General features: G+C 36.5%; 48 protein-coding genes and 1 riboswitch. Of the genes, 10 read left to right on the forward strand and 38 right to left on the reverse strand.

Annotated features, from left to right (window positions below):
• Positions 1-490 precede the first annotated feature (490 nt).
• Entirely contained in the window at positions 491-1,009 is a 519-nt protein-coding gene (locus tag HF990_RS09555) for an NUDIX hydrolase (RefSeq protein ID WP_168412489.1), read from the forward strand.
• A 103-nt stretch (positions 1,010-1,112) separates the two neighbouring features.
• Here the strand turns inward: HF990_RS09555 and HF990_RS15240 are convergent, their stop codons facing one another.
• The 7 genes from HF990_RS15240 to HF990_RS09590 form a co-directional block, all read right to left on the reverse strand.
• Positions 1,113-2,645: an S-layer homology domain-containing protein gene (locus HF990_RS15240; protein WP_168412511.1), complete on the reverse strand. Its 1,533-nt coding sequence runs from the start codon at positions 2,643-2,645 to the stop codon at positions 1,113-1,115.
• 241 nt (positions 2,646-2,886) lie between these two features.
• Positions 2,887-4,494, reverse strand: a complete 1,608-nt coding sequence (locus HF990_RS09565) for a Na/Pi cotransporter family protein (protein WP_168412490.1) — start codon at positions 4,492-4,494, stop codon at positions 2,887-2,889.
• Positions 4,495-4,673: 179 nt separating this feature from the next.
• Entirely contained in the window at positions 4,674-4,922 is a 249-nt protein-coding gene (locus HF990_RS09570) for a hypothetical protein (RefSeq protein ID WP_016839130.1), read from the reverse strand.
• An 85-nt stretch (positions 4,923-5,007) separates the two neighbouring features.
• Positions 5,008-5,580, reverse strand: coding sequence for a DoxX family protein (locus HF990_RS09575; protein WP_016839131.1), 573 nt, complete (start codon positions 5,578-5,580; stop codon positions 5,008-5,010).
• A gap of 159 nt (positions 5,581-5,739) precedes the next feature.
• Positions 5,740-7,095, reverse strand: coding sequence for an aspartate kinase (locus HF990_RS09580; RefSeq protein WP_026019123.1), 1,356 nt, complete (start codon positions 7,093-7,095; stop codon positions 5,740-5,742).
• 394 nt (positions 7,096-7,489) lie between these two features.
• On the reverse strand, positions 7,490-8,545 hold the full coding sequence (locus HF990_RS09585) for a hypothetical protein (protein ID WP_168412491.1): 1,056 nt from the start codon (positions 8,543-8,545) through the stop codon (positions 7,490-7,492).
• A 97-nt stretch (positions 8,546-8,642) separates the two neighbouring features.
• Positions 8,643-10,814, reverse strand: coding sequence for a type IA DNA topoisomerase (locus tag HF990_RS09590; RefSeq protein ID WP_168412492.1), 2,172 nt, complete (start codon positions 10,812-10,814; stop codon positions 8,643-8,645).
• Positions 10,815-10,980: 166 nt separating this feature from the next.
• On the opposite strand from HF990_RS09590, the gene HF990_RS09595 reads away from it, so the two are divergent.
• Positions 10,981-11,379 (forward strand): glucosamine 6-phosphate synthetase, encoded by a 399-nt coding sequence (locus HF990_RS09595; protein ID WP_184656233.1) that lies wholly within the window; start codon positions 10,981-10,983, stop codon positions 11,377-11,379.
• Positions 11,380-12,062: 683 nt separating this feature from the next.
• Positions 12,063-12,281: a hypothetical protein gene (locus HF990_RS09600; RefSeq protein ID WP_168412493.1), complete on the forward strand. Its 219-nt coding sequence runs from the start codon at positions 12,063-12,065 to the stop codon at positions 12,279-12,281.
• Positions 12,282-12,739: 458 nt separating this feature from the next.
• On the opposite strand, the gene aspA is transcribed toward HF990_RS09600, so the two are convergent.
• The gene (gene aspA, locus HF990_RS09605; RefSeq protein ID WP_096550882.1) at positions 12,740-14,146 is read right to left on the reverse strand and encodes an aspartate ammonia-lyase; all 1,407 of its coding nucleotides are present in this window, start codon (positions 14,144-14,146) and stop codon (positions 12,740-12,742) included.
• 254 nt (positions 14,147-14,400) lie between these two features.
• On the opposite strand from aspA, the gene HF990_RS09610 reads away from it, so the two are divergent.
• Positions 14,401-15,282: a DMT family transporter gene (locus HF990_RS09610; protein WP_168412494.1), complete on the forward strand. Its 882-nt coding sequence runs from the start codon at positions 14,401-14,403 to the stop codon at positions 15,280-15,282.
• A gap of 208 nt (positions 15,283-15,490) precedes the next feature.
• Here HF990_RS09610 and HF990_RS09615 read toward each other — a convergent pair whose 3' ends face one another.
• Positions 15,491-16,609 (reverse strand): conserved virulence factor C family protein, encoded by a 1,119-nt coding sequence (locus tag HF990_RS09615; RefSeq protein ID WP_168412495.1) that lies wholly within the window; start codon positions 16,607-16,609, stop codon positions 15,491-15,493.
• Between the two features lie 15 nt (positions 16,610-16,624).
• Positions 16,625-18,514: an ABC-F family ATP-binding cassette domain-containing protein gene (locus HF990_RS09620; protein ID WP_168412496.1), complete on the reverse strand. Its 1,890-nt coding sequence runs from the start codon at positions 18,512-18,514 to the stop codon at positions 16,625-16,627.
• A 409-nt stretch (positions 18,515-18,923) separates the two neighbouring features.
• Between HF990_RS09620 and qoxA the strand changes: the two genes are divergently transcribed.
• The 5 genes from qoxA (at position 18,924) to HF990_RS09645 (ending at position 24,798) form a co-directional block, all read left to right on the forward strand.
• Positions 18,924-19,814: a cytochrome aa3 quinol oxidase subunit II gene (gene qoxA / locus HF990_RS09625; protein ID WP_168412497.1), complete on the forward strand. Its 891-nt coding sequence runs from the start codon at positions 18,924-18,926 to the stop codon at positions 19,812-19,814.
• A 48-nt stretch (positions 19,815-19,862) separates the two neighbouring features.
• Positions 19,863-21,812 (forward strand): cytochrome aa3 quinol oxidase subunit I, encoded by a 1,950-nt coding sequence (gene qoxB / locus HF990_RS09630; RefSeq protein ID WP_096550878.1) that lies wholly within the window; start codon positions 19,863-19,865, stop codon positions 21,810-21,812.
• Positions 21,809-22,405 (forward strand): cytochrome aa3 quinol oxidase subunit III, encoded by a 597-nt coding sequence (gene qoxC / locus HF990_RS09635; protein ID WP_096550877.1) that lies wholly within the window; start codon positions 21,809-21,811, stop codon positions 22,403-22,405. Before qoxB ends, qoxC begins: the two co-directional genes overlap by 4 nt.
• A gap of 1 nt (position 22,406) precedes the next feature.
• Positions 22,407-22,688, forward strand: a complete 282-nt coding sequence (qoxD, locus tag HF990_RS09640) for a cytochrome aa3 quinol oxidase subunit IV (RefSeq protein WP_016839144.1) — start codon at positions 22,407-22,409, stop codon at positions 22,686-22,688.
• A 583-nt stretch (positions 22,689-23,271) separates the two neighbouring features.
• Positions 23,272-23,372: riboswitch (purine riboswitch) on the forward strand.
• 130 nt (positions 23,373-23,502) lie between these two features.
• Positions 23,503-24,798, forward strand: coding sequence for an NCS2 family permease (locus HF990_RS09645; RefSeq protein ID WP_168412498.1), 1,296 nt, complete (start codon positions 23,503-23,505; stop codon positions 24,796-24,798).
• Between the two features lie 310 nt (positions 24,799-25,108).
• On the opposite strand, the gene HF990_RS09650 is transcribed toward HF990_RS09645, so the two are convergent.
• The 16 genes from HF990_RS09650 to HF990_RS09725 form a co-directional block, all read right to left on the reverse strand.
• A complete protein-coding gene (locus tag HF990_RS09650; RefSeq protein WP_096550874.1) occupies positions 25,109-25,789 on the reverse strand; it encodes a Dph6-related ATP pyrophosphatase in 681 nt (226 codons plus the stop codon).
• Positions 25,790-26,000: 211 nt separating this feature from the next.
• Entirely contained in the window at positions 26,001-26,720 is a 720-nt protein-coding gene (locus HF990_RS09655; RefSeq protein WP_168412499.1) for an enoyl-CoA hydratase/isomerase family protein, read from the reverse strand.
• 80 nt (positions 26,721-26,800) lie between these two features.
• A complete protein-coding gene (locus tag HF990_RS09660) occupies positions 26,801-27,394 on the reverse strand; it encodes a TetR/AcrR family transcriptional regulator (protein ID WP_016839441.1) in 594 nt (197 codons plus the stop codon).
• A 230-nt stretch (positions 27,395-27,624) separates the two neighbouring features.
• Positions 27,625-29,211: an FMN-binding glutamate synthase family protein gene (locus HF990_RS09665; RefSeq protein ID WP_168412500.1), complete on the reverse strand. Its 1,587-nt coding sequence runs from the start codon at positions 29,209-29,211 to the stop codon at positions 27,625-27,627.
• 500 nt (positions 29,212-29,711) lie between these two features.
• Positions 29,712-30,521 carry a C40 family peptidase gene (locus HF990_RS09670; RefSeq protein ID WP_016839439.1) on the reverse strand — a complete coding sequence of 270 codons (810 nt, stop codon included), beginning with the start codon at positions 30,519-30,521 and terminating at the stop codon, positions 29,712-29,714.
• 12 nt (positions 30,522-30,533) lie between these two features.
• The gene (locus tag HF990_RS09675) at positions 30,534-31,292 is read right to left on the reverse strand and encodes a serine hydrolase (RefSeq protein WP_016839438.1); all 759 of its coding nucleotides are present in this window, start codon (positions 31,290-31,292) and stop codon (positions 30,534-30,536) included.
• Between the two features lie 12 nt (positions 31,293-31,304).
• Positions 31,305-32,237, reverse strand: a complete 933-nt coding sequence (locus HF990_RS09680; RefSeq protein ID WP_016839437.1) for a S66 peptidase family protein — start codon at positions 32,235-32,237, stop codon at positions 31,305-31,307.
• A complete protein-coding gene (locus tag HF990_RS09685; protein WP_016839436.1) occupies positions 32,234-33,181 on the reverse strand; it encodes an ATP-binding cassette domain-containing protein in 948 nt (315 codons plus the stop codon). Before HF990_RS09685 ends, HF990_RS09680 begins: the two co-directional genes overlap by 4 nt.
• Complete coding sequence (locus tag HF990_RS09690) at positions 33,174-34,226, reverse strand: ABC transporter ATP-binding protein (protein ID WP_168412501.1); 1,053 nt, start codon at positions 34,224-34,226, stop codon at positions 33,174-33,176. Before HF990_RS09690 ends, HF990_RS09685 begins: the two co-directional genes overlap by 8 nt.
• An 11-nt stretch (positions 34,227-34,237) precedes the next feature.
• A complete protein-coding gene (locus HF990_RS09695; RefSeq protein ID WP_016839434.1) occupies positions 34,238-35,212 on the reverse strand; it encodes an ABC transporter permease in 975 nt (324 codons plus the stop codon).
• On the reverse strand, positions 35,212-36,156 hold the full coding sequence (locus HF990_RS09700) for an ABC transporter permease (protein ID WP_016839433.1): 945 nt from the start codon (positions 36,154-36,156) through the stop codon (positions 35,212-35,214). The genes HF990_RS09695 and HF990_RS09700 overlap by 1 nt, the downstream gene beginning before the upstream one ends.
• A gap of 113 nt (positions 36,157-36,269) precedes the next feature.
• Positions 36,270-38,093: a peptide ABC transporter substrate-binding protein gene (locus HF990_RS09705; protein WP_016839432.1), complete on the reverse strand. Its 1,824-nt coding sequence runs from the start codon at positions 38,091-38,093 to the stop codon at positions 36,270-36,272.
• Positions 38,094-38,112: 19 nt separating this feature from the next.
• Complete coding sequence (locus tag HF990_RS09710) at positions 38,113-39,186, reverse strand: mandelate racemase/muconate lactonizing enzyme family protein (RefSeq protein ID WP_168412502.1); 1,074 nt, start codon at positions 39,184-39,186, stop codon at positions 38,113-38,115.
• 20 nt (positions 39,187-39,206) lie between these two features.
• Entirely contained in the window at positions 39,207-40,001 is a 795-nt protein-coding gene (locus HF990_RS09715) for a M55 family metallopeptidase (protein ID WP_168412503.1), read from the reverse strand.
• Positions 39,998-40,744 (reverse strand): M15 family metallopeptidase, encoded by a 747-nt coding sequence (locus HF990_RS09720; protein ID WP_311733637.1) that lies wholly within the window; start codon positions 40,742-40,744, stop codon positions 39,998-40,000. The genes HF990_RS09715 and HF990_RS09720 overlap by 4 nt, the downstream gene beginning before the upstream one ends.
• Before the next feature lie 280 nt (positions 40,745-41,024).
• Positions 41,025-42,068, reverse strand: a complete 1,044-nt coding sequence (locus HF990_RS09725; RefSeq protein WP_168412504.1) for a DmpA family aminopeptidase — start codon at positions 42,066-42,068, stop codon at positions 41,025-41,027.
• A 406-nt stretch (positions 42,069-42,474) separates the two neighbouring features.
• On the opposite strand from HF990_RS09725, the gene HF990_RS09730 reads away from it, so the two are divergent.
• Positions 42,475-42,885: a DoxX family protein gene (locus tag HF990_RS09730; RefSeq protein WP_168412505.1), complete on the forward strand. Its 411-nt coding sequence runs from the start codon at positions 42,475-42,477 to the stop codon at positions 42,883-42,885.
• A gap of 57 nt (positions 42,886-42,942) precedes the next feature.
• Here the strand turns inward: HF990_RS09730 and rbsB are convergent, their stop codons facing one another.
• The 12 genes from rbsB to HF990_RS09790 form a co-directional block, all read right to left on the reverse strand.
• Positions 42,943-43,869: a ribose ABC transporter substrate-binding protein RbsB gene (gene rbsB / locus HF990_RS09735; RefSeq protein ID WP_096550864.1), complete on the reverse strand. Its 927-nt coding sequence runs from the start codon at positions 43,867-43,869 to the stop codon at positions 42,943-42,945.
• A 13-nt stretch (positions 43,870-43,882) separates the two neighbouring features.
• Positions 43,883-44,821, reverse strand: a complete 939-nt coding sequence (rbsC, locus tag HF990_RS09740) for a ribose ABC transporter permease (RefSeq protein ID WP_016839425.1) — start codon at positions 44,819-44,821, stop codon at positions 43,883-43,885.
• Positions 44,814-46,304 (reverse strand): sugar ABC transporter ATP-binding protein, encoded by a 1,491-nt coding sequence (locus tag HF990_RS09745; RefSeq protein WP_168412506.1) that lies wholly within the window; start codon positions 46,302-46,304, stop codon positions 44,814-44,816. Before HF990_RS09745 ends, rbsC begins: the two co-directional genes overlap by 8 nt.
• A 28-nt stretch (positions 46,305-46,332) precedes the next feature.
• Positions 46,333-46,722, reverse strand: coding sequence for a D-ribose pyranase (gene rbsD, locus HF990_RS09750; RefSeq protein WP_016839423.1), 390 nt, complete (start codon positions 46,720-46,722; stop codon positions 46,333-46,335).
• Positions 46,719-47,600, reverse strand: a complete 882-nt coding sequence (gene rbsK, locus HF990_RS09755; protein WP_016839422.1) for a ribokinase — start codon at positions 47,598-47,600, stop codon at positions 46,719-46,721. Before rbsK ends, rbsD begins: the two co-directional genes overlap by 4 nt.
• Positions 47,597-48,577 (reverse strand): LacI family DNA-binding transcriptional regulator, encoded by a 981-nt coding sequence (locus HF990_RS09760; RefSeq protein ID WP_168412507.1) that lies wholly within the window; start codon positions 48,575-48,577, stop codon positions 47,597-47,599. The genes rbsK and HF990_RS09760 overlap by 4 nt, the downstream gene beginning before the upstream one ends.
• 368 nt (positions 48,578-48,945) lie before the next feature.
• Positions 48,946-50,619: a formate--tetrahydrofolate ligase gene (locus HF990_RS09765; RefSeq protein WP_168412508.1), complete on the reverse strand. Its 1,674-nt coding sequence runs from the start codon at positions 50,617-50,619 to the stop codon at positions 48,946-48,948.
• A 658-nt stretch (positions 50,620-51,277) separates the two neighbouring features.
• Positions 51,278-52,432: a PstS family phosphate ABC transporter substrate-binding protein gene (locus HF990_RS09770; protein WP_168412509.1), complete on the reverse strand. Its 1,155-nt coding sequence runs from the start codon at positions 52,430-52,432 to the stop codon at positions 51,278-51,280.
• 56 nt (positions 52,433-52,488) lie between these two features.
• Positions 52,489-53,241, reverse strand: coding sequence for a VOC family protein (locus tag HF990_RS09775; RefSeq protein ID WP_168412510.1), 753 nt, complete (start codon positions 53,239-53,241; stop codon positions 52,489-52,491).
• Positions 53,242-53,253: 12 nt separating this feature from the next.
• Positions 53,254-53,772 (reverse strand): YbaK/EbsC family protein, encoded by a 519-nt coding sequence (locus HF990_RS09780; RefSeq protein ID WP_016837025.1) that lies wholly within the window; start codon positions 53,770-53,772, stop codon positions 53,254-53,256.
• A 97-nt stretch (positions 53,773-53,869) separates the two neighbouring features.
• On the reverse strand, positions 53,870-54,544 hold the full coding sequence (locus tag HF990_RS09785) for a phosphopantothenoylcysteine decarboxylase domain-containing protein (protein WP_016837024.1): 675 nt from the start codon (positions 54,542-54,544) through the stop codon (positions 53,870-53,872).
• A 326-nt stretch (positions 54,545-54,870) separates the two neighbouring features.
• The gene (locus HF990_RS09790) at positions 54,871-55,062 is read right to left on the reverse strand and encodes a zinc-finger domain-containing protein (protein WP_016837023.1); all 192 of its coding nucleotides are present in this window, start codon (positions 55,060-55,062) and stop codon (positions 54,871-54,873) included.
• Positions 55,063-55,444 lie beyond the last annotated feature (382 nt).

The following is a 55,444-nucleotide window of genomic DNA, read 5'->3' on the forward strand; positions in this document are numbered from 1 at the left end:
GTGTTTTGCCTCCAGCTTCCTTCAGATTCCGCGTCACCACGGACACCCTTGCTCTTGGCTAACCTCTACTTCTGTCTTCGGGGTTCGGGACTTACACCCTATAGTTCATGTACATGCCGGGCGCACGTAAAAACAGGCTGCAACTTTGGTTAAATGCAGCCTGTTTTTTTTTGGGCAATTACTTGGATGCTCGGCTTTTCGACAGCAATCATGATTGTATAATCTTCTGCCTCTTTTGGACCAAAGTTGATATAAGGTAAATATCAGAATCACAAACGAACAATTTATGCGAAAAACAGAACTTCTAAAAAATTTTTTCGTCATAGTAACTGAGGAGTTTTCAAAAAACTTAAAACTAATAGTTTTTTAATACTGTAGATATGAAGTGGTTGCTAATTCCCGAAACGGGCATTATCCTAGAAAAACAGAGAGATCTCTACTCTCGTTACTGTTTTAGATAGGTAAGCAAAATTACACAAGGAGTAGCACAATGGAAAAGTGGGATTTATATGATATCCATCGAAACAAATTAGCGAAACAAATCGTTCGTGGAGATAAAATGGCATTAGACGAGTTTCATTTAGTCGTACACGTTTGCATATTTAATTCACAAGGAAAGATGCTGATTCAACAGCGTCAGCCTTTTAAAAAAGAATGGCCGAATCTTTGGGATATCACATGTGGTGGTAGTGCGATTGCTGGAGAAACCAGTCAACAAGCTGCTTCTAGAGAGTTATTTGAAGAATTAGGAATACATTATAACTTTGAACATATACGTCCGCAATTTACTATTAATTTTGAACGTGGATTTAATGATTATTACCTTATTGAATATGACGTGAATTTAAATGAATTGACGTTACAATCTGACGAGGTACAAGCCGTAAAATGGGCTTCTAAAGAGGAAATTATAACGTTAATTAATCAAAAAAAATTTATTCCTTATTATGAAAGCATTATTGCGTACCTATTTGAAGGACGACATCATTATGGCTCTATTCGTATCTAAAGGAAAATTTATTGATTATTTTTCATTACTAATAAAAAACGCCCCAATCCCTTATAAATCAAGGAATTGAGGCGTATTCTACTTAGTATTTCTTTACATTTATTTATTTTTCACACGCCCATCCATCGTTATCACGGTCGTGTTTTTCGTCATAGGATGGATGGCTGGATGAAACACCATTTGGATAATATTTGCGCATTTCTGTACAATTACTAAATTTTATCGGTGCACCGGACACTACCCCGGATTGATTTTTCGATGGTTGCGTAGGCGATGTTGCATTCGCTTCAAACGGATTCGCATTGATCGTAAACGTGTAACCATCTGACGTCACAACAATATTCCCGCTCGTTGCTGTACTGTATGCTTTTGCCCTTACCGTCATTATATTATTTTTGACTTCACTATGAGGATGGCCATAGGAATTTCCTTTACCATAACTTAAGATGACCGCTTCTGGTTTTACAGCACGTAAAAATGCTAAACTTGAACTTGTATTCGAACCGTGATGTCCTGCTTTTATGATTTCAGATTCTACATTATATTTCTGTAGCATTTGTGATTCAATATTTGTATCGGCATCTCCTGTTAACAGCGTATCCATGTCACGATAAGATACTTTTAATACAATACTTGCATCGTTATTGTCATCTGCATTAGCATCAACATGTAGCACTTGTATTTTCAGTGATGAATCTACTGATAACAACTCACCGATTGTTGCTTGATGATAATTCGCTCCTTCTTTTTTGACAGCATTTAATATATTCACATATGTATCCGTCGTATGTACTTTTCCGGAGTCTATAAAATTGTCCACCTGAAAAGCTTCGATTACATCAACAAGGCCACCAATATGGTCCGCATCTGGATGCGTTCCAACGACATAATCAATTTTATTAACTTTCAATGATGTTAAATAACGAACTACATCTTCGCCTGCTGATTTCGCCCCACCATCTACAAGCATTGTTTTTCCATTCGGTGTTTGAATAAAAATAGAGTCACCTTGTCCGACATCAATAAAGTGAACTTTCATTTCTTTTAACGCGGTTGTACCCGTTTCTTGATAACGGATCGCTCGTGCCATGAATGTTGCTAAATGGGCTTTAGATAAGTTGGTTTGTGGTTTAAAAGTACCATCTGTATATCCTGTCGTAATGCCCGCTTTTGCTAATTGCTTTACCGCCTCATATGCTGTGTGTCCTTTTGGAACGTCTTTAAATGTTTGATTTCCTGCAGGCAATGGATAAGCGCGGGCAATAAACGTAGCCATATGTCCACGCGTTACTTTTTGGTCAGGCTTGAATGTACCGTCCGGATAACCTTTAATGATTCCTGCCTTCGTTGCTGCATAAATATACCCGCTATACTTGTGAGTTTTCGGGACATCCTTGAAACCTGTTGCTGATGGCGAATTATCCAATTTCAATGCTTTTGCAAGCATCACAATCACATCTAAACGAGTTGCAGTATTGGAAGGAGCAAATGTTGTTCCTTGATCAATGACTTCTTGATCTACTAAATACTCAATGTCTGAATAATTATAATGCGTTTTCGAAACATCTTGGAATGTCTGTGCATAGGATGGAACTGTAAAGCATCCTATCAGTGTAATGGATAGTAAAATCGTTATAAGTTTTTCATGTCTTCTCCTCCCTAGCGTTCAATTATAGTGGAATCATTCATGCTTGCATACACATCAATATATGGAAGAATTACTGGACTTTTTTGCTAATGAGCATTTTTTTTATTAAAAACTTCAAATATTGCCTTTAATAAGAAAAACAGACTAGAAACCATTACCGTTTCCAGTCTGCTTTATTTTGGATAGCTTCATTTTCTATAAACCCACACATACTGTTACCTGCTTTTTGTCACAACGATTCCCGATCATAAAAATTCGAGGATTCTTCTAGTTCCGTCCCTTTTTTAAATTCCACCAATCTCGCAAAGGCGCGCCAGTAATGGTAGACGAGACGGTCAATCCACAGAAGCGCCTGAACGTTGGACATGGCCACTTCCAATTTTGTTTCTCTTACCGCCGTTCGCTCATAATATTTTCTTCTGCGCACTCTTCTTTCTTCTGCAATTTTGTGGGCGGTTTTCTCCAACTCTTGCTCCATTTCCAACAACTTTTCTTCGCTGTCAAAACTTTGATTGATTTGTTCTAACGTTTTATGCCACCATTTCATCAATTTCTCTTGATGAAAAACTCCTTCTACCTTTTGTTGTTCTCGCAATACGCGAATTAATCGGCTGATATGGTCCAACACGTGCAATATGGCAACATGTTGATTACGAAGTTTCGTTGAATCCGATTGCACGTCATTGAGGAACTTACGGAGTAACACAATGGCTTCCTCTACTTCCTGCACTTTTTTTTCGTAGCTAGCCGTTCCCTTTTTCGCTTCAATTAATTCTAACATTGAATCCGTTAAATGTTTCATCATTTGCAATAATGTTTGATAAGCTACTTCTAAGGCAGCGGATGGAATGGATACCAATTGATCGTCGAGATTTCGAGTCAACGCATTCGCCTTTTCTGGCAACATTTTCGTTAAGAGCTTTGAAAACTGCTTTGTAAATGGAACGAAAATGATGGCCCCAAATACACTAAACAGCGTATGGAATAATGCAAGCCCCACGGTTTCATCAAAGCTACCGGTAAACGCAACAGTCAAAAACTCAACAAATTGTAAAATGTAGCGAATGAAAATGGTCACAATGAAAGCGGTCACAACATTAAACATCAAATGGGTTGCCGCTGTTCGTTTTGCTGCGATGGATGATCCAATCGAAGCCACAATAGCTGTTGCAGTCGTTCCGATATTTTGACCAACGACTAAAAAAGCAGCCTGTTCAAAATCAATCGCTCCAGCAAATAATGCAGTAAGCGTCGTTGCCATCGCTGCACTAGATGCTTGCATAATAATGGTCATAATAATGCCAATTCCAATTAATAACAAAATGGACAGAAAGGATTCAGTATCCAATGACTCAAAGCGAATCCAATGTTGGGCCGTTTCCATCCCTTTTTGGAGCAAATCGATTCCTAGAAATAGAAGGCCGAAACCGGTCAACACGCCTCCATATTTCTTGATGTCGCTTGGAGCCACATATTGTACAAATACCCCTAAACCAATCATCGGCAATGACATGGCTTGCAGGCTGATCTTAAACCCTAAAAGGGAAATAATCCACCCTGTACTTGTACTTCCAATATTGGCGCCAATGATAATACCAATCGACTGAAAAAAAGAAATAAGTCCTGCACTGACAAAACCAACTGTTAAAATCGTTGTTGCGGTTGAAGATTGAACGAGCACAGTCATAAAAAATCCTGTTAATAAGGATGTAAACGTTCCTTTTGTGAAAGTATGTAACCATTTTCTCAACGTTTCGCCCGCAATCTCTTTCAACCCGTTTGTCAACATCGACATTCCTAATAAAAAAATGCCGATTCCACCTATTGCATTAATCATCAAGCCACCTCCTTCACTAGAAAGGGCAATTCACTGGAATATTATTATTTTACAAAAAAAACAAAATTGCGTTCCTAGAAGAACGCAAAATTAGACGAAAGAATCAATAAAAATTCGACCATCTGATATGGGCAAGACGCAGTATTCATTTTGAAATTATATTTCACAAAATATTATTTCTATTCTGCATCAATGACAAATTGTTTCATTGACTCTCTCGAATCTTCCTCTTTTAAATAAATCACTAGTTCTTGGCGATATTCATTTCCCTCTAAATAGTGGTCAAGGGTATGAAAATCATATTTATAACTGCCAAAAGGAAACGTTACATATTCTCCCTTCACCGCCGCAAGTAAACCTGCAACATCGTGGGAGACCATTTGTAATAATTCTTGACCTGTAGATGTTAATACAAATATTACATTCATCTTCTTTCACCTTTTCATGAAAAAACGTTGCCTTATAAGCAACGTTTTCTTAGTCTATTTATGTAAGGATATTTTACCATATGTATTAAGCATTGAACACTGTTGTGTCTTCTTTCTGCTTTGCAATTTTTCCCCAAGGAGTTCCGAGTTTTAATAATACCCAGCGATCTAAACCATACCAACCTGCTACTTTCCAAGCTAACATTAAGAGAATGCTGAGTAATAATAGACGTGGATTTGAACTTAACGTGCCAGCAAATAAGAAGGCAATATTCATCATCGATCCGAAAAAGGCTGCAATGGCTGTAAACAATCCTATTATTAATCCAATCCCAACAAGCACTTCCCCAAACGCAACTAAATAGCTAAAGATTGTCGCATTCGGCAAACAAATATGTTCTAAAAAGGCTGCATACCATCCCATTACATCATTCGTCGTGGATGCTTTTTCGATGGCACCTTGTAAATATCCGCTGACTGCCGCTCCCGCATTCTTACCAGTCCAAGCATCATCAAATACTTTATGAATTCCTGATTGGAGCCAAATCCATCCTACATAAATGCGGACAACTAGCCAAATGGCCGCGGAACGAGTGTCATTAAATAAAAATTGAGTCACTGGATTTTCCGGATAGAAAATCAATTCCTTTTTTTCCATTGTTTCACTCCTTTCACCACTTATTATATAGTGTTTTATTACTCCGAACTATCTTTTTTTCTATATACAAATACTTTTTATAATGAAAATTCATGAATTTGAAAAAATTATAAATACAAAAAAAAGATGCAACAGGTTGTCTGCTGCATCTTCATTATATTAAATCGTTACAGGTGCAAAAAACTCCTCATACAATGCGCGTAAGCATTGGTCTTCATATGGCTGCAATACACCAAATACGAGGCTAACTTCTGATGACCCTTGATTAATCATCTCGATATTTGCTCCAGTTCTAGAAATAGCTGAAGCTGCACGGGCTGCTAATCCTGTATTATTGCGCATACCTTCGCCTACAATGACAATCATGGAAAATCCGTGACGGAAATAAACATCATCTGCGTGAAGTTCTTCTTTCACTCGTTTAACAATGCGTTCTTCTTTTTCAGGATTTAATTGGTTGGAACGAATGATAATTGAAATATCATCCACTCCAGATGGCGTATGATCGTAAGAAATGTTTTCTTCCTCAATGATTTGTAATAGTTTTCTGCCAAATCCAATTTCTCGATTCATTAAATATTTAGAGACGTACAAAGTCGAGAAACCGTGATCTGCCGCTATCCCAATGACCGGTCGACCATTAGGCTTGCGGGATGGAACAATGCGTGTACCAGGAGCAGAAGGATTATTTGTGTTTTTAATATTCACAGGAATCCCTAGTTTGAATACAGGAATTAAAGCTTCATCATGGAATACTGAAAATCCTGCATAAGAAAGCTCTCTCATTTCACGGAATGTAATTTCTTCAATACCGATAGGATCGTTTACCACTTTCGGATTTGCAGAAAAAACGCAATCAACATCTGTGAAGTTTTCATACAGCTCTGCTTTGACAGCCGCCGCTAAGATGGAACCTGTAATATCGGAACCACCGCGATCAAATGTACGCAATACACCATCTTTTGTATATCCGAAGAATCCAGGGAAGACAATGATTTCCTCACTCTTGCCCAGATTTTTTAAGTTTTCATAAGTCTCTGGTAAGGCAACTGTTCTTTCAGGAGGGTCGTTTACAATTAACCCCTCTTTTGGGCTAACATATTTCGCCTTCATGCCAATAGAGTTGAAATATGCCGCGACTAATTTCGCGTTATTGTCTTCTCCACTTGCTTTTAAATTATCAATGAATAACTCTTTTTCTAATTTTAATGCAATGCGTTCGCGTAAATCTTTCTCTATTACTTCGCAAATTTTTCCGTCTAAACCTAGACCTTGAGCAATTTCAATATATCGATTTAACACATTTTGCAGCTTCTCTTCAACTTGATCATTCCGAAGAGCTGATTCTGCTAAATCGATTAACAAATCCGTCACTTTAATATCATCACCAAAGCGTTTCCCTGGAGCAGATACCGTCACGATTCTTCTTTTTGGATTAGCCTTCACAATATTTGCCACTTTTTTGATTTGTTCTGCACTTGCAACAGAAGTACCACCAAATTTACATACTATCATTTTTTTCATCAAATCCTTACTATCCAGAATTGTATTTTCCATAAAAACATTTGACTTTCCTCAGTGTACAAATTTTATAAAAAATCGTCAAGACCAATTAAATAAAAAGATAAAATATTTGCAAAATTTAATCCGATTATATTAATTCGTCCTAGTATATGTAGAAATTCACTACAAAACTGCATAGTTGCCTAACATAAAAAACTTCAATTTTTTTTAAAAGAAAACCGTGCACACCTATTCGGTAAAAATAGATGCACACGATTTTACTATATATCATGTGTCAGTATCGATTATCAATACTTAATATTTAGTAGTTTTATTATATACTATCTTCTTGATTTTTCTAGTCTAAATTTATTGTTGATTCATAGATTTTTATAACTTTTTATCATTAAAAAATCGAAATGACAGAAACTAGAATAATAATCATGACCATAAGTACTAATTGAACATACATCCAACATTTTATATGAAAATCGTCCATAGTAGAATGTATTTTTTGAGAAATAATTGTGACGAACCCGACAAGTACGATTTTAAGTAAAAGCAACAGCCCTAACGGCTTTAACAATAAATCCAATGGCGAATCATATTTATACGCTAACAAACTACCGGAAATAACTAACATCACAATGCAAACAAAAGCATATTCAATGAAAATGGAAATGAAGTTTTTTACCATTGTTTTATATTTAGAATAGAAAAAAATAACAATGGCAAGACCTGTAAACCAAATCGCAGCCGCAATCAAATGAAGGATTTCAAATAGTGCTAAAATAAGTGAGCGAAAATCTGCTGGATATTCGATTTTACAACCTATAAGTATCAGTACAAACAATAAATCGAACCATCGATTTTTATACAAAAACAATAACCCCAATACTGAGACTATAAGCGAGAGATACCAGCCATACTGAATCGATGATTGGTTTGGTAAGGAAGGAAGGAATCCATCCGTTAATATATTCATTTCCAATAAAATAAGTGAAATCAATGCGAGAAAATGAACGCATTGAATAACAAATCCCCATTGCAAATATGTTTTTCGTACATAGAAGGAATAATTCTGTATAATTCTCCACCAAATCACCGATCCGACAAGTAACAAAAAACCAATGGTATAAAAGGATTGGATGGCAATCAAAATTAGTTGGGACTTTTCGGTAGGATTGTGCCATTCATGATGCTCTAAAAGAGTGATGGGCGAGAAATTTCTAGTAAAATAGATGAATTCGTAGAGAGCATTAAGGGATGCATGATTCACAAATTGAGTAGTACTCTCTATATAAGAATGATTTTGAGGAAGGAAATTAGTGTCTGATGTTTGATTCATAAGCATTTTGAATGATGGATCATGCTCTACATGCGATAATGCTTGCCACTCATCATCCAATGCCACTGACGAAAAAGCATAGAATCCATAGACTAAAATGGCAATAATCACCAATGGAACAAAGCGTTTCCTTTTGATGATGAAAATCCTTTCCTCTTTTTATTATCATATTCAGATACACTTCAAATGGATTATTCCATTAAATAGATCCTTACTTTCCTCGCTCTACGTTGTTGGAAAATTCCATCTTCCAACTGAAATATTCTTCTTCAGGATTTTTTTCATAACGCAACATTGCATCAAACTTATTCCCTTTTTTGCTTGTGAGACCTTTCAATAACACATTCCCATCTCTCAACAACTGCTTCACCATCGTTTTCGTCGGTTTCTTTTTCATGGAAGCCAGGAATTTATCATTTTTCCAAATGACAAATTTACATCCATTTTTCCAATTGCTGCAACCAAATCCTTTTTTCCCTTCAATGACCGCATGACCACAAACTGGGCATTTCCCTACCACTTCAAAGGTTTTCTTCTTTTTCTCCACTTCATTTAAAATCACATCTTCATCTTGTTGAATGGTATATACAGCTCTTTTCGTAAAGTCAAAAATAAATTGTAAAAATCGTTCCCGCTGAAATTTTTGTTTTTCAATATCCGATAACGTTTTTTCTAATCGGCCGGTAAACTCTAAATCAAACAATTCTTTGATTGGGAATGTTTCAACAATTCGCTTCCCTAGCTCTGTGCAAATTAGATATTTATTTTTCGTTGTAATGTAACCAATTGATTTCAACTTTTTGATTGTTTCTGCTCTTGTTGCCGGCGTGCCGATGCTAAAACCGCTTAAAATGGTCGCCATCATTTCATCGCTTTCTTCCAACTCTTCTTCCTTCCCTTTTCCGCACGTTTCCATCACCTTCAATAACGTTTTTTCCGTATGATGTTTCGGCGGCTTAGTAACATAAGAGGTTAGTTCATGGTCCATGATTGTCACTAGCTCATGAAGGGTTACATTTGGAAGAATCATATCTTTTGACTCAATTTGTTCTACTTTTCTCCACCCTTCTACAATTTGAACTCTGCCTTTTGAAATAAACTCTCCTTTGATTTCGTTCACTTTCGTTACGATTTTTGTTTCTTCATGTTCAGCCACAGGCATAAATTGCATTAGAAAACGATTTTTAATCGCTTCATAAACGATTTTCTCATCATTCGATAAACGGGCAGGCTTCACATACGTCGGGATAATGGCGCTATGGCTTTCGACCTTTGAGTTGTCAAATACACGTTTCTTTTTAGCAAAAACGATTTCACCTTCATAAGGTAAGCCTTTTTTTACAATTTGAAGAACCTTCATTGCTTTATCCACTAAACTTTCTTCCAATACGACGCTAGCTGTACGTGGATAGGTAATATATTTCTTTTCATAAAGGGATTGGGCAACTTTCAGCACTTTATCGGAAGTCCAACCTTTATATTTGCTCGTAATATACCCTTGCAAGTTTGTCAAATTGAATAAGTAAGGAGGATATTCTCTCTTTTTCTCTACGGTCTTTTCGATAATTTGTGCTTGATGATTCGCTAATGCTTTTTGAATGTTTTCTAATTCATCTCTATTCTTAAACTTTTCCTCTCCATTTACGTGATACGTTCCTTTATACACTTCCCCATTTTGGGTTTGAAAGGACGCTTCGAGTTTGAAATAATCTTCAGGTTTGAATTGTTCGATTTCTTTATCTCGATCATAAATTATTTTTAATGTAGGTAATAAAACTCTTCCGATGTTTAAAGCACTGCCTGATCCTTTCTGATATTTTAACGTTGCAACAGATGTCAAATTAATGCCAATCACCCAATCCGCCCATTGCCGACTAATTCCTGCATCCAACAGCGGTCTCATTTCCGTATTTGGTTTTAATTGTTTAAGACCTTTCAACACTTCTTCCTTCGTCCATTCATTTTGCAACATTCGATACACAGGCTTATTCGTTTTCAAATTATATATAATTGTATCGCCAATCAGTTGCCCTTCCCGATCATAGTCGCAGGCAGAAATAATCATTTCCACGTCAGGGCGGTTCATTAACTGTTGGATAATTTCCAGCTGCTTTTTTGCCCCAAAGTCTTCTTTCTCTTTATTTTTAGGATCTGTTTTCACTTTGTATTGAAATTTTTGTGGGATGAAAGGAAAGTACTCCATTCTCCATTTCGTCATTTTTGGATCATAATCTTTCGCATCATACAATTCAAGAAGGTGTCCGAAAGCCCACGTAATAATGTATCCGTTCCCTTCAAAATATCCTTCTTTTTTTGTTTTTATGTTTAACGCATCTGCAATATTTTTCGCAACGGATGGTTTTTCTGTTAATATTAATTTCATTTTTTACAATCACCTTGTGTTGACTAGTTTTAATTATAATTATAATGTTATTTTCTTTGATTAGAATGTATTGAGTTAACCAGAAATAGTATAATATGAAATTTTATAGAAAATAGTATTTGATATTGATATAATGTCATTACAAAGGTAGGGGGAGTTTATTGCCATGCAAAATGTTTCAAAACGAACGATTTTATGGATTGTACCTATACTCATCCTTTTTATTTTTTGGTATATGTATAAACCAACGGATGGTGCTGAATATATATACTATATTAAAACACAAACTTCTAGTAGTAGCCCTTCGTTAAACTATGAAGATGCTTTGAACAAAACTTGCGAAAATGAAGAGTGGATTTATTTTAAAACGAACAATCGCCAACATGTTGTAGAGTTTAAAGGAGTTTGTCCTGTTGATGGACAAGAAAAGGCGGATATCAACTTGCAATTTATTGTGGAGAAAGATTTATCGGACTTTAAAGTTGGAGCAATGTTATTGAAAGGCGAGCAACAAACTCCTGAAAAGCGGGATGCGTTTTTAAATGAAGTTCTATCAAGTCAATGATTCATCAGAGCGAATGAAGTAAATTCGCTCTGTTTTTTTATTTTAGGGATATTGACTAATGGCTCACCTTAGCATTTGCTGGTAATTTTCATCGATTGGCTATTCTCTTCCTAATTTTGGATTTTATTGAGTTTGCTGATGCCTTTTTCATCCATTGACTATTATCTTGCTGAGTTTGACTATTATCCTTGATTGATTGACTATTATCTTCTTGATTTTGACTAATATGGAATTTCGCTAAGCCCCTTTTTCTTCCGTTGGCTATTATGTTCCCAAGTTTGACTATTATCCTTGCATGGTTGACTATTATCTTCATCATTTTGACTATTATCGTATTGGGCGAGGCACCTTTTTCTTCCGTTGGCTATTATCTTGCCGAGTTTGACTATTATCCTTGCATGGTTGACTATTATCTTCTTGATTTTGACTATTATCGTATTGGACGAGGCACCTTTTTCTTCCGTTGGCTATTATCTTGCCGAGTTTGACTATTATCCTTGCATGGTTGACTATTATCTTCATCATTTTGACTATTATCGTATCGGGCGAGGCACCCTTTTTCTTCGGTTGGCTATTATCTTGTCGAGTTTGACTATTATCCTTGCATGGTTGACTATTATCTTCTTGATTTTGACTATTATCGTATCGGGCGAGGCACCCTTTTTCTTCGGTTGGCTATTATCTTGTCGAGTTTGACTATTATCCTTGCATGGTTGACTATTATCTTCTTGATTTTGACTATTATCGTATTGGACGAGGCAACTTTTTCTTCCATTGGCTATTATCTTGCCGAGTTTGACTATTATCCTTGCATGGTTGACTATTATCTTCATCATTTTGACTATTATCGTATTGGACGAGGCAACTTTTTCTTCCATTGGCTATTATCTTGCCGAGTTTGACTATTATCCTTGCATGGTTGACTATTATCTTCATCATTTTGACTATTATCGTATTGGGCGAGGCACCTTTTTCTTCCGTTGGCTATTATCTTGCCGAGTTTGACTATTATCCTTGCATGGTTGACTATTATCTTCTTGATTTTGACTATTATCGTATCGGGCGAGGCACCCTTTTTCTTCCATTGGCTATTATCTTGCCGAGTTTGACTATTATCCTTGCATGGTTGACTATTATCTTCATCATTTTGACTATTATCGTATCGGGCGAGGCACCCTTTTTCTTCCATTGGCTATTATCTTGCCGTGTTTGACTATTATCCTTGCATGGTTGACTATTATCTCCACGATTTTGGCTATTATCGAACATTGCAGATTTCGATTACACTTCATCATGTTGTAACTCAAAAAATAAAAGGCAAAGAGCACCTCAATAGTACCCTTCGCCTAAAAAAATTGCATTATTTTCTTCCAGCAATTCCCGGATGTGTCATTTCATATGGATTTAAGATTTCATTTAACTGTTCTTCTGTTAATACGCCATACTTAATGCAAAGTTCACGGATGGATTCCCCTGTAAGATATGCTTCACGTGCTAATTTTGCAGCTGTTTCATAGCCTACATGTGGGTTTATTGCAGTGATGATTCCAATGCTTTTTTCAACATATTCTTTCATACGTTCTTCATTTGCCTTAATGCCTTTTAAGCAGTTTTCTGTAAAGGATTTAAAGACATTTGTCATAATCGAAATCGATTGAATTAAATTGAAGAATAACACAGGTTCCATCACATTTAATTCAAATTGGCCTGCTTCAGATGCAGATGTAATTGTTAAATCATTACCGAACACTTGGAATGCCACTTGGTTCATCACTTCTGGCATAACAGGATTCACTTTACCAGGCATGATAGAAGATCCAGGTTGTCGAGCAGGAAGAACGATTTCTGATAAGCCTGCGCGTGGTCCAGATGCCATTAAGCGTAAATCATTGGCAATTTTAGACATGTTGATCATGCAAACTTTTAATGCAGAAGAAACTTCTGTATAGCAGTCTGTATTTTGAGTTGCGTCCACTAAATGTTGTGCACTTCTTAATGGATGTCCGCTGAATTTCGCTAAATGTTCTGTTACGATTCTTATATATTCAGGATCTGCATTTAAGCCAGTGCCGACTGCTGTTGCACCCATGTTGATGTCGTATAAATTGTTTCTCGTATTGGCAATACGTTCAATATCGCGGGCAATAACACGAGCATATGCTTCAAACTCTTGTCCTAATAAAATAGGAACAGCGTCTTGCAAGTGCGTTCTTCCCATTTTAATAACGCCAGCGAATTCATCTGCTTTTTTCATGAATTCTTGTTGCATGTATTTTGTAGTTTCAATTAATTGATTTAATAAACTTAACACAGCAATATGCGTTGCAGTAGGGAAAGCATCGTTTGTTGATTGAGACATATTTACATGGGAGTTTGGACTAATTTTTGAATAGTTTCCTTTTTCCTCTCCCATTAATTCTAATGCGCGGTTAGCAATCACTTCATTTGCATTCATATTAATGGAAGTTCCTGCCCCGCCTTGAATTGGGTCAACAATAAATTGATCATTCCATTTTCCTTCAATCACTTCGTCAGCAGCTTTTACGATATATTGCCCAACTTCTTTATCGAGTAAGCCAACTTCCATGTTTGCTAATGCGGCTGATTTTTTTACAATCCCTAGTGATTTAATTAATTCTGGATGAATACGATAACCTGTAATTGGAAAATTTTCCGTTGCCCGAATTGTTTGTACGCCATAATAAGCGTCTTTCGGAATCTCCTTTTCTCCTAAAAAGTCTTTCTCAATACGAACATCGGTATTCATAATAAAAACAATCTCCTTTTCTTTCTATCGAAGCTCTAAGCAAACGTTTACATTGTCGAACTTGTATTAGAGTTTCTTTATTAAATCCTACACTATTCTATCATAGAAAAATATAAAAAGAGCCCTGTTTCCTAATAATATTTTGTAATAGTATTGCCAAATTCACATAAATGTTATTTAATAGATTCTATATTGTTTTATTTCAGAGTTTTCGGAAAATTATAGGATATTAATATAGTTTTGAGGGAAGTCAAATGAATGTATCTGCTATGATTAAACTGTCAGTTAGTATGGCCATTTTTGGTTCCATCGGTTTATTTACAGTGAATACAGGGATTCCTGCTGTAGAGCTCGTATTTGTTCGTTGTATCTGTGCAACTTTATTTTTAGGTGGACTATGGTTGATAACCGGAGGACATAAGACAGAAGTTTGGGATCGAAAAGAAGTATTACAAACTCTATTTTGCGGAATATTCCTCGTATTGAATTGGGTGTTTTTATTTAAGGCATTTGAAGAAATGTCCATTTCCGTAGCCATTTCTATTTATAACTTAGCACCCATTTTCGTTGTGATGTTAGGTGCGGTATTATTGAAAGAACACATTACGATTGGGAATATTCTTGCCATTATCATCTGTTTTGTTGGCTCTGTTTTTATTGTTGGAATGGAACATTTACATTCCATTGAAGCTTTTATGAATTCTGGATTTATATGGGCCATGTTATCCGCCATTTGCTATGCGTTGACGATGTTTTTAAGTAAGACGCTAAAAGGATTATCACCTTATGCAACGACATTTGTACAAACAGCTTTGGGCATACTCATTTTGTTGCCAATGTGCGATTTTTCGGTGTTTCATGGTTTAACAAGCACAAACATAATGTTTATAGTGGGAACAGGTATTATTCATACTGGATTTGTTTACTATTTATTCTTTGACAGTATTCGTAAATTGCCGACAATCATTGTTTCTGTTTTAACTTTCCTTGACCCAGTTGTAGCAATTTTACTCGATATGGTGATTCTTGATTTTAGACCAAGCCTCTTGCAGACTCTTGGTATTTTGTTTATTTTTGGCGGAATCTCATATACGGTATTAAAGCCCAGAAAATATACACAGGAGAAGTTAGCGTAATAAAAAATTTCTTCTTTCTTTTTATTGACGATTAAGTTTCGCTTTGATGATATGAAACATTCCCTGTTTATCGAATATTAAATTCACTAACTTGAAAAGTATTTTGGAAATATCAAAACACATAAATAAAAGGCTGCCTGGAAAGTAACGACTTGTTAGGCAGCCATTTTTACATTGCAAAGGGCACAAAACTTACCCACTTTTATACTCAGTTATTATTTCTCTCCATCATTTGCTTCCAGACGGATCCTTTTGCTTCTTCGCCTTGCTCGATTCGTGCAATAGCCATCTTTACTTGGAGTTTCACCTCAAATTCCGGATCATTTTCCGCATCCCTTAATGCAGGAAGACTCCGTTCCGTTCCAGATTCATATAAAAACATAGCTGCACGCCAGCGGACAAGTTTATTTTTATCTTTTAACGCTTCCATCATGGCCGGTTCAAATTCTACAAATCCAAGATCGCTCATGCAATCTCCTGCAGTGCGGCGAACCGCGGCGCTTTTATCTTTCAATACACGAACAAGAAGCGGCACAACTGCCTTATCTTCAATCATGCCTAAATACACTGTTGCGAGTCTCCGAATGGACATCTGTTCATCTTCCAAAGCTTTTTCCAATAATGGAAGATCATCCAAATCCGGATCCGGAATTTGATCTAGCATTTGGAAACGTTCCTTCCAATCCTCCACCTCAAACTCTTCCACCGTAATTTTCTTTCTTTTTACGGTTTCTTGTTTTTTTGCATTTGCTGCTTCCACTATGCGGGCAATCCGTTCATCTGGATATGTTGCTTCAATTTCTTTTAAGACGCTTTGCGCAATTTCTTCTTTATCTCCATAGCGAATGCCAAAATCTGCCCACTTACGTTCGAAAATATAGTTTTCGTCTGTCTTGTCAACTTTAATTTGATGAAACGCATTCACAAACCGCTCACCAGTTGAAATCCGATGTTCACCGGAAGAATCAAACACTTTAATTTGAAGCGGCAATCCTCTAAACATTTGAACGTGGACAAAAACTTCTCCATAATGATCCACAGCTTGTTCCTTTTGTTCCACCTCTTCTGTTTGATCACCAAGCGCATTGCGAACTTGGGATAAAATCGTTTCCCATTGATATTTTGCATTCCGCTCAACCGCTAAAAAATCTAATACGCGATAAACACCCTTAACGCCTTCAATTTTCAAGATTTCTTGGATTTCACTTGGCGCTTCTTCTATATTTTCTTTCGTATAATTAAAGCTTTTGCCAAAAGGCAACTCCTCATCCACTACCACTTTCATTGAATTGGGACTCGGTGTTGGCTCAATCGTTACTATTTTCAATATTCTTCCCTCCATTTAATTTCCGTTCACAATTCCATCTAAATACGTCCATCTTTCAATCAATCGTTCATATTCAGCATTTAGTTCGTTTAATTTATCTGTATATTCCTGTAGTTTCACATAATCCGATCCACAGCCTGCCATTAGTTCTTCCGTTTCCGCTATTGCCTCTTCCACTTGTGCAATTGTTTCTTCAATTGTTTCCCACTCTTTTTGTTCTTTATAAGTTAATTTTTTCTTTTCATTTTTTGGCTTCTCTTGCTTTGGTTTTTCTTGTTTTTCTGCTTTTATCTCCAGCTTTTCAGCTTCGGATTTCTTCGCTAAATATTCTGTGTATAAATCCAAGCTTTCCTCTACATTCCCTTTACCATCTAAAATCCATAATTTTTTCGCAATTCGGTCTAAGAAGAAACGGTCGTGGGAAATGGTAATCACAACACCTGGGAAATGTTCAATAAAATCTTCCAATACTCCAAGTGTTTCAATATCTAAATCATTTGTCGGCTCGTCCAATAACAATACATTTGGCTGTTCCATCAATAATCTTAATAAATGCAGTCGTTTCCGCTCACCGCCTGATAACTTCCCAATCGGTGTACCGTGTGTATGTAATGGGAATAAAAATCTTTCCAACATTTGGGCAGCTGAATAACGAACCCCTTCCGAGTCGGTAATGTCGTTCGAAGCCTCGCGAATATATTCAATCATTCGCTGATTTTCATTCATTTTTGGAAGCATTTGATGAAAATGGGCTATCTTAACGGTAGGTCCAACAATGACTTCTCCTGCATCTGGCTGAATTTCCCCTGCCAATATCTTTAATAAAGTCGATTTTCCATATCCATTAGCACCAACAATGCCGATGCGATCCCCTTGTTGAATCAGAAAATTAAAGTCTTTTAATATCGTTCGCTCCCCAAACGATTTGGATAAATGGACGCCTTCTAAAACCTTTTTCCCTAATCGGGTAGTCGATAGCGACAGTTCAAGTTTTGCTTCTTCTTTATGCCGTTCAATTTGCTTGTCTAATTCTTCAAAGCGCTGAATTCTTGCTTTTTGTTTCGTCGTTCTTGCTTTCGCACCGCGGCGTATCCATTTCAACTCATTGCGGTAACGATTGCGTAATTTTTCTTGCGTTGCCTGTCTATTTTCTTCCCGAATTGCTCGCGCTTCTAAGAAATCCGCATAGTTGCCGTTATGGCGATAAAGGGTTTGATCCGCGAGTTCATAAATATGAGTGGCAATTTCATCTAAAAAATAGCGGTCATGGGTGATAAAAATAACGGCTCCTTTTAAGCGAAGTATCATTTCTTGCAGCCATTCCGTTGATTCTGCATCAAGATGGTTCGTCGGCTCATCCAATAAATAAAGATCCGCCGGTTCAATTAAAACCTTCGCTAAAGCCACACGCTTTTGCTGCCCACCTGATAAATTCGAAACATGCTCATCAAACAAATTAATGCCCAGTTTCGTTAAAGCTTGTTTTGCGAGAGCATTAACATCCCAAGCTTTTTCAGCGTCCATTCGCTGCTGCAGTTGGAATAATTGGTTTTGAAGCGCTTCTGATTCAGGCTGAATGGCGAGTTTTGATACGACTTCTTCATACTCTCTATTTAATTGCAAAATGGGAGAGTTTCCTGAAAAGACAGCTTGCAGAACGGTAAGTCCTTCTTCAAATACAGGTTTTTGTGGCAAGTAGGCAATTCGATATTTGTTTGGATGATCCATTTCGATGGAATCGGCTTCTTGTTCGCCAGCTAAAATGGAAAGTAAAGTTGACTTCCCAGTACCATTAATCCCAATCAGTCCTGCCCGCTCTCCTTCATAAATGGTAAATTCAACGTTTTTAAATAGTGTTTTATCTCCAACGGTTTTTGTTAAATTCGAAACAATTAAATGACTCATCGTATTCCATCTCTTTCAATATAAACTTCTACTCATTCTATCATTTATTATATAGAAATTTTTATCTCCTTGCATTCTTCAGTATCTTATCAAAATGTTCCACACCGGAAGATTTATTTTCTTCTATTTTTATTTAACCTTCGCTCTCAAAATTATTTTTCTAAAATAATTTTACCTTAATAATATTATACTTATAATGCCTGAATACAGATTTATTGTAAAATTTGGCTAAGCTTTGGATAATTATCGACAAAATCTAAAACAATTCATGTCTGTTTTGTGAATTTTACACTATACCCATAGTGTAAACGATGTTAAATTTCTTATTTTGATATAGAATTAACTCAAAGTGATTGAAAGGAAATCGAAAATCGATTTTCTTTTTGAACGTTGAAAGGAGTACATCCATATGAAACGAACTCTGCTGTTATCTCTCTCAATGCTTCTTGTCTTCCTCGCAGGTTGTGAACCTTTATTAGTGTTAGACCCAAAAGGACCTCAAGCGGCACGTCAAGCAAGTGACATTATGATTTCCATCGGGATTATGGCGTTTATTGTAATCGTTGTCATGGTTTTATTAGTTTACATGCTTGTTAAATATAGAGCTTCGAAACTACCGGAAGATTACGAACCACCTCACATTGAGGGTAGTCCTTTGATTGAAGGACTCTTTATTGGTATTCCAATCATTATTGTGGCCGTTCTTTCGTTTATTTCTGTGAAAAGTAACTACATTGTAGAAGCAACTCCACAAGGTTATGAAGATCAAGAACCATTAATCATTTACGCTTCATCTTCCAACTGGAAATGGCACTTTAGTTACCCTGAACAAGATATTGAAACGGTGAACTACTTATATATACCAACGAATCGACCAATTGAGTTTAAACTTTATTCTTACGGACCTATTACAAGTTTCTGGATTCCACAATTAGGTGGTCAAAAATATGCGATGGCTGACATGGTGACAACACTTCATTTAGCTGCGGATACACCAGGAGAATATATGGGACGTAACGCTAACTTCAGTGGTAAAGGTTTTGCTGAAAATACATTTACTGTAACAGCCATGAATCAAGCAAAATTTGACGAATGGGTGGAAGAAGTTCATGCCAATGCTGAACCATTAACTGAAGAAACTTTCGATAAATTATTAGAACCTGGTCATCTTGGAAGAATGACGTTTACCGGAACACACCTTGGATTCAATCCACCTCCAGAACATGACCACGGTGCAGATGAAGGAACGGAGCTTGAACATACAGAGTACGAAATGCATGCTGAGCATTCACACGAATAAACGTAAATCTAGTAATTTACGTAATAAACTTTGAGAGGAGAAAAATCCATGGAATTTTTTGAACGATTTGCTGTGCCGCATCCAAGCCCAGCAATCTATGCATCTATGGTAGCGATTGTTGTTGTCTCCCTAGCCATTGTCGTTGGTTTAACATATTTTAAAAAATGGGGTTACCTGTGGCGAGAATGGCTTACGACTGTGGACCATAAAAAAATCGGGATTATGTATTTAATCTCCGCAATTTTGATGTTGTTCCGTGGTGGAGCTGACGCGATTATGATGCGTGCACAGCTCTCCATGCCGGAAAATCAATTATTGGATGCGCAACATTATAATGAAATTTTTACAACGCACGGTGTAGTCATGATCATCTTTATGGCAATGCCTTTCATCTTTGCCTTCATGAACATCGTCGTTCCATTGCAAATTGGAGCTCGTGACGTTGCCTTTCCAAGACTTAACGCTATCAGCTTTTGGCTTTTCTTCTTTGGAGCGATGTTATTTAATATTTCGTTCGTTGTCGGTGGTTCACCAGATGCAGGATGGACGTCTTACTTCCCACTTGCTGGAACGGAATTTAGTGAATCTGTCGGAACGAACTATTATATGATTGCTATTCAGATTTCGGGTATTGGATCCTTAATGACTGGTATCAACATGATTACTACGATCTTAAAAATGCGTGCTCCAGGAATGTCGCTGATGAAAATGCCAATGTTTACATGGGCTACATTTATGGCTTGTGTCATTATCATCTTTGCGTTCCCAGTATTAACAATTGCGTTATTAATGGGTACAACAGACCGCTTATTTGCGACAAACTTCTTTACTTCTACAAATGGCGGTATGGACATGCTTTGGGCAAACTTCTTCTGGGTCTGGGGACACCCGGAAGTATATATCTTAATCTTACCAGCCTTTGGTCTTTACAGTGAGATTATTTCTACTTTTTCTGGACGAAACCTTTACGGATATAAATCAATGGTAGGATCAATGGTGATTATCTCCCTGCTTTCATTCCTAGTTTGGACGCACCACTTCTTTACGATGGGTCAAGGTGCTTTAACAAACAGTATCTTCTCCATTTCAACAATGGCCATTGCGGTGCCTACTGGAGTGAAAATCTTTAACTGGCTGCTTACGATGTGGAAAGGGAAAATTCGCTTTACTGTTCCAATGCTGTACTCAGTAGGATTCATTCCACTATTTACAATCGGTGGGGTTACTGGGGTTATGCTTGCGATGTCAGCAGCGGACTATCAATATCACAATACAATGTTCTTAGTCGCTCACTTCCATAATACAATCATACCTGGTGTCGTATTTGCGATGTTAGCTGGCTTACATTACTACTGGCCAAAAATGTTCGGCTTTATGTTAAATGAACGCATTGGTAAATGGGCTTTCTGGTTCTTATCAATCGGATTCGTCCTTGCCTTCTTCCCAATGTACATTACAGGTTTAGACGGACAAGCACGCCGTATGTATACGTATTCAGAAGCGACAGGTTTCGGTCCTTTAAACTTTGTTGCATTCATCGGTGCAGGTTTAATGACAATTGCCTTCTGCATTATCGTCTATAACATTTTATATAGTATTAAAAATTCTCCAAGAAATGTTGGGGATGACCCATGGAACGCTCGTACATTGGAGTGGGCAACGCACAACCCAGTACCAGAATACAACTTCGCACGCACTCCACATGTAGCATCGAGTGAAGCATTATGGGATGTGAAGAAAAATGGACATGAATTATTTAAAGGTGACATTGAAAAAATCCACATGCCAAATAATAGTGGTGTCCCATTTATTATGGGTGTGATTTTCTTTATCGCTGGATTCTCCTTCGTATTTGCATTGTGGGTTCCTGCAGTCATCGCGCTAATCGGTATTTTCGCATGTATGGTGCTTCGTTCCTTTGAAAAAGATGATGGACGCTATATTTCAGTGGAAGAAATTAAAGCAACGGAAAGCACATATGGAGGTGCTAATTCATGAAAATCGATCACACGCAGCCTCTTGAATATGGTACACACCAAAACCAATTGAATATTTTAGGTTTCTGGATTTTCCTTGGTGCGGAAATCATGCTGTTTGCAACACTTTTTACAGCCTACTTCATCATGGAACATCGAACAGGAAATGGACCAACTGGACCGGAAATCTTCGAAATTTCACCAGTGCTTATTGAAACGTTTGTATTGCTCACAAGTAGTTTCACCATTGGCCTTGCTGTTCATGCAATGAGAATCGGACGTAAAAAGGCCATGTTAGCATTTTTAGGTATTACCCTATTACTTGGTCTAGGGTTCCTTTCAGTAGAAATCTTTGAATTTATGCATTACTACCATGTTGGTGCAACTTATCAAACAAGCGGATTTACTGCTGCACTCTTAACAACGCTCGGTACCCATGGTGCCCACGTTACCCTCGGATTGTTCTGGGGACTTAGCATCATCATTCAGGTGGCAAAAGACGGCATAAATGCACGAACAGCCAATAAATCCTTTATCTTCTCTCTCTACTGGCATTTCCTAGATGTTGTCTGGATTTTCATTTTCAGCTTCATCTACTTGAAAGGAATGATGTAATATGAAAGAATTATTTCCTGCAAAACAAGTCGGCGGCTATATCTTTTCATTAGTGTTAACGATTATTGCTCTGCTTGTATATTTTCTGGATTTTACTTTCCCAATAGCAATGTCAATCCTACTTGTCACAGCTTTTGTCCAAGCAACAGTGCAATTAGTGCTATTTATGCACGCAGGTGAAACGGAAGACGGTAAAGCGATTTATACAAATGTGCTTTACGGAATTATTATCGCAGTCGTTACAATAATTGGTTCATTATTGATTTTAATTTGGGATATGTAATGGACATGGAAAAAGCTTGAATCTTGCATTCAAGCTTTTTTATTATTTGACTGAAATTCAAATTGGATTAAATGAAGAAATAGGCCAATGAGTAATAAATAAAAACTCCCTTTCACGATACTAATACCGTACCACATTGATAGATTGGAAACAAAACTAATTCCAAATAATATCAAACCCAAAATAAAAAGCAACGCAAACAGATTCATAAAATATTTCAACATGGTCCTATCCCCCTTGCTGTCAACAATCGTGAATACCCTTTTGTATATTTTCCGTTCACAATTTAGACAAATTTTTTCTTAAAAAAATAATACCATACTTTTTATACTTCAAACATAATAATTGTATTTTATGAACTTTTTTTGTTTTATGTTTACACTTTTATTAAAATGACTTTCAATTCATCTTTTTAACTGCTCTCAAACTTTGTTCTCCTTATGCATATTCCTATCCATGACTTTTCGTTTTATTATTCTTACTTTTTTCATTTTTTAAAATATTTTATATTAATTATTTATAAAAAATCATTCTAATTTATATTGACGATTCAAATGAAAGCTGTTATCATTTTTCTAAACTTTTTAATATAACATAAAAACCTTGTATAAATTCAAGAATACGGCTTGAATGTTTCTACCAGCTACCATAAATAGCTTGTCTACAAGGAATGAAAACTTATTATACATAATATTTTTATTCCATTTTGTAGAGAAACTTTGGCCTAATTGTCGCCAAAGTTTTTTTATTGGGGAAATCTATTAGCTGTAAACTTGCTTTCATATATTCTTTGATAAAACTAGGAGAGTACATCATGAGAAACTTTTTTAAATTTACAGAACGAAATACATCCTATAAACAAGAAACATTAGCAGGGATTACGACTTTCTTATCCCTTGCCTATATTTTAATCGTTAATCCGCTTATTTTGAGCCAATCTGGGATGGATCAAGGAGCAGTATTCACTGCAACAGCTCTTACTGCCATCATTGGTACACTACTTATTGGGCTGCTTGCTAACTTTCCCATCGCCATAGCTCCCAGTATGGGATTGAATTCTTTCTTTACTTTTTCCGTATGTATTGGAATGGGGATTGACTGGAAAATTACACTAACTGGGGTTTTTGTTGCGGGCATTATTTTTACGTTATTAAGTTTAATGAAAGTTCGAGAAAAAATTATTACGATTATTCCATCAGATTTAAAATACGCCATCGCTTCCGGAATCGGGTTCTTCATCACGTTTATCGGTTTAAAAAATGGTGGTATTGTTATAAGCAATGAAGACACATTTGTTTCCATTGGAGATTTGACTTCACCGATGACTCTGCTTGCAATAGTTGGACTTACTATCACAATTATTTTATTAGTGCGTGGAATCAATGGCGGCATATTCTATGGAATGTGTATAACAACCATTATAGGTATGATGTGCGGCTTAATTGAAGTTCCTTCATCATTCATTGGGAGTATCCCAAGTATTGAAGCAACTTTTGGTGTCGTGTTTAATCACTTAGATGAAATATTTACACCTGAAATGTTGACAGTCATCTTTACCTTTTTAATTGTTGCCTTTTTTGATACGGCTGGTGCTTTAATTGGATTAACAAGCCAAGCTGGCATGGTCAAAGATGGTAAAATCCCGAATATAGGTAAAGGATTGCTTGCTGATTCTCTTGCCGGTGTATTTGGTGCTATTCTAGGAACTTCAACTCCTGCCACAAGTGTTGAATCGTCAGCTGGTATTGCTGTCGGAGGAAGAACGGGCTTTACATCTGTCGTCATTGCAGCGTGTTTCCTAGTTGCGTTGTTTTTCTCACCGCTTGTCAGTGTGATTTCGGCGGAAGTGACATCCGCTGCATTAATTATTGTCGGTGCCTTAATGGCAATGGAAATCCGTAAAATCAATTGGACAAAGTTAGAAATTGTAATTCCATCGTTTTTAACAATAATTATGATGCCACTTACGTCTAGCGTAGTTATTGGTATTGGATTAGGGTTTGTCCTTTATCCCATTTGTTTAATGGCTCAAAAACGTTTTAAAGAAGTTCATCCAATGATGTATTTACTTTGTATTCTATTTATTTTATATTTTGCGTTTTTCATCTAAGAAACACATTGATGAGTGATGTCAAAAGTAATAACCACTACATAGAATAGTCTAAAAAAATGCTGGTAGAAACCCTCCTCTGAATGAAAGTGCCTGTGAAATTTTTTACTGCGAAATTTCACAGGCAATTGTATTTTACACGCAATCCCATCATCGACACTTTATCTATTGTATTAAGAGTATTTTCGTTGTAGTCCTTCATGCTGATTACAATGAAAAACGGCTTTCAAAAGAACTTCTACACCATTTATTTTAAAAATATCAAAACCTTACATTTAGAGAGGCACTTCTAAATGTAAGGTTTTCATTATTACGCTTTTAATTTCAATGGCAAAAATGCATAATTTTCATGTGTAATAATGTCCAACGGTTGAACTTGAAGAGGGGCTGAAAATATTGGACCATCGATCACCGTTGTATGGAACTCGCCCCCTTCGCCGCAAGGATCAATAGATCTTTGCTGAAGCTCGTCCAAGAAGTCTCTAGTCAAGATTCTTCCTAAGTCTTCTATACGCATACCGAGTGATAAATTCACGGTTGTCACCATAGCTATAAAGCCTAAATCAATAAATTCTTCAACTAGCGAACGATGATTTTTAAGGTAAAGGGGCATGCTTAATGTGATCCCTACTTTATTTGTGACATCTGCGTGCCATGTTCCCTCATATGCTACGTCCACGTCTCCAGTCACGAGGACTTCCGCACCTTTTTTCTTCGCCTCTTGTAATAGCTCAATGAAATGTTGTTCATATGTTGTCCAGCTTGCTCCCCGTGAATAAATGGGATAACCAATAGCTTGAGCTTGCGCAGTTAAAAATTCAGGAGTCAGTCTGTGCGAGTGGGAATGTTCTTCTGTTTCATCCAGCATTGCAATTAGTCCAAGTGGTTCTGCTACTTGCTTCGCTTTATATAAAGCAAGCATACTATCCTTTCCCCCGCTAAAGGATGCGATAAATTTTTTATTTTTTACTCTTTCCAGCCAATCATTCACTATCGTTTCAGCCTTTCAATATATGTTTTTTCTTATTTATTATAAACCCTTTATAGACTCAGTGCTTCGAAAAACAAAAAACGAATTAAAGTGTAAAATAGCTCTACTTCTATAGTTACAATTTGCTATATAGAAACAAACAGTTTGAATTCGAAACTGGCTGTATAGAGAGCATTAATTTTAAATATCGCTCCCTTTTATTTTTGATTCATCATTTTTTCATAAGCTGTTTAAACAATACCTCTTTAAATGCTTGATCATGTTCAATTTTAAAGGCTCTTTCAAAACTTTCTTCCGCATGTTTTTTCATAAAACTTTTTGTAAATCGTAAAGTCTCAGCAGGAGATTCTAAAATTTGTTTAGCTATTTCAATACATTTATTTAATACTTGATCACTTTCCACAAGGTAATTAACTAATCCAATTTCATACGCTTTTTTTGCATCAATTATTCTTCCTGTAAAACAAATATCCTTCGCAATTCCTTCTCCAACTATCCAGCGAAGTGGAGTAAAAATAGGAGGAGCTCCAAATTTTATTTCGGGATGTGCAAAAGTTGCATCAACTGAACAGATCCTCAAATCACATAAAGTAGCTAAGTCAAATCCTCCGCCATACGCTAAACCATTAATCCCAGCAATTAATGGTTTAGGAAAATGCCAAACATCTCTATGATATTTAGCAGAAGATTCATATATTTCATCAAATAAAGTTTGGTCTGAGAACTCTTTCAAATCAAAACCACTTGAAAATGCATTCCCTGCACCCGTAATAATAACGACACCAATCTCATCACATTCTTTCCACTTATTTAGACATTCTGATACTTCTCTTCTTAACGTAATGTTAATAGCATTCTTTTTTAATGGTCGATTCAGGATAATAATCCCTATGCCATCTGCCCTTTTCTCCACTAAGATTTCTTTATACATATTCAATCCTCCTTCAGTTGTTTCTGATAGAAACCAATCGGTCTCTTTTTGTAAAAAATAAAAATTCTGCATAGCAGAGATTAGTTTACTAATGTCTGTAAATACTTCTCTAAATTTTCGCAAACAGTTAATAAATATTTTGAATCTTTATAAAGCTTGGTTAGTGCCAATCCTCCTTCCAACGAAGATATGAAAAAAATAGCTTGCTCTTTTGCGGATATTTCGGAATGAAAAGTTCCTTTTATTCTTCCAGATTCGATAATCTCAGTAATCATTTCTATTAGTCTAAGCATCGTTTTTTGTGCATGGGGTAGTATGTCGCTATCTTGTTGACAGTCCATCTCAATCGATGCATTGAAAATCGGACAACCACCTGCAATCGGAATATCATTTGCTAAATTTTTAAATACTTCAAAAAAAGTTTTTAATAAAGTCAATTCATCACTTTCTAACGTTGTTTTCTCTAAATAGAAATTTCTGACTTTTTTCACCGCAAAGTAGAAGGCTTCAATCATTAATTCATTTTTATCTTTAAAATGCCTATATATTCCCCCTTTTTTCAATCCGGTTTCATTCATAATATCTGACAATGATGTTTGGTAATACCCTTTTTCATTAAAGATTTGAGCAGATTTTTCAATGATTCGTTGTCGTGTTTTTTCACCTTTTCGCATCGTGATCTCCCGTTTTCATCATTAGTGTTGATAAATGAAGAAGCCTAGGTCAATTTGCTAATATAAGTAGATAAAAAATTTGTAATACATTCTAATTGTCAATATGCTTATTTTGTTAAATTTATAACTCCTAATGTTTTTTTAATGTTGAAAAAAAGAGGAATTATGTTCAACTATTGGAACATAATTTCCTCTTATTGATTTATAACCACGATTTTTTCTTGTATTCATCAACTTTTTAGTAATGATTGATACATCTCCTCTAATGAAATTACACGTCCTTTATCATCTTTATAAACAACATGTTCAGGTTTGAAATGGATTGGCGATTCAAGACCACAAGCAGCCGCAATACGGAAAAGTCCTTCCCTTAAGGTGATGACATAATTAGCCGTACGATATTTCTTTTCATCAACGACAAGAGCTTTTTGCAAATCAGGGTCTGTCGTTGCAACACCGACAGGACAAGCATTTGAATGGCATTTTAATGCTTGGATGCATCCTACAGTAATCATAAATCCACGTGCGATGTTGACAAGGTCCGCTCCCATGGCTAAGGCAATCGCAATCCGGTCTGCAGAGAACAGTTTGCCGGAAGCGATGATTTTCACCTGATTCCGTACACCGTAATTGATTAATGCACTGTGAACTAATGGCAAGGCGGATTTAATTGGCAATCCGACACTATCTGCTAACTCTTGGAAGGATGCACCTGTTCCACCTTCCCCACCATCAACCGTAATGAAATCGGGACCTTTTCCAGTCTCTTTTATCGCTTTTGCTAAAGCTTCTGATTCATCGGGGCTTCCAATAACTACCTTCATGCCAACGGGTTTTCCTGTTTTTTCTCGAATTTGTTCCATAAATTCAAATAATGAAGGGAAATCATTAAACTCTTTAAATCGGTTCGGACTATCGATTGCTTTAAACGGCTCCACCATACGAATTCTTGCAATTTCCTCTGTCACCTTTTCAGCGTCGATATGGCCACCTCGTGTTTTCGCACCTTGAGCTAATTTAATTTCGAATGCCTTAATCTGTGGAATCTGACTTTTTTCCAATAATGCATCCCAATTAAAATTCCCTTCTTTATCTCGCACACCAAACAAACCAGGGCCGATTTGCATAATGATATCGACATTACCTTTTAGATGATATTCTGAAAGCCCTCCTTCCCCAGTGTTCATCCATGTCCCTTTCGCTAATCCTAACCCCTCTGATAAGGCAGTAATGGCATGATCTCCTAAGGATCCATAACTCATAGCAGACATGCCGATTTGCCCTTTCACAATAAACGGATGTTTCGTTTTTTCTCCAATGACAATTGCATCTTCATCATGTAATAAAAATGCCTTTGAAACATGATCTTCAAATATTTCCTTTCTTTGGCCAAATAAAGGCTCTTTCACTAAGAGGTATCTTTTTGTCTTTACTTTTTCATCGTCCATTTTTAATTCTTCCGTTAACTTAGGAAACATGGAGTTGCGAATATAAAAACCGGGTTTTTCAAAATCTCGAAGTGAACCAAAACCAATTACATCCCGTTTATATTTTGCCGATTTGACAATAGTTTGATATTCGATACGTGAAAATGGCTTACCCTCAGTATCATTGTTAAATAAATATTGGCGCAATTCAGGACCAATCGTTTCAAATAAATAACGAGCTCTCCCAATTAGTGGATAATTGCGAAGTACAGGATGTTGCTTTTGCGTCCGGTCAATAAAATATAGATATAATCCAATCACGACAAGAATGAATAAAAGGAAGCCTATTAGTACCGAACCAAATACAATCAGCACATCTGCAAGATTCAATATGGATACCTCCAAACAATATTAATTGAAAAAAATCCCTATAGTTTAGATTTCTCAATCATATGGAAACTATTCAATTTTAGTTGCGAGAATTCCGATGATGTATTTTCTTCATTTCTGTTAGAAAGAATTTAGACTAAAAATCTGCTGTTTCTAGAATCTGATCCGCCAATAAAATCTATACATTAAACATTTGGAAAATATATCTTGATTTTACACACTACTTAATAAATCGTTCCCTCAAATATTTAAATAATAGCCAAAACTTTGCTTATAATAGTCAAACTCCAAAAGATAATAGTCAATTGCTAGCACATATTAGTCATAATCTGTAAGATAATAGTCAAAGTAATGCTCTTAATAGCCAAACAAATAAAACCGTCCTTACTACAAAATCATGCAAAGTCAAACTATGAAAGATATAGCCAACCTTTACAATATTTCATCTCCAAAATTAAAGGGCAGTCTAAACAAAATTCTAGACTGCCACGAAAAACAACCTATCCAAATAAACTCCCCACTGCAGTAATAGAAGTCGCTAAATCTTTTCGATAGTTCGAATCCTTTTCATTTAAACTATTGATGCTTACCTCATTTCCTCCAAGCGAGGAGTGAACATACAGTCCATTCCCCATATACATGGCGATGTGTCCAGGGAAATAAAGCAAGTCGCCTTTTTGTATTTTTTCAAAGGGTATTTCCTTGATTGGGAAACCTTCTACAATTTGTGCATCTCGGTAAATATAAACACCATTCAACATGTATGCCATAGAACATAATCCAGAACAATCAATTCCCAGCGGCGATTTTCCTCCCCAACGATAAGGCGCCTTTAAATAGCTCAATGCAGTTTGAACAACATTTTCTCGAAACGCTTCCTCAGAATCCAATTCTACAATTCTTTCACGTATCCAATAAGAGCGACTATAACCAATCTCGCCATTCACCAATTTTACTTTAACCCATTCTGGATTCAAACTCGAATCTTCCACTAATGAAATAGAAGATCCCTTCACTAATGTAGCGATTTTCGCGCTTTGAATTTTTGGTTCCGCTAAAATATCTGCGAAGTTTTGAATGATGACATGTTTTGCTTCTTTATCCCATTGCCCAGCTTTTCCTTCATTGATGAGCAATTTTTCTTTTAAACAATACCCCTTATATCGATAGGCGGTTTGAACATGTACCCAAGTGCCACAATCTTCGAGTATCTCAACAACCATGCCATATAATACTTCGTCAACACATTCAGAAGTAGAATACGGGTGTTTATGTAGGGGTACAATCATATCACTTGCAACTGCTTTCATAGGGTATCCCCCCTATTCGAAATAGTCATATACGATTTTGGAAATGCGGCCGATGAATCGCTTTCCGAATTCAAAATCATTTAATTCCGTTAGAAAAACTCCGATAAAATAGTCCATAGTTGGATGATAGACAATTCCTGCATCATGACAAACCGTATCCAAACTGCCTGTTTTATGGGCAATCCGGACGTCCGCTATATATCTCTTTAAGCGTTCATAGTCTCTTTGCTTGCACAAAATATCAATTGCTATTTTATTAAATTCGTCTATTAATAATTGTTGTTGATAAATCAATGAAAATAAATGTGCCATATCTCTCGCAGTCGTCACATTATCGTACCCAAGATTTATTTTTTCAAAATCCATCATTTTGCGTTCCAGGTTTGTATGAGCCAAACCGATTTTCTTAAAATAATGGTTCAACTTTTCAAAACCAAGTAAATCAATGAGTTCATTTGTTGCAGAATTATCGCTCGTAATAATCATCCATAATAGCAACTCATAGATGGTACAGGATGTTAAGTCTTGCTCCGTGATTACACTAAAATCCACTTTATTTTCTGGTGAAATTTCTACTACATCTGTTAAAGAAAATTGATTTTCTTGTACATAATGCAATACAGCTAATAAAATGGGAACTTTTATAATACTCGCACTTGGAAAGACTTCATCCATCTTTTCAGCAATCAGGTATTGATCCGTTTTCAAATCTTTCACAACAAGATGCACCTTACAATCTGCTTCATCTAGCAAGGTTCGGATTTGCTCCATCCTAATCGCCACCTACCCCATTACTTTTATCATTCTCAATTCGGTATTAAATGAAATCTTCTTGCCTAATGGCAGCGTCATCGTAGGCAGCACATGACCACATGTAATGTCCATTAAGATCGGTTTACCTGTCGGAACTAATATTTCTTCAAATATAGTGTGCAATCGTAAACTTTGTTCAGGCTTATCTGGATTTTGTGGACCACAATTTGTCCAAGCTCCCAGCAAAATGCCCACAGCATCATCCAGTTTACCTGCAAGTTTTAATTGTGTAAGCATTCGATCAACACTTCGCTCATATTCATCGATATCTTCTAAAAATAATATTTTTCCTTTCGTATCAATTTCATATGGAGTTCCTAATGATGAAGCCACCAATGTCAAATTGCCGCCAACCAATTCACCAGTCGCTTCACCTGGTACTAATACTTTCACGGGATTCCCAGGTGCATTTTCTAAAAAATAATCCGTGCGTTCTGTATCCATGACGCTTGTCAAAAACGAATTCCACGTATAATCGTCCATTTCATCTTTAATGAATTCCGTAGATGGCATAGGCGAATGGAATGTAACAAAATGACATAATTGGTTGAATACAATATGAAGCGCTGTGACGTCACTATACCCAGCAAAAACTTTTGGGTTTTCTTTAATCATCTCTAAATCCAACAATGGCAAAATTCTTTGGGCACCATATCCTCCGCGAATGCAAAAAATCCCATCAATTTCAGGATTGCGGAACATTTCATTGATTTCTTGTGCCCGTAAGTCATCTTTTCCAGCTAAATATCCATGCCTTTCTTTGCAAGTTTCGCCTACAACGACGTTAAAGCCAAGGTCTTCAATTGCTTTGATGGCTCTAGGCAACACTTCAGATGGAGTTGGACTGGACGCACTAACCAACCCAATCGTATCACCCTTTTTTAACGATTTTGGTATTCTCACATGCTAACCCCCATTCTTCTCGTTTCACGGTAACGGGCAATTTCTTCTTCGTTTGCCAATACAAAATGTCCCTTTTCTATTTCAATAAAAGAAGGCGGCATTGTTTCATAGTTATGCTGAGTAGGGTCATAGATTTCCACCTTTTTACTACGTTCTTTATACGGATTTGGTTCAGGCACAGCTGATATTAATGCACGGGTATAAGGGTGAATGGGATTGGAAAACAATTTTTCTGTTTCTGCCAATTCCACAATATTCCCCTTATAAATCACTGCCGTTCGATCTGTGAAAAAGCGAACAATGGATAAATCATGGGCAATGAATAAATAAGTTAAATTATTTTGTTGTTGTAGGTGTTTCATTAAATTCAATACTTGCGCACGGATGGAAACATCTAAAGCTGAGATTGGTTCATCTGCAATAATAAACTCTGGTTCCATCACTAAAGCACGAGCAATTCCAATTCGTTGACGCTGACCACCTGAGAATTCATGAGGAAACCTTGAGGCAAATTCCGGTAAAAGGCCAACTTGTAGCAAAGCATTTCTTATTTTCTCTTGTCGTTCTTTTTCACTGGAATAATTTTTAGTATTTATTAAGCCTTCACTAATGATATAGTCCACTTTTGCCCGTTCATTTAAAGAAGCCATTGGATCTTGGAAAATCATTTGAATTTTTTGTGTGATTTCACGATCCCAATCACGAGGGATTTTTCCATTGATTTTCCTTCCTTTAAATAATATCTCCCCACTTGTAACTTCATTAATGCGCATAATCGCACGGCCAATCGTTGTTTTTCCTGAACCAGATTCTCCTACTAATCCAAATGTCTCTCCTTTATAAATTTGAAAGCTGACATCTTTGATGGCTTCAAACTTTTTCTTACCTTTTCCAAAGGTCACATTTAAATTTTTCACTTCAAGTATTACTTCGCGATTAGCCATTTGCGTATTGTCTCCCTTCTTCAAAAAATTTTTTCAACACTTCGGGAGGCTCTACTTTTGGGGCATTGGGATGAAGCAGCCACGTTTTGGCATAATGGGTATCACTGACTTTAAAGTATGGAGGGCGTTCTACAAAATCAATTTTCAATGCATATGGATTACGCGGCGCAAATGCATCTCCTTTAATTTCATTAAATAAATTCGGCGGCGTTCCTTTAATGGAATAAAGTTCTTTCCCTTTTTCCCCTAATTGTGGTAGTGATGAAATTAATGCCCATGTATAAGGATGTTTTGCATTGAAAAAGATTTCATCCGTTTTCCCAAATTCGATAATGTCACCTGCATACATCACCGCAACGCGATCCGCTACTTTTGCTACAACCCCTAGGTCATGGGTAATATAAATCGTTGTCAAATGATATTTTTCTTGGAGATTTTTCAACAACTGCAAAATTTGCGCTTGAATCGTTACGTCAAGAGCTGTTGTTGGTTCATCACAAATTAATATTTTTGGATTACATGCAATCGCGATGGCAATCACAATCCGTTGACGCATACCACCTGAAAACTCATGAGGATATTGTTTGTAACGTCTTTCCGCATCTTTTATTCCAACATCCCGAATTATTTGAAGAACTTTTTCGTAGGCTGATTTTCCCTTTAGTCCTTGATGCAAAATGACCGCTTCCTCAATTTGCTTCCCAATCGTTTTTAACGGATTAAGAGAAGTCATAGGGTCTTGCGTCACCATCGCAATTTCTTTCCCTCGAATTTTCAACCAATCATTTTCCGTTTTAAATTGCGCTAAGTCATAATCTTCATACAAAATTTTCCCTTGATCAATATAACCGTTTTTATCCAATAGCCCTATGATCGATTTCATTAATACAGATTTTCCAGAACCTGATTCTCCTACGATGGCTAAACTTTCACCTTTATATAAATCTAAAGATATATCACGAATAGCCGTCAGTTCTCGTCCACGCAATGTAAACTTTATGACTAGATTTTCAATGGACAAGATTTTGTTCTTCTCATCTACCATTTGAATGCCTCCTATACGTGATTTTTCGGATCAGCCGCATCAGCGAATGAGTTACCTATAATATAGAAAGAAATCGTAATCACACTTAATACGATACTTGGGAATAGTAGCTGATATCTTAAATCTGGAGACATCATTAATACTCGACCTTCGTTAATTAAGTTGCCTAATGATGGCTCACTTACAGGCAACCCTAAACCGATATACGTTAAAAATACTTCGGCTCCAATTGCATAAGGAACAGCTAAACTCATTCGCAACATAATGATTGAAATTAAATATGGTAACAAGTTTTTTAAAATAATACGATAGCTTGGCGTTCCTAACGTTCTTGATGCCAAGTTATATTCACGGTCACGCAAGATGACAATTTGGTTGCGAATAAATCTTGCCATCTCAACCCAGCCAGTTATACACATTGCCACAATAATCGTAGTGATACTTGGTCGTAATATTAGAGACATTAAGATTAATACAATCGTCGTTGGTATATTTTCAATCACGTTATAAGCATGAGTGAGAGGTGCTTCTAATTTCCTTGAATACCCCCACAGAGCACCGATGGTAATCCCAATAATCGCCTCAACAATAGCTACGACCACACCAATAAATAACGATGTTCTTGTTCCTGCCCATATGCGAGACCATAAATCTTGTCCAATGGAGTTTGTACCAAACCAGAATTCCTCGTTTGGTGGGACATTGCGGGCTTGGTAGCCAGTTTCAGGATCCAGGTAGATTTCCGTTGGCGATTTTTGGTTAGGTAAATATGGCTGAATCAGAACAAATAAAACAATCGCAATAACTAAAATCAATAAACTTACTGCTACTTTATTTTTTAAAAAAGACTTCCAAGTAGAGCGCCAATAAGAATAATTCGAATAGCCGATTTTTTCTGCATTGTTTTCATCTGCTACCGCAAATTCAAATAATTGTTTACTAGATTTGTCCGTAATATTGCGTATTTCTTCAGAATATAAGCCCATCAGCGAACACTCTCCCCTTTGCCGAATTTGATGCGAGGATCAACAAGGGCCATTGCTACATCTCCTAAAAATAATCCAATGATCCCTAAAGATGAGAAGAGTAATACAAGAGCTTGAACGACTGGATTATCTTGACGCTGGATGGCGTCAACGAGCAACCCGCCCATTCCCGGTATGGAATATAAAGATTCAATATAAATGGAGCCAGTGATAGTTAGCAAGATGGTTGCTGGCAAATACTGAGCCAATGGAATAAAAGCATTTCGCATAACATGTCTAAACATGATGGTGCGTTCTTTTACACCTTTAGCCCGCGCTAGTTTAATATAATCTTTGTTTAATTCATCGACCATATAACGTCGCATCCACATGGCATAAGAAGCGATTGGCCCTAAAGACAGTGAAATTAATGGCAACACCCAAGTAATGGGCTTGTCTTCATTAAACAACATAGGTAAATTCAAGAAGTCCGTTATATATACTTGAATGAGCAAGTAATAGACCATGGAAGGAACTGCCACAATGAACACAATATAGCCCGTCCCAAGCCGATCTAACCATCTTCCTTTAAATTGAGCCATGAAAATTCCTAATGGAACGCCCACGATAATGGATAAGGCAACAGCTGCGACTCCAAATGCAAATGAATACACGATTTTATCTGCAATAATATCAATAACGGGTACATCCGTACGATATGTAATGGATTTGCCCAAATCGCCACGCAATAAATCTAAATAAAAGTTTCCTAGCTGAACGAGGATTGGATCACGCAATCCTAAATTCGTTAAATAGACTTCTTGTTGTTCGGGTGTCATTTTATCAGCAGCGGCACCTAAATAACCTTCTTCAGGCAATAAGCGTAATAAAAAAAACACGACTGTAATAATGACAAATAGTGTAACCACTGACTGTAACAGCCGTTTTACGATATATCCTAGCATGAGAACCCCCCTTGTTTACCTAAATAAGAGAAGAAAGGAGATGTAAGTTAGCCATCTCCTTCTTCAAAGATCGACTATGAATCTTTTCATTTATTGAATAAATTCATAGTGAATTATTGACTTGCTTTAGCTAGCGCTTCAGCACGCTCTTTCTCCCATTGCGCTTTCGCTTCTTTAAATTCTTCGTTGTTCATCGGTTTGTCTAGCAATTTTTGCCCTTTAAATTTCTCCATTGTTACTCCAAATGGTGAATATTGTGCATCAAATGGATTTAATTTAGATGCTACGTATCCAGTGCCACCTACTTTGTAAGGAACAACGAATGCTTCTTCGATTAAGAAAGCTTCTGCCTCGGCAAACAATTCATAGCGTTCTGCAAAATCAATTGCTGCTTTCGCTTTGTTTACCATATTTTCATAAATCGGTTGACCATTCGTATCAGTATATCCTTCAGCTAATTCTGGTTTGTTATATGTTCCACCTATTGTAAATGGATCTGTATAAGTGGATGGATCTGCATAGTCTGGACCCCAGTTCACTTCCATAAATGCAAACTTTCCTGGACGCCGAACTTCTCCAAGGAATCCAGTTGAAGGGCCAGCATAAACAATAATGTCAATATAATCTTTGCCTAACAAATTTTCCATTTGTTGTTCAATAACTTGAGAGCGGTTTGCCCAGTCAGGCATTCCAGAGTTATATGGCATTAATACTTTAACAGGGAAAGTCGCTTTACCTTGAAGTTCTGCCATCGCTTTTTCTTTATATTCAAGCGCTAAGTCAGGGTTAAATGAATCATTATTTGTAAACTTCGCTAATGGTTCTAATTGTGTATAGTCAACACCATCTATATCAACAAAGTTTTTAGGCGTAATCGTATTGTTTAATAATGATTCAGGATTATAAGGTTCGTCCGTCAACATAGCAGAAACTCGGTCAAGCGCATGGAATAATGATTTACGGAAGTTTTTGTTGTTTACTGCAATCTTCCAGTTTTCCGGTTCATATTCTGCATCAAATTGTGGATTAAAGTTTAATGCATAGAAATATGAATAGAAGTTGCTTCTACTTTGACGAATTAATTCTTTTTTCTCTGAATCTTTGAACCAATCATCTAAAATGGCAGTTGGAATTGCCGCTTCGTCCACTTCTCCACGTAAGAATAATTCTGGTGCAACAGTAGCTGCTTCTTTGTTATACTTATATTCGATTTTGTCAATTAACACATTTTCATGATCCCAATAAGTCGGATTTTTCGTTAATACACGTTTATTTTGAGGTTCAAACTCAGTTAAAATATAAGAACCATTGTATAAAAGGTTTTCTTTTGATGTACCAAAGCTGTCTCCCTTTTCAGCTAAAAACTCGCCATATACCGGGAAGAAACATACATAGTTCAACATGGAAAGAAAGTAAGGCGTTGGTCCCTCCAATGTATATTCAAGGGTATATTCATCTAAAGCTTTTACCCCAACTTGAGAAAAATCTGTAATTTCTCCTTCATAGAATGCATTGCCGTTCTTCACAACAGTTGCAATCCATGCAGTTGATGATTCATTTTTTGCATCGAGCACATAATGTAATCCATCTACAAAGTCTTTTGCAGTTACTTCAGCTACTTCATTACCTTCATGGTCTACCCATTTCACACCTTTTCGAAGTCTAAATGTCCATACTGAAGCATCTTCATTTGTTTCCCACGATTCGGCTAAACCTGGTTGAACAATGCCGTATTTGTCATATTCAATTAATCCATCTACTAAGTTTGCAGCAACTGCAAATTCATTAGTTTCAGATGTTTTTAAATAGTTGAGCGTTTTTACTTCTCCGGAATATACTGTGCGAAATACAGATTCATCTTTTGTTTCTTCATCATCGCTACAAGCTGTTAGCATCATAACGATACAAGCGAGCAAAAACAGTAAATACTTTTTCATAGAACCCCCCATTTTTTCTCTAACTTTCTATTGAAAATCCTAACCCAGGATCCTCCGACATTCTAATCCATTGGCTTTCGAATGTTGGACCACCTGAAATAGGATCTTTCAAACATAGGCTTGGCCCATCTAAATCAACGAGCGTAATGTTCTTTTGTGACGCAGCAAAATGAGCCGCAGCGCTTACGCTAATTTTTGTTTCCAACATGCAACCAATCATGCATGCAATTCCATTCGCTTCTGCAATATGGGAAATTTTTTGTGCCTGATAAATACCACCCGTTTTCATCAGTTTAATATTGATACAATCACAAGCACGCATTTGAATAACCTTAAGTGCATCTTTTGCTGAAAAAACGCTTTCATCTGCTAAAATATTTGTTTCTGTATGAGCTGTTACATAGTGCATGCCTTCCAAATCAGCATAGTGAACAGGCTGTTCGACTAATTCGATGTTGACATTTGCATCCTCCAATTTACGAATTATTCTGACAGCTTGTTTTGGAGACCAGCCTTGGTTGGCGTCTACACGAATTTGAATGTCAGGTCCCACAGCCTTTCGGATAGCGATAACTCTTTCCGCATCACTTTCAGGATCTTTCCCAACTTTCACTTTTAAAATTTGATAACCACGTTTCACTGCTTTCAAGCTGTCATTGACCATCGTTTGTGCATCATTAGCACTAATGGTGATATCCGTTACAAGCTCTTTACGATAACCACCCAACACTTTGTATAAAGGAGCATTATAACGCTTTGCAAACAAATCATAAATAGCCATATCTACTGCGGCTTTTGCACTTGTATTTTTATATATGCATTGATCAAGGCGTTCCATAATGAACGCAATTTCTTCGATTTCCAATCCGATTATTGCAGGTTTTATGTAACGCTCAATTGCGTGTACAATTGATTTTCTCGTTTCACCAGTAATGACAGCCGTTGGAGCTGCTTCCCCAATCCCAATTTCTCCCTCATCTGTATAAACGTAAACACCAATATTTTGAATCTTTTCGACTGTTCGAAGTGCCGTTTTAAAAGGTGTAATAAGGGGCGCTGCAACTTCGAAACACTTGATGTCTGTAATTTTCATGTTGGCTCACCTTGATTCATTTAAGTTAAAAACTGCAATATTCGTAAAACGTCAAAATAGTTATCTGTTTCATATTCCACTGTATTATGAGGCTTAAATTTTGCTCCAGGATAAAAAGAATTTCGATATGCACGTGTATGATCTCTGTAAATAATTTCGACATTGAATTGCTTTGGAAGCTCTATTTTAATTGAATCTCTATCAACCTTCATCGCTTCTTCTACCAATCTCTTTGTTTCGCTAATTGCTAATTTAGGGCTAATACTTACTGTAGCCCCACCAATTCCCTCTTTGATAGGAAGCGTAACAATATTTTCGTTAACAGCCTTGATTTCCTCTGTCAGTCCAACATCTCCACTGACAAATGCAACAGGAACTCCATGTAGTGCTGCCGCATAAGCATTAATTAAAAATTCACTTGCATATTCACCGTTGATTTTCACATCGGCATTCACGACCAATGTGTGGGCCAATGGATTTCGATGGCTTCCACCTTTACTGTGATAACCGATGAAAATGGCGCGATCAAAACTTTCATCTAATCCAGCAACCATACACATTGGATCCCCTGTCCAGCCACGAATTATTTTCACATTTTCTGGTAAGTTTGAAATATCAATATTCCTTGCAGAGTCATGGGCATCTTTTAATACGATTTCAGTTGCTCCACCCGCTATTGCTCCTTCGATTGCGGCTTCAACTTCTTTTGTCATTTGCTTTTGAAAAGGGGCATAATCCGGTGTATTTTTTTCCGTCTCAATCCAAGTTGTTGAGCCAGCAACTCCTTCTAAATCTGCACTAATATAAACTTTCATATAAACTGAAACTCCTTTACATCATTATTTTCTAGTTCTGCTAATACTGGGCCATAAGGGACGACTTGTTCATTTACTCTCCTTGCCCAAGAGATATTTCCGAAATCATAATGCCACCATTCATCAGCGTAATTTGTAAAGCCGACATGGATTAAACTGTTATATAATATTCTTCTATTTTGAAGTGCTGCAACATTTTCTTCTGGATGATCTTCAAAATATCTCGTTGCTGATTTTTCGTTCATTTCATCAAACTTTGTGCCTAAGTCTAGTTCGTTTCCATTCGCATCGCCTAAAGTTAAATCAATCGCTCCCCCTGTAATATGGGGGGAAGTACGTGTTGGCTCAATGCTTGGATACGCAACATATTTTAAAGTGATTTGAAAAATTTCCTCTTCCGTCAGCTCAGGATGCTGCATTTTCGTTTTTTCTAAAAACAGATTGAATAGAGATTGCTGAACCTGAAATGGACGAAATCCATCAAATAGAATGAAACTATACTGACGAGGCAATATTTCTAAAGCTTTCTTGATTCGTAGATAGACTCCCTTACGTAAATAGATTGATTGAATACTAGATGGAATGTTTAGTTCATAATAAATAGGTCTGATGTATAATCGGTTCGGTACTTGTTGCACTTTAATAAGTGGTTCCTGAACTTCAAGTATTTGTGGAGTCCACTTTTGTGATGGAAATTTAAGATCTTTAATGGGTGAAAGTAGAAAATCCTGTATGAAAATCACCTCAAATAATCGTTAATACTATTAAATTTTCATAATGAATTACCATATGATAGAATATTTTGATAATTCTGTATTCAAACGAAATATATCATACTTTCCTTGTTTTTTCTAGTTCCTATTTGGTTAATTATTATAAATAAGTATATATATGGTATTAATTGATATCATTTTATTATTAGTTCGCTATTTTTATAAAACTTAGGGTTTGAATAATAAATGCATTTTGCAAGCACATGTATTCTTTACTCCCTCTACGGAAAATAGGACCAATTCATTTTATTTACCAATTAAATGAATGAACGACATGTCCATTTCTTCCAGTTGTTGTAACAGCTTGGGATAAGGAATTTAAAATTGCTTCTTCCGTTGTTTCTGCAGCAGCAATAAATAATTGATTCATGATTGGATGATCTTCTCGTAGTTGGATTCTAGATTCAGTAATATAATCAGTGGAATGTGGAATTTTGTGAGCAGTCGTAAAACCAATTACAATATCACCACTGCCGTGAGAATAATGGCTTCCTGTTCTAGCTAGTCCAATTCCACAACGTTTAATTACGCGCAATAATTGCCGGCTGCTTAACGGTGCATCTGTTGCTAGTATTATGATGATTGAACCATCTGTCGGTTTAAGAGTGGAATCCTCTTGACGTTGGTTTGTTGTATATTGCTCACGTCGAAACTCAACACTTTCTCCAAAATTACTCAACACTAAACATCCAAGTGTATAGGATTGGTTCTCAGCCGTTACAATTCGAGATGACGAACCAATTCCTCCTTTATAACCAAAGCAGATCATTCCTTTTCCCGCTCCAACAGCTCCTTCCTCCACTACTTTATCAGATGCATTTTGAATCGCTTCAATGGCATGTTCAGGTGTGACAGGACATGCACGGATAGAATTTAAATAACTATCATTACACTCTCCTACAACAATATTAATGGTTCCTGTTGAGATACCAATCTCAGGATTTTGTTCTAACATATATTCTAAAGTGCCTTGAGTGACAGCTGGAACGCCAAACGTATTGGTTAACATAATCGGTGATTCGATGACACCTAATTCATTGATTTGTACAAGGCCTGTTGTTTTTCCAAATCCATTCAGGACATAGCTAGCTGCAGTTACCTTTTCTTTAAATAAATTACCGCCATGCGGTAATATGGCAGTTACACCTGTACATGCATATGTACCTTGATCATCTATTGGATAATCCAGCGTCACATGACCCACCTTTACCCCTTCCACATCGGTTATGCAGTTTTTTTCTCCTACTGGCAATCTTCCAATGGTGATTCCAAATTCTCGAATCTTTTTCCTCATATTCCAACCCCCATCGATTTTTATAATGTATTTTAATAGAATTGATAGGTTTGGAAAAGATTAGAAGAAACAAAAAGCACATGAGCTGGATTTAAAATCAAATAGATCGTTGAAATAATATATTTTACAACATATGAAAAATTTGAAGGAAATAGAACCAACTTCTCTTTATTTCTCTCATTTTTGCAAACATTTTCATATCTATTTAGCGTCATAATCTATATTCATAATTAAATTAAACATATTTTGCTAGAAAAGATGTTGATTCAATCTGAAAGCGAAAAGCTAACAGGTTGCCAAGTAGTTTTATTGGCAAAAATAAAACGATATAAAATTTGAATGAAACGGTGCTATGTTTGGACGAGCGATAATATGATAGTAAAAAAGCAGTTGGAAGGAGATTTGATTGAGAAAAAGTGAATTTGGAGGTTTTATTCTTCGGATTGTTCTAGGAGTTATTTTCATCGTTCACGGATTAGCAAAATTGCAGGAAGGAATTACTGCAGTAGCAGACCGATTTGCCAGCTACAATTTACCGTTCCCAGAAGTTTTTGCATATGGTGTTACAGGTCTTGAAATCATTGGAGGAATTTTCATTGTCATTGGTTTTTCCATACGTCTATTTGCTTTTTTATTCATTCTTCTGATGGCAGGAGCCATTGCAACAGTGAAATTTGCTGTTGGGTTCCTCCAAGGTTATGAATTGGATTTAGCTTTGATGGCAATGGCTACTTATTTACTTTTTGCAAGCAATCGTTTTCTTGCTCTTGATAACTTCATTGTAGAAGGAAAAGAAAAAAGGAATAAAGTACGATAAAAAACAAAGGTAGAACGTTGCAGCAATTCATGCTACTAAGTTCTACCTTTTTATTGATTATTGTTTTGTAACTAATTCTAAGTCAACTGGTACGAATTCTTCTACAGATTCACCGTTTAAATATTTAATAGCTGTTTCTACAGCAATTTTACCAATTTCCTCTGGTTTTTGCGCAACAGTTGCAGCCATTACGCCTTCTTCAACTTTCTTCACAGCATCATCTGTAGCGTCAAATCCAATTACAATAATATCTTTACCAGCTGCTGAAATTGCTTCAATTGCACCTAAAGCCATTTCATCGTTTTGTGCGAATACTGCTTCAATGTCAGGATGTGCTTGAAGCATATTTTCCATTACAGATAAACCTTCACTACGGTTGAAATTAGCAGTTTGACTAGAAACAAGATCTACTTTACCTTCTACAGCTTCAAGGAAACCTGCACCACGGTCACGAGCAGCAGATGATCCTGGAACACCTTCAAGCATTGCTACTTTTGCACCTTCACCAGCAAGCTCAAGTAAATATTCTCCTGCAAGTTTACCACCAGCTACGTTATCAGAAGCGATATGTGAAATCACTTCACCGCTATCTGCAGAACGGTCAACTGTAATAACTGGGATGCCAGCAGCGTTTGCAGATTCTACTGCAGAACCTACCGCTGAAGAGTCAACAGGATTGATTAACAATAAGTCAATTCCTTGTTGAATTAAGTCTTCTACGTCAGAAGCTTGTTTAGAAGCATCATCTTGAGCATCTACAATCACAAGCTCTACACCATTTTCTTCACTAACAGCTTTTGCACCTTCGCTAAGTGTAACGAAGAATGGGTTATTTAATGTAGAAATGGAGAAACCAACTTTTACTGCTCCTTCTTTTGTTCCTTCATCTGCAGCATCATTTTGTTCCACAGATGAATTCATGGAACATGCAGATAAAACTAACATTGCAATGACAACAAAGAATAGATGTTTCATTTTTTTCATTCTTAACCACTCCTTATTCAGATTTTTTTCGATCTAGTAAAACTGCTAATAATATTACGATCCCTTTCACGACTTGTTGCCAGAAAGAGGAAACGCCAATGAGGTTCATACCGTTATTGAGTACACCAATAATAAGTGCCCCAATTAACGTACCAAAAATCCAACCTTTCCCGCCATTTAAGCTTGTACCGCCTAACACAACCGCAGCAATCGCATCTAACTCATAAGATTGCCCTGCAGTTGGTTGAGCAGAATTTAGGCGAGAAGTTAAAATTAATGCAGATAATGCAGCAAGGAAACCAGAAATCGCATAAACTGCAATTTTCACTCGGTCTGCATTTATACCTGATAATTTCGCAGCTTCTTCATTTCCACCAACCGCATAAACACGGCGGCCAAATGTTGTTTTATGCAAAATAAAATAAAGAATACCAAAAGTGATTAATGTCGTAATAACTGGAATCGGAATTCCTAAGAAATATCCTTTACCAAATAATTGGAATGAAGCATGGTCACCTAAACCTGAAATTGGCTTACCGTTTGTATAAACAAGCGTTAAACCTCGATAAACAGTCATTGTTGCTAATGTCGCAATAAATGGTGCTACTTTACCTTTTGTAATAATTACCCCATTTATTGCACCTAAGATGAGACCTAGAATTAAAGCAATTCCCATAGAAAGGATTGGGTCAAACCCACCAGCTAATAAACTTGCGGCAACAGCCCCTGTTAATGCTAGTGTTGATCCTACAGATAAATCTATACCACCTGTGAGAATAACAAAGGTCATTCCAAATGCAATAATAGCGCTGATTGATACTTGTCTTAACACGTTGAAGATATTAGAAATGGTTAAAAAACTAGGATTCAATATACTAACGACAATAATTAAAAGAATTAAACCAATTAATGGCCCTAATTTTGATATTATTTCTTTCGACGATTTAGACAACTTGTTCACCTCCAGTTGCAAAATGCATAATTCTTTCTTGCGTCATTTCTTCTTTCGAAACTTCTCCCGTTAATTTTCCTTCATGCATAACAAGAACGCGATCAGCCATTCCAATGATTTCTGGCAATTCTGATGAAATCATTAAAATCGCTACACCTGCTTGTGCTAAATCGTTAATGATTTGGTAAATTTCTTTTTTTGCACCGATATCGACACCGCGAGTCGGTTCATCTAATATTAATACTTCAGGTTCCGTACCTAGCCATTTAGCAAGAACCACTTTTTGTTGATTACCACCACTTAATGATTTGGCACTTTGTTTTGGACTAGATGTCCGAATTTTTAACTGCTCAATGTATTGGTTGACGAGGGATAATTCTTTCTCTTTCTTCACTACACCTGAAGTGGAAACTTTCTTTAAGTTCGCCAACGCTACATTTTCCTGAATGGAAAAATTCAGTACTAACCCTTTCGTTTTACGGTCTTCCGTCACGTATCCAATTTTGTGTTTCATTGCATCAATCGGTGATTTTATGGATACTTTATTACCATCAATCAAAATGTCACCACTATGTGCTTTTCGATAACCGAAAATGGTTTCAGCTACTTCCGTTCTTCCAGCTCCCATTAATCCGGCAACACCAACCACTTCACCTTTTCGTACGTTAAACGAAATATTTTCAAACAAACCTTTCACCGTTAAATTTCGGACTTCCAGTTTGATGTCTCCTATATCGCATTGTCTTTCGGGGAATCGTTCGCCCAATTCCCTTCCTACCATCATGGCAACAATTTCATCAAAATTCGTTTCAGGGATATTTCGTTCCCCCACATATTGTCCATCTCTTAAAATGGTAATGCGATCACAAATGGAGAAAATTTCCTCCATACGGTGAGAAATATATACAAACGAAATTCCTTTCGCTTTTAGTTCATTAATTGTTTCAAATAATGTTTTTATTTCCCGATCCGTTAAGGCAGCAGTTGGTTCATCCATCACGATATACTTCGCGTCACTGGCGATCGCTTTAGCTATTTCAATGATTTGCTGTTTTCCGACAGACAAATCTCCAGCACGAGTTTTCGGATTCACGTGTAAACCTAACTTAGATAATAGCTCCTCAGCTTCTCTATCCATTTCTCGGTTTTTTAAAATACCGAAAGGACCGTATGTTTTTTCTTTTCCTAAAAATAAATTTTCAGCAACAGTTAAATCAGGTAATATGTTTAATTCTTGATGTATGACAACGATTCCGTATTTTTCAGCATCTTTAGGCGATTTAAAGTTGACAGGTTGACCATCTACTTTAATTTCACCAGCATCCTTCGTATAAATGCCACTTAAAATTTTCATTAATGTCGACTTTCCAGCACCATTTTCCCCCATTAGTGCATGGATTTCACCTTCTTTAAGGTTAAACCGAACATCTTTTAACACGACATTGCCATTGAAGGCTTTCGAAATGCCTGTCATTTCAATCATGAAATCACCTACTTTTTCAAGAAATCTATTAAAAAATCACACCGCATTGCAAAATGACATTGGCATAAGGCGTCGTTTCACCAGTGCGAATAATGAACTTCGCATTTTTCGTTAATCGCTTAAATTCCTCATGTGAAACATACGAAATGTTCGGTAATGTGTTTGTTAATGTTTTCGAAAGCTCTGCGTTTTTTGTTTTAATTTCTTCTGCTAAAACGGCGCTTTCTACGACTAAATCGTCAAGTACAACTTCTAACATAGTAAGAAAACTCGGCTCTCCCAACTTATATGATAAATCTATACAAGGTACATCATCTGGAATTGGTAAACCACAGTCGGCAATAACGATTTGATCCGTATGCCCTAATTTTGCGAAACGACCAGCTAATTCTCTATTTAAAATTCCGTGTTTTTTCAAACTTCATGTCCTCCCAAGCGAGCTAATACTTCATCTATAGTTGGCATGCCGCCTTGTGCGCCAAACTTTTCAACTGAAAGGGATGCAGCGATGTTTGCAAATTCAACCGCATCATCAATTGATTTTCCACTGCAAATCGCATGAGCAAATGCGCCATTAAACGTATCCCCAGCTCCTGTTGTATCAACAGCAGTTGTTTTAAATCCAGGGATTCTTACAATTTTTGATCCATCATAGTAAGCCGCACCTTCACTACCTAAAGTAACAATGACTTTATTTGGATACTCTTTTAATACCGTTTCCCAATCAGCACCAAAGATTAATTCACATTCCGTTTCGTTTGGCGTTAAATAAGTAATTTGATTCATCCATTCTTTTTTGAAATTCGCAGCAGGTGCTGGATTTAATAAAACTGGAATAGCATGCTCTTGACAGATAGTGAATACGTACTCAATCGTTTCTGCTGGTATTTCCAACTGCATCATCACAAGTTTGCTTTCTCGAATCAGTTGGATATTGGCATCGATAATTTCTTTATTTAAATCAAAATTCGCTCCTGGAACAAAAAGAATGCGATTATCACGATTATGTAGCAAGATATTTGCTATTCCAGTGGAATTATTTGTTTTCACGATGCCTGAAACATCAATATTTTCACTCATTAATTTTTTATATAACTCTATTCCAAAGCTATCGTCTCCTACTGCACCAATCATGCGAACTTGACTTCCAAGTCGAGCCGCTGCAACAGCTTGATTTGCACCTTTTCCGCCTGGAATCGTCGTAAAAAGCTTTCCTTGAACCGTTTCTCCCTGTTTCGGGAAAGTGTCAGTTTCCACTACAAGATCCATATTTATGCTTCCAATCACCGTGATCATTGTAAGAACCCCTTTCGAGTCGTCTCTCGCACAACTAATTCCGGATTAATGACAATGTTTTTCTCAGTTATGCTTTTGCCTTCGATTTGTTGAATTAATAATTCTGCTGCAGTTTCACCTAGCTTGTATATGTTTTGGGCAACAGTTGTTAAACTAGGAGTTGTATAATTTCCTAACTGTATACCGTCAAAACCAATGATTTGAATATCATTCGGCACGCTTCTATTCAATTTTTCACAAGCTTTTAACGCTCCAATTGCCAAAACGTCGCTACTGCCAAATATTCCATCAATAGTAGAATGTTTTTGTAAAAATTGGAATGTAATATGTTCAGCAACTTTAAAATCATAGGGACTTTCAACAATGTGTACTTTTATATTTTTTCCTTCAACAGCCTTTAAGAAACCTTTCAAACGCTGTTCGGAAGAAATAAGTTGCTTAGGACCTTTTAGAAAAAGCAGCTCTTTAGCACCACACTCTAGCATGTAGCGGCCGGCCATTTCTGTTCCCAGTATATTATTTGTCGTTACAGATGGGATGTCCATAATCGGAGCCCGGTCTAAGGCAACGATTGGAATAGTTGCTTCTTGACCATTTCCTGAGTGAGTAGATGTGATAATAACACCAGCCACGTATTCTTGAGTAAGAGCTTTAAAGTAATGTTGTTCTTTTTTAGGATTCTCGTCCGAATTACATAATATAACAGTGTATCCATATTTGTAGGCGGTATCTTCTACAGCACGGGCAAGCTCTGGAAAGAATGGGTTTTTAATATCCGGAATAATGAGTCCAATCATATTGGATTGTTTAGTGGATAGCGTCCTTGCAACATTGTTTGGGACAAAGTTCAATTCTTTAATCGCGTGCTCTATTGCTTCTCTAGATTTTTTTCCCACATAACCATTCTTATTAATGTATCTAGAAACTGTGGCTGCAGATACATTTGCCCGCTTTGCTACGTCATGAATCGTTACCATACAATCACCTTTCGAATCATTGTGGTACCGGTTACACATTTTCATGAAAAAATATGTAATCGGTTACACATTTGACCTCCTAATGTGTAATCGGTTACACAATCTACCGCCCAAAAAATTTACGTGTATATATTACCTGAAATAATCTTTTATAGTATGTCATTTTTCTTTTAAATAGGCTATACCATTATCGATTGTTCACAAATTGTTCATCATTTTGTAATTATATGGAATAACCTTTTTGTTTTCAACTGATTTCTTTAGATTTCAACTTTACATTCAGCCTGTCTATATAATGATTGGCGTCCTTAAATTGTTGTTTTATAAAAAAACGCTTCGCTATCTCTAAATAGCAAAGCGTTTTCCAATTAAAACAACCCGATTGCATTCCCTTTTTCATCAACATCCATACGTAATGCGGCGGGTGCTTTGGGCAATCCTGGCATTGTCATAATATCGCCCGTTATGCAAACCAAAAATCCTGCTCCTAATTTTGGAATGATTTCTCTTACAGTAATCGTAAATCCAATTGGGCGACCTATTAATGTTGGATCGTCTGACAATGAATATTGTGTTTTTGCCATACAGATTGGTAATTGATCCCAACCATTTTCCTTAATTTGTTTCAATTGCTTTTTCGCTTGATTTGAAAATTCAACTCCAATCCCGCCATATACTTTTTGGACAATCGTCGTAATTTTCTGTTCTATGGAATCGGATAATTCGTAAAGCGGAGCAAATTGTTTCGGTTCGTCTAAAACTTCCAATACTTGTTTGGCTAGATCCATTCCACCTTTCCCGCCTTCTTCCCATACATTTGTTCTAGCGATGCGGACATTGTTTAATTTCGCCCAATTCAGAAGCGTTTGAATTTCTTGCTCCGTATCCGTTATAAATCGATTCAAAGCAACAACCGGTTCAATTCCGAAATTTCTTACTGTCTCAATATGTCGAGCTAAATTTGGGATTCCGTTGCTGAGAGCTTCAATATTTTCTTTCGCTAACTCGCTTTTTTCTGCTCCGCCATGCATTTTTAATGCGCGAATCGTTGTCACAATTACGACTGCATCCGGATGGAATTCACCTTTTCTTGCTTTAATGTTCAAAAATTTTTCAGCACCTAAATCCGCACCAAAACCAGCTTCTGTCACGACGATGTCCGCTAATTTCCGTGCGGTTTGCGTAGCAATCAAGGAATTACATCCATGAGCAATATTCGCAAAAGGTCCACCGTGAACAAGAGCAGGAGTTCCTTCAATAGACTGTACAATGTTCGGTTTGAACGCTTCTTTTAAAATTAATGTTAATGCCCCCTCAATTCCTAGGTCACGCACAAAGACTGGTTGACGATCATAAGTGTAACCAATTAACATCTTGGATAATCGTTCTTTCAAATCCTCAATACTTGTTGCTAAACAAAATACCGCCATAATTTCAGAGGCAACTGTTATATCAAATCCGTCTTCCCTTGGAACACCTTGCGTTGGACCTCCTAGTCCTACAACAACTTTTCTAAGTGCTCGGTCGTTCATGTCCAATACCCGTTTCCAAATAATTCTTCTAGGGTCGATGTTTAGTTGATTTCCTTGATGAATATGATTGTCAATTACTGCAGAAATTAAGTTATTCGCTGTTGTAATCGCGTGAAAATCTCCATTAAAATGCAAGTTAATTTCTTCCATTGGAAGCACTTGTGCATAGCCGCCACCTGTTGCTCCACCTTTGATGCCAAATACGGGACCTAACGATGGTTCGCGAAGAGCTACCATGACCTTTTGATTTAATTGTTTTAAGGCATCAGCAAGTCCAATAGTAACCGTTGATTTTCCTTCTCCGGCAGGTGTTGGATTCGTTGCTGTCACAAGTACAACTTTACCATAAGGCTCACCCGGAATTTTTTTCGGGTCGATTTTTCCTTTATAACGTCCATATTGTTCAAGTGCATCATCTGGAATGTTTACTTGTTCTGCAATTTCTGCAATAGGTTTTAATGCTGCACCATAAGCAATGTCTAAATCCGTTAATGGTTTTGTAATTGTCATACTAATTCCTCTTTCTAGTCAGATTGAGTTTACTCTTCGTTATGAACGTTATTATTTACACAAGTGTTTGTTTTATAATGTTTTTGTTTTGTCTGCTTTGTTAATTAATGACGGATTTTATTATTACTACATAAATTCACTTTTTAGAAATGGGGCTGATAATAGTCAAAGCTCGGGCAATAATAGTCATACTGGGATGAATAATAGTCAAATTTGTGAACATAATTGCCACCCCATAAAAATTTGCTTCAATTATGGAAGATATTAGTCAGTTTCAAGCATTTAATAGTCAACTGGCCAAGGATATTTGCCAAATTGATTAACATAATAGCCAACTACATATAAACGATTTCCTTGAAATAACGATAATAGCCAAAATCAAGATTATAATAGTCAATCTTTGATAAATAATAGCCACACTCGAGCAAATAATAGTCATTCATTTTTTTTCGTATCCTATCCATCATTATACAATTCTTCTAGCAAGATTCGCCCTTGAGCTTTCAAAAGAATTGTGAACTCTCATTCTAAAAATTTCACCATAAAATTGAAGAAAAGGCTGTCTAGAAAGTCGGAAACTTTCCAAACAGCCTCATTTCCTCATAATCAAGATCTTTTCTGTCCAAAATGACAGCCACTTTTATGTCATACTATTTATTCATTCATCCACATTATTTATAGGCACATACCCGACCTTTTCAATTAGTTGTTGTCCTTGAGGAGATAGTACCCAATCAATTAATTTGTTGACATTTGGATTTTCCGTACCTGCAGTAACAATATAAAATTCCCCAGTTATAGGATATTCGCCACTTCGAATCGTTTCTTTTGTCGGAGAAACTCCGTCAATGGCCAATAGTTTAATTTGATTATTGCCGACCATTTCTTGTGAATAATATCGAAACGTATAGCCAATTGCGTTTTCGAAATTTCGATATTGTGCCACTTCGCTAATGATTTCTCCCATGCCGCTCGCCACATTTTCTCTTGGTGCATCCATAATAGACGTATCACCCATTAATGACTGCAACGACGTTTGAGAACCGCTATCTTCTGGGCGTTGATATGCCCTAATAGGTTCATTTTTACCACCAAGCTCTTTCCAGTTAGTAATTTTACCGGAATAAATATCTTTAATTTGTTGCAAAGTTAACCCATCAACTTCATTTTTTTGATTGACGAAAAATACAAACGCTTCCTTCCCAATTGGTATTAATTTTAGTTCGACTCCCTTTTCTTTTGCTCGCTGCAATTGTTTTTGAGAAGGCTCATTGACAAAAATCATATCCACTTTACCATAAATTAAATTTTCGTAGGCTTCTGGCGTTGTATTGACCATCACTTCACTATTATATGGGTCGTATTCTTTTTTCGGATATGTAGCTTGTGCAATGGCGGAATAGATCGGATACAATGCTGTTGCACCATCCATGATTGGTAATGAATCGGATAATTGAAGAGTTGCTTCTTCTTCTAAAGTTACTACTTTCGAATTTTCTTCAAAAGGCATGTATTCATAAATATTTACTTCTGCTGAAACGGTTGGAATGTTCTCCACATATTTTTGGTAAATCGGCCAAATGGAACTAGCACTAATCGCAACACAAGAAATAACGACAAACCAAATGATTCTTTTCTTTGTTTTGAAATATCGAAATAGAAATGCTAAAAAAAGCAAATACAGAAAAATTGCAAAAATAATGATGAATGGAATCCATTCGAAGTTTCCTATCAACAATGCCATAAAAACGACACCAAATGTAAAAAAACATAGAACGAAGAAAACAATGATTGACACAAAAATGTTCGTCATTACAAAAAAACCTCCTACCACCTAATTCGTCATGTAGGAGGTGTTTTCCTTTATTTTCATCGAACGAACAAATAATTCCCGTCCTCAAGCGTTACATGCTTTTCTTCTTTCGAACCGCTAATTTTCACTTCAACGATTTCATACTTTTGCTCTAAATTAAATTTGAAATGACAATTTGGCGCTTTTAATTTTATGTATGAGTCTGTACTCTCCACTATTTCATGTTCAAATAAACTTGCCCATTCTTTTGCCCACTGTAAATCTGTAACGGAGAATGAGATTTCATCAATTGTTAAATCTCCTAAAGGATGCTTTTGGATTGTTCCATTGTTTACCAAATCATTGTATCGTTCTTCGTCTGACCCTTCCCATTGAATGAGAAATGGAAATTCAAAAGGCAACTCTTTTTTGCCAAAATGCAGTAATTTCCAAGTTAATACACTTCCATCTGGGCGTATTCTTGAAAATGAATCAGGTCCAATCACTTCATAGCCTGCATCACGAAGTTTTTTTGCATCTTCTTCAATTGTCGTTGTCCGAATGGCAATTCGTGTAAAACCATTTTTCTTGTTTCGTTTTTTATAAGATTCATGTAATGTATATGGAATTTCAGCAGATTTTTCGAGCAACGTTTCATCAAATACGCCAATAAATTCAATATAAGAAAGGCCGAAATAACTGAGCGAATTATAGGTTCCCCACATTTCATGTTTTCCGCCTTCTACTGTATGAAGGCCAATTTCTTTCGTTTTTTCAACCATGGTTTTCGGCTCTTTCACAAAATGTACGATATGATCAAGTAAATACATGTTTCTCACCTACTATACTTCATTTGTTGCTGCAAATTCACTAATGTCCGTTAATGTTTCGTTCCAATCTTTTCCGACATCCACCCACTCTTTCGCATTTGAATATTCAAACAATTCATCGCAAGTTAATTCGATTGCTGAATTGATGCTGCCGCAAGCTGGAAACACTGTTGTAAAACGTTTTAACGAAACATCTAAATAAACATCTAAATCATGAGCTAATCCGAAAGGACATACTCCCCCAATGACATGCCCCGTAAAATGTTCTACTTCTTCTGCACTTAACATTTTCGCCTTAACGCCAAATGTAGATTTAAATTTTTTATTATCAATTTTTGCATCACCAGCTGCTACAACGAGAAAAGCATTTCCATCTTTATCTTTAAATGATAATGTTTTGGCGATCCGTGCAGGAATGACGTTTAAAGCGATGGCCGCTTGCTCAACTGTTGCACTGCTTTGTTCAAACTCTAAAATATCTTGGTCACGGTTAAATTTTTGTAAATGCTCTTTTACACTTTGTAAAGACATTTTCCCATCCTCCAATCCCGATAAAACAAATTTGAATTATTACCTATTATATATAAGAAAAGACTAGTGAAACTAGCCTTTCAGTTTAAATTCCATTTTATACTTTTTCGCACAGTATTTCCAATAAAGTTCTTGCCGTTTGTTCTTTGCCTTGAACTTCAATGACATCTCCAGTTTGAGAAATAATATAATGCTGAACATCGCCATACAATGATTGAGAACTATTTGCCACCATAAAGTCAGCATTCGATTCTTTCATTCGCAATTTTGCACGTTGAATTAAATAGTCTACATCTTCCGTTGCTTCAAGTTTAAACCCGACAAGAAGCGTTTTTGGATCCCAACCTTTAATTTTCCCTAAGATTTTTGGCGCTTTTTTAAAATGAATAATCGGTGGTTCATCCGAAGACATTTTTCCATTTTCCGTGATTAAATTACCGTTTTGGTCGTAAACTTTGTCTACAACCCAGTCAGAACCAGCCGCTGCCATAATCACAATATCAATGTTTTCACTTTGCAAAATATGTTTTATTTTATTTCCTAAATCTTCAATTCCTTCAAAACCTACTAATCGCATGGATTCTTTATGTTTCGGAAGCTTCGCAAAGTATCCGTGTAAATAAACTACTTCTGCCCCCATAGAAAAAGCTGTTTCAGCTAAAAAACAGCCCATCGTGCCTTTTGAAAGATTCGTATGTCCGCGAACCCGATCCCATTTTTCAAGGGTTCCTCCGCTTGTAATGAGCACTTTTTTTCCTTCTAATGTCTTCATAGCTATCACCTATCATTTTTATCTTTCGTTATAGATTAAGTTTACTGAACTTTAACTCCATTTTCATTAATAAATTCTAATTTTTAAAAACGAGTCGTTATGTAAAAAGCTTCAGTTTCGGAAAATATAAAAAAGCAGCCCCTATTAAGGGAGCTGCTCAACCTATGGTAACCAACCGTGTATATATTAATCCTCAGAAGATATATCAATTCATGTGTAAAGACATCTGATTTGATATATATATCGTGAGCATTAATATTACATTGATAATATTATCATTATTTTATCAAAAATTCAATACAAAAAGGTACTAAAGTTCTATTGCATCATTTTTCCTGCATCTTTAGCAATTCGTTACCCAAAAATTGCAATTGTTCGCCAACAGAGCACTGTTCAATGCAAAACCGGTGTGCTCCTGCTTTTCCTCTTATTTGTCTTAAATCCCTTTTGATGGGACAATCTATGCAATAAGTATCAATTAATTCATCTATATCTTTAATTACTGCACTTTTATCCACAAATCACAATCCCCCTTTATTAGTTTTTATATTTTACTATCGTCATTTTTTATTTGTCAAAGCGCATTTCTTCCAGTTGAAACAAGCTTATTATGTTGTAAAACGGTTGAGAATATGTCTATTGTGACATTTTCTGAGCTTGTCCTTTTGGAACAATAGTTGATATACCTTTTGCTCGACAATTTTTTATAATCAAGTCTTTACGATAGTCTATGATAAAGGGGATAAACACCGTTTGTGCAGTAATTCTTCAACTTTAATCGAGTAGGAGGGAGCGATTAACTCCCGTCCTCTCACACCACCGTACGTACGGTTCCGTATACGGCGGTTCAATTAAGATGATTGACGCAAGTCTTTATAACTTCCGTGAATAGCTGTTCTC

It is taken from the genome of Ureibacillus thermosphaericus (assembly GCF_012396605.1).
Taxonomy (GTDB): domain Bacteria; phylum Bacillota; class Bacilli; order Bacillales_A; family Planococcaceae; genus Ureibacillus; species Ureibacillus thermosphaericus.

Coding starts and splice junctions, on each gene's coding strand:
- HF990_RS09555 (WP_168412489.1), top strand. CDS start 491: ATGGAAAAGTGGGATTTATATGATATCCATCGAAACAAATTAGCGAAA.
- HF990_RS09565 (WP_168412490.1), bottom strand. CDS start 4,494: ATGATTAATGCAATAGGTGGAATCGGCATTTTTTTATTAGGAATGTCG.
- HF990_RS09570 (WP_016839130.1), bottom strand. CDS start 4,922: ATGAATGTAATATTTGTATTAACATCTACAGGTCAAGAATTATTACAA.
- HF990_RS09575 (WP_016839131.1), bottom strand. CDS start 5,580: ATGGAAAAAAAGGAATTGATTTTCTATCCGGAAAATCCAGTGACTCAA.
- HF990_RS09580 (WP_026019123.1), bottom strand. CDS start 7,095: ATGATAGTATGTAAATTTGGTGGTACTTCTGTTGCAAGTGCAGAACAA.
- HF990_RS09590 (WP_168412492.1), bottom strand. CDS start 10,814: ATGAAATTAATATTAACAGAAAAACCATCCGTTGCGAAAAATATTGCA.
- HF990_RS09595 (WP_184656233.1), top strand. CDS start 10,981: ATGCAAAATGTTTCAAAACGAACGATTTTATGGATTGTACCTATACTC.
- aspA (WP_096550882.1), bottom strand. CDS start 14,146: ATGAATACCGATGTTCGTATTGAGAAAGACTTTTTAGGAGAAAAGGAG.
- HF990_RS09610 (WP_168412494.1), top strand. CDS start 14,401: ATGAATGTATCTGCTATGATTAAACTGTCAGTTAGTATGGCCATTTTT.
- HF990_RS09620 (WP_168412496.1), bottom strand. CDS start 18,514: ATGAGTCATTTAATTGTTTCGAATTTAACAAAAACCGTTGGAGATAAA.
- qoxA (WP_168412497.1), top strand. CDS start 18,924: ATGAAACGAACTCTGCTGTTATCTCTCTCAATGCTTCTTGTCTTCCTC.
- qoxB (WP_096550878.1), top strand. CDS start 19,863: ATGGAATTTTTTGAACGATTTGCTGTGCCGCATCCAAGCCCAGCAATC.
- qoxC (WP_096550877.1), top strand. CDS start 21,809: ATGAAAATCGATCACACGCAGCCTCTTGAATATGGTACACACCAAAAC.
- qoxD (WP_016839144.1), top strand. CDS start 22,407: ATGAAAGAATTATTTCCTGCAAAACAAGTCGGCGGCTATATCTTTTCA.
- HF990_RS09645 (WP_168412498.1), top strand. CDS start 23,503: ATGAGAAACTTTTTTAAATTTACAGAACGAAATACATCCTATAAACAA.
- HF990_RS09655 (WP_168412499.1), bottom strand. CDS start 26,720: ATGTATAAAGAAATCTTAGTGGAGAAAAGGGCAGATGGCATAGGGATT.
- HF990_RS09660 (WP_016839441.1), bottom strand. CDS start 27,394: ATGCGAAAAGGTGAAAAAACACGACAACGAATCATTGAAAAATCTGCT.
- HF990_RS09670 (WP_016839439.1), bottom strand. CDS start 30,521: ATGAAAGCAGTTGCAAGTGATATGATTGTACCCCTACATAAACACCCG.
- HF990_RS09675 (WP_016839438.1), bottom strand. CDS start 31,292: ATGGAGCAAATCCGAACCTTGCTAGATGAAGCAGATTGTAAGGTGCAT.
- HF990_RS09685 (WP_016839436.1), bottom strand. CDS start 33,181: ATGGCTAATCGCGAAGTAATACTTGAAGTGAAAAATTTAAATGTGACC.
- HF990_RS09690 (WP_168412501.1), bottom strand. CDS start 34,226: ATGGTAGATGAGAAGAACAAAATCTTGTCCATTGAAAATCTAGTCATA.
- HF990_RS09695 (WP_016839434.1), bottom strand. CDS start 35,212: ATGGGCTTATATTCTGAAGAAATACGCAATATTACGGACAAATCTAGT.
- HF990_RS09700 (WP_016839433.1), bottom strand. CDS start 36,156: ATGCTAGGATATATCGTAAAACGGCTGTTACAGTCAGTGGTTACACTA.
- HF990_RS09705 (WP_016839432.1), bottom strand. CDS start 38,093: ATGAAAAAGTATTTACTGTTTTTGCTCGCTTGTATCGTTATGATGCTA.
- HF990_RS09710 (WP_168412502.1), bottom strand. CDS start 39,186: ATGAAAATTACAGACATCAAGTGTTTCGAAGTTGCAGCGCCCCTTATT.
- HF990_RS09715 (WP_168412503.1), bottom strand. CDS start 40,001: ATGAAAGTTTATATTAGTGCAGATTTAGAAGGAGTTGCTGGCTCAACA.
- HF990_RS09725 (WP_168412504.1), bottom strand. CDS start 42,068: ATGAGGAAAAAGATTCGAGAATTTGGAATCACCATTGGAAGATTGCCA.
- rbsB (WP_096550864.1), bottom strand. CDS start 43,869: ATGAAAAAAATGAAACATCTATTCTTTGTTGTCATTGCAATGTTAGTT.
- HF990_RS09745 (WP_168412506.1), bottom strand. CDS start 46,304: ATGATTGAAATGACAGGCATTTCGAAAGCCTTCAATGGCAATGTCGTG.
- rbsK (WP_016839422.1), bottom strand. CDS start 47,600: ATGATCACGGTGATTGGAAGCATAAATATGGATCTTGTAGTGGAAACT.
- HF990_RS09760 (WP_168412507.1), bottom strand. CDS start 48,577: ATGGTAACGATTCATGACGTAGCAAAGCGGGCAAATGTATCTGCAGCC.
- HF990_RS09765 (WP_168412508.1), bottom strand. CDS start 50,619: ATGACAATTACAAAACCATTAACGGATTTAGACATTGCTTATGGTGCA.
- HF990_RS09770 (WP_168412509.1), bottom strand. CDS start 52,432: ATGACGAACATTTTTGTGTCAATCATTGTTTTCTTCGTTCTATGTTTT.
- HF990_RS09775 (WP_168412510.1), bottom strand. CDS start 53,241: ATGTATTTACTTGATCATATCGTACATTTTGTGAAAGAGCCGAAAACC.
- HF990_RS09780 (WP_016837025.1), bottom strand. CDS start 53,772: ATGTCTTTACAAAGTGTAAAAGAGCATTTACAAAAATTTAACCGTGAC.
- HF990_RS09785 (WP_016837024.1), bottom strand. CDS start 54,544: ATGAAGACATTAGAAGGAAAAAAAGTGCTCATTACAAGCGGAGGAACC.